Raw genomic sequence first — 56,234 nt, forward strand, 5'->3', positions numbered from 1 at the left:
TCCGGAACACACGTCAATCTGGAGCGCTCCCTGAAGATCGGCGATGAGCTCGGCGGTCATATCGTCTCCGGCCATGTCGATGGCAAGGCTGAGATCTTGTCGGTGACGGCGGAAGGCGATGCGACGCGCTTCCGCCTCCGCGCGCCTGAGCACCTGGCTCGCTTTGTTGCCCCCAAGGGCTCGATCGCGCTCGATGGGACATCGCTGACCGTCAATGCCGTGGACGGTACCGATTTTGACGTTTTGCTCATCCGCCACACGCTTGAGGTTACCACCTGGGGCGAGCGCCGGCAGGGAGACTTCGTCAATTTCGAGGTCGATACGATGGCGCGCTATGCTGCAAGGCTTTCGGAATTTCCGGCGGCCGCGCCCAAAACTGTATTCTGAAAACAGGCTCTTGGCTTTTCCACCCCCCGATATCCTTGTCGCAAAGGAACGCCGCCTCGGAAGAATGCCGCTCCAAATTGGCTTCCAATTCAGAAACAGCCGGCTTCGGGCGCAAGCGTCCGGAGCCGGGGTAGGACGTCAGTTGATGCAGAAGATGATGCTGCCGTCAGCGGCCTCCTCGGCGTTGACGATGGCATGCACCGCGATATTGCAGTCCTTCTTGCGTAGAATGCCTGCCCGACAAGAAATTCTGCCTGTGAATGGCCGAAATGCGTGAAAAGCGCTTGCCAATCCGGCAATGGCGTGGTTTGACCGCCGCCAATCCGGCCGGTGCCGATCTTCTTCCTCTCACGAAGGTGACGTATGTCCAGCTCTTCCAGCCCGCATATCCTAATCGTCGAAGCTCGCTTCTATGACGACATGGCCGACGCCCTTCTCGACGGCGCCAAATTTGCGCTGGAGGAAGCAGGTGCCACCTATGACGTTATCACTGTTCCAGGCGCGCTGGAAATTCCCGCAGCAATCGCCATGGCGCTCGACGGTGCGGATAACGGCGGAACGGAGTATGATGGATTCGTCGCCCTTGGCATGGTCATCCGCGGCGAGACCTATCACTTCGATATTGTCTCGAACGAGTCTTCACGGGCGCTGATGGATCTTGCCGTCAGCGAGTCGCTGGCGATCGGCAATGGCATTCTCACGGTCGAGAATGACGAACAGGCCTGGGTGCGTGCCCGCCGTTCGGAAAAGGACAAAGGCGGCTTCGCCGCACGCGCGGCGCTGACGATGATCGAACTGAAGAAGAAACTGGGTGCCTGAGCAATGAGCAAGCAGGATGTCGAGCGACCGGCGAAGACCGCAAACCAGCGCGGGGCGGCGAGGCTTGCAGCTGTTCAGGCACTTTATCAGATGGATATTGGCGGCGCGGGAGTCCTGGAGATCGTTGCCGAGTACGAGGCGCATCGTCTTGGGCAGGAGCTCGACGGTGAAACCTATCTGAAGGCTGATGCCTCCTGGTTCCGCTCGATCGTATCCGGTGTCGTACGTGAGCAGCTTAGGCTTGATCCCCTGATCGCTTCGGCTTTGCAGGATGACTGGGCTCTCTCCCGTCTCGACAGCACGGTTCGCGCCATCCTGCGCGCGGGCACCTTCGAGCTTCTCGACCGCAAGGATGTACCCGTCGCGGTCATCGTCTCCGAATATGTCGAGATCGCACACGCCTTCTTCGATGAAGATGAGCCGAAACTGGTCAATGCGGTGCTCGATCGGATTGCCAAGCAGGTCCGAAGCGAGACGAAAAATAAGTGACGCGCACAAAACTTGCCGGCGACCAGCGTTGGCTTGAGAGCAGCCACGCCCGTACTTCGTCGCACATGATTCGGCTTCGCTCTCCGTCCTGACCCGATCCATCCCACAATGCCCGCCAGGAAATGCGTGGTGCCGGCATTCCCTCCTTTCACCGCTTTCTTCCCGCAGTTGTGACATTTGCTCCGCGTCGGTCTTGACGGGCGGTTTGCCTGCACGCAATCTCGCGCGGCGCAGTGGCATGTTTGTTGGAGATGAAGCCGATCCGCTGCATTTACTGCCGGAGAGGGAGTGAGCTCCGGTGCTATGGGAGGAAAGAGCGAATGATCATTCTTTTAGGCGTTATCGTGTGCGGTCTGCTGTCGGTGGCTTATGCCGTCTGGGCGACCCAATCGGTTCTTGCGGCCGATCAGGGCAGCGCCCGCATGCAGGAGATTGCCGGATATATCCGGGAGGGCGCGCAGGCCTACCTTACGCGTCAGTATAAGACCATTGCCGTTGTCGGTATCGTTGTTTTCATCGCAGCCTGGCTGCTCCTTTCCGGTGCCGCTGCTATCGGCTTTCTGATCGGCGCCGTTTTGTCGGGTACCGCAGGCTTCATCGGCATGCATGTCTCCGTCCGGGCCAACGTCCGTACGGCCCAGGCTGCGTCCCACAGCCTTTCCGCAGGCCTTGATCTCGCGTTCAAGTCAGGAGCGATCACGGGCATGCTGGTTGCCGGCCTCGCACTCCTCGGGGTTTCGATCTACTACCTCGTGCTGACGAGCGGGCTCGGTTACGAGAGCGGCGCGCGCGAAGTCATCGATGCGCTGGTGGCGCTCGGCTTCGGCGCTTCGCTGATCTCGATCTTCGCCCGTCTCGGCGGCGGCATCTTCACCAAGGGCGCCGATGTTGGTGGCGACCTCGTCGGTAAGGTGGAGGCCGGTATTCCGGAGGATGACCCGCGCAATCCCGCAACGATCGCCGACAATGTCGGTGACAATGTCGGCGACTGCGCCGGAATGGCGGCCGACCTTTTCGAAACCTATGCGGTTTCGGTCGTCGCGACCATGGTGCTAGCTGCGATCTTCTTTGCCGGTGCGCCGGTTCTGCAGAGCGTGATGATCTATCCGCTGGCCATCTGCGGTGCCTGTATCGTCACCTCGATAATCGGCACCTTCTTTGTGAAGCTCGGAACAAACGGCTCGATCATGGGGGCGCTCTATAAGGGGTTGATTGCCACCGGGATCCTTTCGATCGTCGGTATCGGCGCCGCGACATCGCTGACCATTGGCTGGGGGGCGATCGGCAATGTCGGCGGCAAGGACGTTACCGGCACGAACCTCTTCTTCTGCGGTATCGTCGGTCTTGTCGTCACTGCCCTGATCGTGGTGATCACGGAATACTACACCGGCACCAACAAGCGCCCGGTCAATTCCATCGCCCAGGCATCTGTCACGGGCCATGGTACGAACGTCATTCAGGGGCTCGCCGTCTCGCTGGAATCGACTGCGCTTCCGGCAATCGTCATCGTCGGCGGCATCCTGGCGACCTATCAGTTCGCCGGCCTGTTCGGAACCGCCATCGCGGTGACTTCAATGCTGGGGCTTGCCGGCATGATCGTCGCGCTCGATGCCTTCGGTCCGGTGACGGACAACGCCGGTGGCATCGCCGAGATGTCCCATCTGCCGCCCGAGGTTCGCAAGTCCACCGACGCACTCGACGCCGTCGGCAACACGACCAAGGCGGTTACGAAGGGTTATGCCATCGGTTCCGCTGGTCTCGGTGCGCTGGTGCTCTTCGCCGCCTATTCCAACGACCTGCAGTATTTCGCCGCCCACGGCGATCAGTACACCTACTTCGCGAATATCGGGACGATCTCGTTCGAACTCTCCAATCCCTACGTCGTTGCAGGTCTGCTGTTCGGAGGTTTGATCCCCTATCTCTTCGGCGGCATCGCCATGACTGCTGTAGGGCGTGCTGCAGGCGCCATTGTCGAGGAGGTGCGCAAGCAGTTCCGCGAAAAGCCGGGTATCATGCAGGGCACGGAACGTCCGAATTACGGCCGTGCCGTCGACCTTCTCACCAAGGCTGCAATTCGTGAGATGATCGTGCCCTCACTGTTGCCGGTTCTTGCGCCGATCGTCGTCTATTTCGGCGTTCTGCTGATCTCGGGCTCCAAGGCTTCGGCTTTTGCGGCGCTGGGCGCATCTCTCCTCGGCGTCATCATCAACGGCCTCTTCGTCGCCATTTCGATGACATCGGGAGGCGGAGCGTGGGACAACGCCAAGAAATCCTTCGAGGATGGGTTTGTCGACAAGGACGGCGTGCGCCACATGAAGGGATCTGAGGCGCACAAGGCTTCCGTCACAGGCGACACGGTGGGTGACCCCTACAAGGACACGGCCGGTCCTGCCGTCAACCCGGCGATCAAGATCACCAATATCGTGGCGCTCCTTCTCCTTGCTGTCCTTGCCTAGGGCCGGATAATTTCAGGTCGGATCGGCCTGAAATCTGAATCCGTCTCTCAATCAAAAAAGTTGGAGCGGGATGTCGGCCGAAAACCGCGTACACATTTCGGCATCCCGCTCTGATTGTACGCCACATCATCAATAAAAAACCGCCGGCGCACAGGGCCGGCGGTTTTGTTTGACTGCGCCACGCTTCCGGACGACGCGCCAAAGCCTGTCGCGTGAAAAGAGATTCACACGACAGCCTTTAGAGTATCGTTTTCATGCATGTCGTTGTCGCAAAAGCGCTGCACACTTTTGCGCGATATGCATTAGAAGCCGCCCGCACTACCAGGCGTGCCGAGATTGTTGGCACTGCCGCCGAAGAGGCGTCCCGCCTGACTTGCTGCGCCGGCGCCCCTCGTGCCGGAAAGAATCTGCTGCAGGAAGGTGAGATCCTTGCCGCCGGTCGGTGTCGTCCGCGAGATGGTATCGAAGATCTTGCCATCCTGGAGCGTATAGTTGGCGCGACGGGATACGACGCCGTCCTTGTCGAAATAGATGGCGAGAATGCTCTGCTCGACCACTCTCGTCTTCATGAAGGCGACGGGGCGTGTGCGCTTCTGGGAAATGTAATAGAAAACCTCGCCGTCGAATGTCGCTGTGGTCGAGGGCGAGCCGAGCGACAGAAGCACCTGTTCGCGGCTTGATCCCTCCGGAACCAGATTGAGCGACTGCTGGTCCACGACATATCCGCCGTTGAAGACTTCCCGGGTCGTGCAGCTCGCAAGAGCAGTTGACGAGGCAATTACGATGGCGATGGCAGCATTGCTGAGGAACTTCTTATCAGACTTGAAATACCGTCTTTTCGACAACATCTACTCCCTGGAATTAGCATGTGCAGCCATCGGGCCGTGATTCTTGCTTTGCAGGACCATTATGGCCATTCCGCGATGTTGCCGCGCTCCCTCCTTCGATTTGAGTTAGGTCTGGAACGCCCTTCGTCGGCACCACAATCGGCATTGCAATTCGTGCATGCTTCGGTAAACCAGCTTTTAACATCATGCAACAAGGCGGAACGCCCGGCGGCGTTCAGAATGAGCCAATCCTGGGAATTTTGATGATCTTCGGACTGTTCCGGAAAAAAAGTAACAATCAGATGATCGTCGACCGGCAATACACTGCGTTGACGGCAATTGCCCGTCACCCGCATTTCTATACGTCCCTGCATGTGCCGGACACGGTCATGGGTCGTTTCGAGATGCTGTCGATCGTCATGATTCTATTTTTCAGGCGAACAAGAACATCGCAAGTGAGCGGCCAGGAAATCGCGCAGGAGATTGTCGATGCCTTTTTTCAGGACATCGACTATTCGATCCGGGAATTGGGAATCGGTGACAGCAGTGTGCCGAAGCGCATGAAAAAGCTTGCCGGAATGTTCTACGGGCGGCTCGAATCCTATGCAGCCGCAATGGAGAGGCAGGATGTCGATGCCCTGGTCGCGGCGCTGAAGCGCAACATCTATCCGGAGAATGCGGAAAGCGCGCCGGATATATCCGGGCTCGCCCGCTGGATGATGGACGCCGAAGCCCATCTGGCTGCTATTTCCGAAGCGGAGATCGCGACCGGATCCGCCCTGCTTCCGACGCCCGCCTGAACAGGAGGTCAGTATGACGAGATCAAAGATGGATGAAGGCAGGCCGCCATTCTCCTATCCGGTGAAGGTTGGCCATATCGCGGCGAACCCGGTGGAGGTGCATCTCGAGGCTGATGAAGAGGAGCGCAAGGGTTTGGCGGCACTTTGGGAAGTGCTCTCGGTGGAGAGCCTGCACGCCGATCTCCAGATTGCGCGCTGGAAGCGCGATGGCATCAGGATAAAGGGCAGGGTACAGGCGAGCATCGTTCAGGCTTGTGTCGTGACGCTTGATCCGGTCGAGGCGGAAATCGATGAGACGGTCGAACAGATTTTCGTTCCCGAAGGCTCGAAACTTGCTCGCCTGCCCGCAAACGACGTTGGCGAGATGATCCTGGATCCGGACGGTCCCGATCTTCCGGAGGTCTTTGCAGGGGACACGATCGATGCCGGCGAGGTGGTCGCTGAAGCGGTTGCGCTTGCAATCGACCCCTATCCGAGAAAGCCCGGCGTGGAATTTGAAACCCATATCGAGGACACGGAAGAGAGCGACAAGAAGCCCTCGCCGTTTGCGGCCCTCAAGGATTGGAACAGGTAACCTCCGTTGGGGATTTGATACAATTCAGTTGTAAGCAATGCGAAAACCGGTATTTTGGCCCAAATTTCGCCGCCCAGGCGAAAAAGAAGGATCAGGGACGAGTGATCAAAATTTCTCTTGACCTAATGGGTGGCGACTTTGGTCCCCAGGTTGTCATCCCCGGTGCTGCAAAAGCGCTGGACAGGCATCCGGATGTAACATTCGTGATGTTCGGTTTGAAAAATGAATGCGAGCCGATCCTCAACAGATTTCCGAAATTGAAGGAAAAATCCGTCTTCCACGATTGCGAGCTTGCCGTCAGCATGGACGAGAAGCCAAGCCAGGCGCTACGCCGTGGGCGGTATGTCTCGACGATGTGGCGGTCCATCGAGGCGGTAAAGACCGGTGAAGCCGACGTTGCCGTTTCCGCGGGCAATACCGGGGCGCTGATGGCAATGGCAAAATTCTGTCTGCGCACGATGGCCAACATCGAGCGTCCGGCCATCGCCGCAATCTGGCCGACACTGAAAGGCGAAAGCATCGTGCTCGATGTCGGCGCGACAATCGGGGCAGATTCCCAACAGCTGCTGGATTTCGCCCTCATGGGTGGCGCCATGGCGCGCGCCCTCTTCGAGGTCGACCGCCCGACTGTCGGTCTACTCAATGTCGGTGCAGAGGAAGTCAAGGGCCAGGAAGACGTGAAGGAAGCCGGGCGGCTGTTGCGGGAGGCCAATCTCGATTCGCTCGACTATTTCGGCTTCGTCGAGGGTGACGATCTTGGCAAGGGCACCGTGGACGTGGTGGTTACCGAAGGATTTTCCGGCAACATCGCATTGAAAACCGCGGAAGGAACCGCTCGCCAGATTGCAGAATATCTGCGCGCAGCCATGTCGCGCACGCTTCTCGCGCGCATTGGTTATGTCTTTGCGAAGGGCGCCTTTGACCTGCTGCGCGAGAAACTCGATCCCCGCAAGGTGAATGGCGGCGTGTTCCTCGGCCTGAACGGCATTGTCATCAAAAGCCATGGCGGTACGGATGCGGAGGGCTTTGCCGCCGCAATCGATGTCGGCTACGACATGGCGAGAAATGGCCTCAATCAGAAAATAGAAAATGATTTGAAAAAATATCATGCCAAGCGACTTCCTCCCATTGGGCCGGAAGCGGCATGAGCGACAAGGTGTAATCGGTATGATCCGTTCAGTGGTTCGCGGGTTCGGAGCAGCGCTTCCGAAGCGTGTAATGACCAATCGCGAAATGGAAGAGGTGGTCGACACATCCGACGATTGGATTGTGCAGCGCACCGGCATTCGTCAGCGCTACATCGCTGGCGAAGGGGAAACAACCGCTTCGCTCGGCGAGCAGGCCGCACGTGCAGCCCTTGCCAATGGCGGGCTGACACCGGATGACATCGACCTGATCATTGTTGCGACCTCTACGCCCGACAACACTTTTCCGGCAACCTCGGTGAATATCCAAAACAGGCTTGGCATGCGCCACGGCTTTGCCTTCGATGTCCAAGCTGTCTGCACGGGCTTCGTCTATGCGGTGACGACCGCCGATGCCTATATCCGCGGCGGGCTCGCGAAACGGGTGCTCGTCATCGGGGCGGAAACCTTCTCGCGTATTCTCGACTGGACCGATCGCACGACCTGCGTCCTGTTCGGTGATGGGGCCGGCGCAATGATTTTGGAGGCGGCGACCGGCGAAGGTACGACCGCTGATTGCGGTGTTCTGGCGGCGCATCTGCGCTCCGACGGCTCCCACAAGGACAAGCTCTATGTCGATGGCGGTCCTTCATCGACGGGAACAGTCGGGCATCTGCGCATGGAAGGCCGCGAGGTGTTCAAATACGCGGTCGGGATGATCACCGATGTCATTCAGGCTGCCTTCGATTCCACCGGCACGACGGCGGAAGATCTCGACTGGCTCGTCCCGCATCAGGCCAATCGCCGCATTATCGACGGCTCAGCCAGGAAACTCGGTATTTCGCCCGAAAAAGTTGTGATAACCGTAGACCTGCATGGCAATACCTCTGCCGCCTCCATTCCACTGGCGCTTGCCGCCGCTGCAGGCGACGGTCGCATCAAGAGAGGAGATCTCGTGATGCTGGAGGCGATGGGAGGCGGTTTCACCTGGGGCGCGGTCCTGTTGCGCTGGTAACTGTCAACCCCAAAAAACTGACATCAAACAAGAGCTTGACCGTGAAGCGCAAGACAAATACTCTTTGTGCGCTTTGAGAAAAAATATTTTGGAGAAACGGGCGGGGAGCGATGAGCGGTAAGACAGTAACGCGCGCTGACTTGGCGGAATCGGTATTCCGGAAAGTTGGGCTTTCCCGCACGGAATCTGCCGAGCTTGTCGAGACCGTGATCGATGAGATTTGCAACGCAATCGTGCGCGGCGAAACGGTGAAGTTGTCTTCTTTCGCCACTTTTCAAGTCCGTGACAAGAACGAGCGCATCGGCCGAAACCCGAAAACCGGCGAGGAAGTGCCGATTTCCCCTCGCCGCGTCATGACCTTCAAGGCCTCCAACGTTCTTAAACAACGTATTTTGAAAGCGCATATCGCCCGCAGGACCAAGCAGAAGCCGCCAAGCCCGGCCTCCTGACCGGTTAAAGAGGATAAACGGGGACTTCTTCCTGCTTTTTTGCCGATAAATTGGCCGGCTTCTGTGGGTCAAGTCGACAGACGACTTGAATTCTTTCCGCCAAACCGTTGAAATATGATGAGTCGTAGCACGGATCATATTTGACGGCGCGTAGGAGTTTGACGTTGGACAAGAGCCCGGATGCTTTTCGCACGATCAGCGAAGTGGCGGATGACCTCGATCTGCCGCAGCATGTCCTGCGTTTCTGGGAGACCCGCTTTCCGCAGATAAAGCCGATGAAGAGGGGCGGCGGGCGGCGGTATTACCGGCCCGATGATGTCGATCTTCTCAAGGGCATTCGCCATCTACTCTATGATCACGGCTATACGATCAAGGGCGTCCAGAAGCTTCTGAAGACCAATGGCAACAAATTTGTCATTGCCGTAGGCCATGGCGATCTCGCCAGCGTGGAGGCCCTGGCGGCTGCACAGGAGCCGACGATCTCCGAACCGCGCGTTGGAAGCCCGGATGAGGATCAGATCGTCGGGCGCGCCAAGCCGCCCATTAGCCGCCGCTTCTTTAATTTCGTTAGCGGTGAAGGCGACACGCCGGAGGTTTCCATCGGCAAATCCAGCGTTGGCAAGGAGGACCGCGCGCTCCTGCAGGAAGCGCTCTACGATCTGCTCGAATGCAAACGTCTGCTCGATCAGGTACGCTGATTTTTGGCGGCAGCGAGCGCTACGAGCGCCGCCTCCAGTTCATTGAGCTGATAGGGCTTTGTAAGCGCCGGAAGTCCTATTCCGGCCGTTCCTGCCGGCACGGTCCCATAACCGGTTGCAAACAGATATGGTGTGCCTTTCTTGTCGAGAAAATGAGCGACAGGATAAGAACTTTGCCCGGCAAGTGAAACGTCCAGAATGGCGGCATCGAACGCCAGACTGTCGGCGAGCGTCAGCGCTTCGTCAACGCATGCCGCCTTTCCCGAAACACTGTACCCGAGTTCGCCGAGCATCTCTTCCAGAAGCATGGCGATCAGGGCATCATCCTCTACGATGAAAATGCTTTCTATGCTTTCCGCCATCGGAACTCCCCTGCTACAGGTTCCTTGAATCGGAAGCGGTTCAAGGAATCATGCAGAAATTCAAAGCGTTACAGCGACCTTTACGCGTCTGAAAGACGCGGCGCTGTAATTTCAGGGTTGCTATCTGTCGCAGCGCTTCGTTCCGTCAAGGTCGAATTTGCGGAGATGGCAATATTGCGGAAGGCATATTCTCGGAAAAATCACCATGTGCCAGAGCGTTAACTTCGCGTCCGCGGGCCGGATGCGAGGTCAGGCGGCCAGCGGCTTTGATACGCTCGACCAGCTATCAACAGCCGAGAGTTGACGTCGTTTTACCGATATCGTCATGCAAGAGCTGAACGGCCGTCAGCTTGCGGATGGCGTCCTAGATCACGGCGTATCGCCAAACCATTCACGCTGGAACGGTTGCATACAAGATCCGCGAAGTTCTGAGCAAGTCATAGAAAAAGCAAAGCCGATCCCCACGGCTCTGCTCTCCACCGCCCTGCGTCGTATCCGACGCACAAAGGTCGCTGTAGCCTTGCCGCATGTTTTCGTCCTTAAATCGGTTCCGGTTTAAGGAAACATGCTATGGGCATCCGTTCCATTCGGTCTCACTTGAGAACCTCGATCACCCTGTGGCTTTGGGGTTCGACGATCACCCTGCGTTCATTCACGACGGCGTAGGCATAACCGCTGTTGTCAGGGATCGTCTGGATCTGGACGGTATCCGGCAAAGTCGTTCCCACTATGACATCACCATCATAGACGACCGATGGTGCCTTCTGCTCCATGACGTAGGTACGAACTTCTCCAGGAACCACGGTGGTCGATCCTGTCGTGCTTGCATCCGGCGTCACGACGACTGCACCCTGCGCAAGCGCAGTGGCGGAACCTGCCGTCAAGAAAGCCACTGCTGCAATCAGCATGGTCTTTCGCATGATTGTTCTCCTTCCTGCCCAGCCAATCGTGGAACGCCTGCCCACCGAGATAGTTCCGGCGTGTTAGCCCGACGAATACCGCGTCGCTTTCAGTAGGCGCCGTCGAAAGCTCCGTAGTGCTGGTAATTTTTTGCGAGTGCGCCCGTCCGCGAAAGCGTGTATCCATAATTATGGAGGAGGAGCGGTTATGGTTCAAATTCAGACATACATCATTGTTGCATTATTATCCTGCATGATGTGGGTCGCTGCCTATCAAGGCTTAAGCCACATCCTGATACGATGAAGCTCTACGGCGTCTATAAAGCGCACAGCGCAATAGAACGCTTTATAGATTTGAAACCGGAGCATATTCGGTTCCGAAGATCGATGCCGCTTAGCATCGGCAATATATATATCGGCAGGTGTACGGTCATCGCACAGCGAACTCTCACGAGCGCGGATAGACGGTGCGGATTTCGCTCATGTAGTAATCGCCAGGCGAAGCGGCGAGTTCGAAACCGACGACCACCCCCTTGGGCACGCCGTCGAATTGGCTGACGTGACCGTCGATGAAAAAGACAGTCAAACGTCGGGTGGTCTCGTCATAGCCAATTGCTTCGATCAGTTTGGATTTCACGGGCTTCGGTTGCAAATGCGCCTCCTATGGCTCGGCAGCCTGCAGCAAAGCGAGGTAAACGGATTTCGTCAAGCTCATTTCGGCAAGCAGAATGCGCGGAATATACTGTGTCATCCTCGCGACCTGCTTGTGCAGCGGAATTGCCAGCAACCAAATCGAAGATTATTGCTCGAAATATCGCGCTGAAGGTGATTTTTGCTGCCGAAACCGCAAAGTATCTTCGCTTTCTGGCGGCACGACGAACTGACAACGACAAAGGTCGTTGCAACACTTTGAATTGCTGCATGGTTCCTTAAATCGGCTCCGGATTAAGGAACCATGCAGCGGGCGATTCCACAAATTACATCCGCCAGCGGGGCTTGCGGGTCGCATTCATCATCAACTCGCATTCGCTCGCGGATGGGCCGAAAAGCTTGAGCAGCCGGGCTTCCTCGTCCTTGTCCAGACGAAAGCGGCGTGCGAACTCTCGCACATCCCACTCTCTCTCCGGCTTCGGTTGGCGGATATTCTTGACTTCGACGTGCTCGCTCATCGTTCCTCCCGAACTTTATCGCTGGACACTGATTTCGCCTGAATTGAGCATCAGGTAATGCTACTTTAGTATATGCAAAATATATTAGGAAGGCATTGAATAAAGATTTTTCAGGACAAGCATTTGCCTTGCTCTCTGACGATTTTCGTTAGAGCGGGATGAGGAATGCGTGCGGTTTTCTGCCCGCATCCCGCCAATCCATTAGAATCAGAAGCTTGATTTGCTGCGGTTAATTGCAATGGCGCTCCAGCAGGAGCCTTGCGCGGCAGATCTAATTCATTGGCCCGGCATTGCCCGAGGCAAAGCCCGTCCAAGTTGTATCGATATTAAGCCACGTGTTTTGCGGTTGGAGGGTCCTGAAGCCCACACTCCCCACGAAGAATGCAGATCCTCTGTCAAAGAAATTCTTGTAAAGGATCGTGTTGTGCTTGAGCGAGCTGCGTGCTGGCGGCGTTTTAAAACGTCCGGTGTAAGTCCAGAGCAACTGATAGGCGTCGATAAAGCCGTAGGGGAGGTTGGTGAACTTGTTCCATTCGAATACGGTGCCGTCGTAGTCCCCCCCGTCGAAATCCCACGTTTCGTATTCAACCCCGATATGGCTCAAATTATTGAAGCCGTTCTTGCGATAGATGTTGCCGAGGCCGCCCCAGACCCCGGCTGCTCCAGAGCGGGAAAAGGTCGTGCCGACATAGAGACCGCTATTGCTGTCCGTGACCATGTTGTTCGAATATTGCAGAAAGTATGGACTTAACCCGAACGCCGGATCCAGTGCGACGGTCATCATGCCATGGCGCATCTGCGAGATACGATTGCGATCCACGACCACGTCATAGACGTTGCCCCAAAGCAGAACCGCAGTGGAATTCGAGTCGTGCTGATTATAGGTCGGACGCCCTTGGAACACATTATTATATATAGCCGCCTGCGAGGCGGTCGCGGCCAGTGCGAACCTGCTAGAGCTATCCGGGACTACATTCCAGGGTCTGTCCAAAGTCGCTCTATTGTCGCTGACCGCGGCAATGTGACGACGTTGTCCGGCCCCTTTGCCGCCGACGATAACCAGGTCTTGTCCCCCAGCTTTCGAGGACGGCGATAGTGATCCGAATGACACGGTATTTCCAGTAGCTCCTTTGAAGTCGTCTTTGAGCGTGCTGCCAACAATCTCGAAGCAGATCTGTTCGCCCTTGTTGCAGTCCACCTTCGAGCAATCATGGGGGGCGGCCTGGCGGGATATGTTGTTCCCCCAGTACATGTTTTTCATGCTGCCGAAATGCCCTTGCGCGACAAAAAATCTTCCGATGCCGTGCCCGTCATCGCGGTTCTCATCGGCATTGGCCAAATCATTGCCGACCATGGAAAAATCGCCTCCTCCCCAAAGCGAGGCTACACTCTCGCCGTAGCCGGTCATGCGGAACCGGTTATCGGTCATGAAGACTTGCCGACTGCTTCCATAGAAGGATCCGTTTTCGATCAGCTCGGAGGAATTCACATAGAGACTCGTGGCGTCGTGCGTCTCCAGGGCGGCAACACCCCAAGCCGAGAGCCGCACGGATTCCAACCGCAGATTTTTGGCGGAAGGAATCCACAACAATGGATGCGAGCCGGTTTTTCCATTGGCATCGAGCGTAAGCCCTTCAAATTGAACATTCTCATCGGCGTCATGGACCATGCTGCGGTCGATGTTCGAATTCAGTCGAATTTCGGTGGATTCCCTATTATCGCCCAGCCAGCGGACATCGTTCGGTGCCTCGAGCGAGGATGTCACGACGTAAGTTCCGGCGGGAAAATAAACGGTTGATGGCGCGGCGTTCTTGGCCGCCTTCAACGCTGCCTGAATAGCGGCGGTATCGTCGGTGGAGCCATTGCCGAGTGCGCCAAAGCTTTTGACATTGAAAGTCTGTCGATCCTGACCTGCCCATGGCGATTGCGCCAAAACCTTCAACGGCAGGGGCCCACTCCAGCCGAAGCGGCCACCATGGCCATTATGGATCCAGACCTCATAGGATCCCGCCTCCAGCTCAGGTATCCGGAAATCGACCTTAAAAGGGTTGACAGAAATCGGGGATACATACCGGCCGCTTCCCTCGGCGGTCTTGATATAGACGAATGATCTCGATGTGCCGTTCGATTTGGCCAGATTGCGGCCGTAGACGGAAATCACCGTGCCGGCGACTGCATTGTCCGGTCCGAGCCACCAAGCCTCGGTTCGATTGATGGCGAAAGCCTTGCCACGAATTCCGCCGCGCTCCGGCCAGATCAGATACATCGACCATGCAGGCAGGGAGGAGGGCAACAGGATCGTTGCCGCGGTGTCATCGGCGCGCAATGCCTCGACTGAAATGATGGAGCCCCTGCGAGCGGATCGGTCTTGAGAGAACAGGTCGAAACGGGTCGTATTGTTGAGCTCTACGCCAGTCATCGAGACGATTTCGTCACTATCGGCAGTCTTTGACATCTCTGCAATGGAAGGACTGTTGGTGCTGACGGCGAAGGCGGGTGGGTTGAAGGCATCGACACCGGAGGGCAATGCCGGTTCGGGGTTGGGTGAGGGAAAACCGAAGTCACTGGGTTCTGCATCCCGCTGCATAGGCCCGTAATGATCGAGCTGCGTTGTGCCTCCGATTGAAGGGAACGCTATTGCAGAGGCTTCCTTGTTTGGGCCCTCAATGGACCATGAATCGCTTATGACTCCTGCACTGCCGGGACAGGCGGCCAGAGCGATCGTTATCGCAATCAAGAAAGAAAGATATTTCGCGAATTGGCCCATCCCGGTGACCTATCCCCGTGTTATCTCTTCATGACGCTAGAATCCGCCATTTGTTTGAAGCGGCGGCTATAGCCGAAAGAGCCGAGAAGGCTTTTCTTGCAAAGGCGGCTTGCCTCTCACTGGCAGCCCAAACAATACCCGCGGTGCATGCCGGATTCACTCAGTCTTGAACGGCTCGCAATAGCCGGTGATTTGACAGAATCGCAGTTTGTTCGAAACTGTATGCGTAATGCGCGCGGTAACAGGCGTCCGGGTGAAAGTCGCCTTGGCCGAAAGCGGTACGATCCTATTTGAAAGGAAATACAGGCGTGCCATTTGATCAGACCTTCCAGGAGACACGATCAACCTTGTCTGTTCCGGGATAAACGATTGATGAGAAAGTGCCGAGCGACGTTGTTTAGGTTGCTTTCAGCGGTTCAAAAAGATTTGAGGAGCTTTCGATGAAATATGTCAAATTTGGCCGTACGGGACTGACTGTTTCGCGCCTGTGCCTCGGAACTATGACCTTCGGCCTTCAGACCGAGGAAGCCGGCTCGCACGAAATCCTCGATAAAGCGGCGGATGCCGGCGTCACCTTCATCGACACGGCCGATGTCTATCCGCTCGGCGGCGGGGAAGAACTGGCTGGACGGACAGAGGAAATCATCGGTCGTTGGCTGAAGGGACGGCGTAATCGATTTGTCCTTGCGACCAAGGCGGTCGGAAAGGTCGGCCCATCACATTGGGACCGAGGCGCCTCACGCAAACATCTACTCGATGCCATCGACGCCTCGCTCCGGCGTCTCGGGACCGATCATGTGGATTTGTATCAGTTGCACTCCGACGATCCGGAAACCCCGATCGATGAAACGCTGGAGGCCCTGGATGTCATCGTGCGATCGGGCAAGGCCCGCTATATCGGTGTCTCGAACTTTCTGGCCTATCGGCTTGCGCGCGCATTGGGCCGTTCGGAATTGCTTCGGCTTGCCCGGTTCGTCTCGGTACAGCCGCGCTACAACCTTTTGTTCCGGCAAATCGAGCGTGAACTCCTGCCACTTGCGGCAGAAGAAGGGTTGGCGGTTATCCCCTATAACCCGCTTGCAGGTGGACTTTTGACAGGGAAGTACAACAAGGATCAGCCGCCCGCAGAAGGGCGCTTTACCGAAACCGTCGGAGCTGCCGGAGCGCTTTATCAGCAACGTTACTGGCACGAGCGCGAATTCGCGACGATCGAGAAGCTCAGATCCATTGCGCAGGAAGCCGGCCAATCGCTGATCAGGATTTCGGTCGCCTGGGTGCTTGCGAATCCTCAGATTACATCGGCGATAATAGGGGCAAGCCATGCCGGACAACTCGACGACACGATCGCTGCGGAAGACATGGACCTCGACGCGGCGCTGAAGGCAAAACTTGACGATGCCTCGGTGGAATACCGCTGGGGAGACGCCGCTCGTTAATGTTGCGCAAGAACGTGTAGCGCTTTTGCGGCATTATCACAGCGTTGAATTTCTTCAAGCGGGCATCATGTTTATAGGAAGTGATGGTTCATTGGGGGATGCTGATGTCAAAATTTGCAGTCGTTTTAGCGTGCCTGTCGCTGCTCACGCTTTCATCCTGTGGCAATACTGCCAGAGGTCTGAAACAGGATGGCGTGCAAACCAGCCACGCTTTGGATAATGCGACGCACAATGTGCTGTCCGCAGGCGCAGGCCGACGACGCTAGCTACTCGGCGGCGTCCAAAGCATCATAACGTTCAGACGCGCGCTGGATGCTGTCCAGACTGTTCATCAGCGTTACCATCTCGCACGCCTCCGTCCAGGGCATCCCCCTTAAGGGCGTTCCATCGATTTCGGCCAGTCTCATCGTCAAGCTGTCGACAACTTGCCATTTCGCCTCGTCGTCGCGTTTTAGGTTGTATCTGCGCACCCTTCCTACCTCCAACTGGCAGGGGACCTTAAACATAAGGGGCTAATTTTTGAAGTGCTAAAATCAGAAATCGCAAACGCAGAAGCGAATGACTGAGTGTGCTGAAGCGCTGGGAAATCTTTCGCAGGTTTTTCGGGACGTAATGTCCCATGATCAGCACTTTGTGTGCTCTTGTTCCGTTTACTGCTTGGCAGCCAGGAAGCGGAGAATAAAACAACCAGGGATATCAAGGAGATGAATGGTCGGGGCGACTGGACTTGAACCAGCGACCCCTTGACCCCCAGTCAAGTGCGCTACCGGGCTGCGCTACGCCCCGACCTGCCGAAACGGCCTGTTTGCATTAGACTTTCGATTTTCAGAGCGCAAGGGGAAAATGGCTTCCCCTGAATAAATCTCTCGCCGAGAAATGGTTTCAAACCAGAAGTCCGGCAATTCGCGCGGCGCGGACGAATGACATCTGCGCGCTTTTCGGACTTCTCAGGCCATCGAGTGCATCCAGGCAATGCTGGAAGGCGACGCGATATTCGCGTCCGCGGGTTGCCGGCCATTTCTTCAGAAATTCGACGGCGTCCCAGGCCGTAGAGATGATCGAACTGCGTCCTGCGGACTTCACCCGGACGGGTGCCGGAAAACTTTTGTTGCTCACGGTCACACTCATAGATTTTCGTAAAAACGGATATTAAAACGCGGGAGGTGCCGATTGGTTCCGTCAGCAAAAGTTGGCTTGCCAATTTTTTTTCGCCAAAGCATACTTCCATTCATCGTCGGCTATGGATAAGGCATTGGCGGGTGGAAGACGTGGTGTTTTCACTCCGACGGAAACGGTGGCACAAACTTGAGAATGTCAATTCATCCTCGTGATCTACCGTTGTTCTCGGACGACCTCGATCTTTTGCAGAGCGTGCTGGAGGGCATCTGCAAGGAGAGGGGAGTCCCGCTAAGGGGCCGGGAAGCGGAACGTCTCGGCGCGGTCATCATCCAGCTCTACAGACAGGGCGTGAAGGACGAGGCGAAATTGCTTGCCCTTGCCAAGGCCTATCTCTGATGTCTCTGCGGTGAGGTGCCGCCAATTAATTCGACATATGGAAAAGTGTGGGCGGCTTTCGGCCTACGTCCCGCTTAATCTTTGGAAGCGATCACGTTTACGATTTTGGGGCGATTTGGCCCAAAATCATCATGATTTAATCGCCTCTTTCTGACCAAACCGCCGCAACTTCTCGATCTAATCGTCATTGGCGGCGTTGAGGTTTTCCGGGCGGATGCCGTCATCGCTATCGTCCCGCGTCCTGAGCCGGATGCCGGGGCCGCCTTCATTCTGATTGCCGCTTGCAAGAAAGATGATGCCGCGTATTTCGAGTGCTGCCTTGATCGCGGACAGCGCTCCCGGCTCCTCTGTATGGCCGGCTTGTTCGATCATCCTTACTATGGCGGGGGAAAGATTGCTTGCAGCTGCAAGTTCCTCGAGGCTCAGACCGATCATGGCGCGAGCGCCGCGTATTTGTGCTCCTGTGATCATATTTCAATTCTAGCGCATGACCCTGAAAATCAGCAACGATTTTCGGAAAGGATTATGCGCCGAATCAGAATGATAGAGCGTCCAAAAGCCCGTTGCGTGAAAAGAGATTCATACGACAGGCTTTAGCTTATTGTTTTGATGCATGTCGTTGCAGCAAAGCCGCTGCACACTTTTGCGCGACATGCATTCGCCGACCGCTAGGACGCTCACATCTATCGCAGGCCGTGAGCTTCTCAAGGGGGAGATAACGGGACAATCTCCCTTTGTCGTAGACGATGGCGCCATTCGAGCGCCGCGCAACCCCAGATCACGCCAAGGAGCAGGTAGAAATGCCGCCAGTGGTCGGTATCGATGACGTTGCCGATGGCGGCATGGCCGATGATCGTGATCCAGGCGATTGCCAGATACGGTTGCCATGGCCGGTCCAGAAGCAGGTTCTTGAAGCCGATATACAGCGTCCAGCACAGCAACGTGATGTAGCTGACGAAGCCGAGCCAGCCGTAGGTGGTCAACGTCTTCAGCCAGACATTATGCTCGTCTTCTGGATACATGGTTCCGAAGACCATCGGGCCGATGCCGAGGGGGCGCTCCATAGACATCAGGAAACCCAGCCGATGCCTTTCGAAACGCCCGAGATGGCCGCCATCATAGTCCTGGACGAGTTCTGCGCGCGCCAGGAAGAGATTTCGGATCTGCTGGAATTGCAGGGCGATCACAAAAGCCACGATCATCAGGATCATCGCCGCTAACGCCAGGATAAGAATGCGCAATCGAAATGCGCCGCTACGCTCCTTGAGCAGCATGATGAAGATAAGAGCGACGACGCCGAACAGGAACAATGCCCATGCCGCGCGCGAGAACGACAGAAAGACGCCGAGCGCAAGGATGAGGAGGGCAACAGCCTTGAACGGCGCCTTTCTGAGGTCACCGGTCAAAATACCGTGCGTGAGATGAAGGCTGGGGGCGACCAGGAAGGGGCCGAAGACGTTCGGATCTTGAAACGCGCCCTTCGCGCGATCGTAAAGCGTGAAGACTGCCGCGCCGGGAAAGGCGTGGAAGTAACCGAGAATGCCGAGGCCGGAGGTTATGACCGCCGCCGCGACCCAGGCATTGAAGATCAGTTTCAAGCGATTGCCGTTATCCTCGATGATGGCTGCATAGAAGACCGATGACAACGCGAGAAAGGTCGACACCGCGATATACATGGGACCATCGGCGAGGTTCGTCATGGTCGTGAGCGAGAGCATGCCGCCGACATTGAAGGTGATGATGAGGCAGAGCAGGGGGGCGACGCTGCGCGAAATCTTCAGGCCGAGCAGGAACCAGAGCCCGATCAGGCCCGCCATCCACAACTCATAGGGGGCCGGTTCGTCGATAACGAAGCCCGAAAGAAAGACGCCGAAGGCGACTAAGGCCGATCCTATGAGCCGCATCGCAGCGCGATGCGGCCGGGCGACAGGAAGATAGGACTGGCCGATGGCGCTCAATAGGCATTTTCCGTGTTGAGCAGCCGGAACGGCGTCAGGAAAAGGATCTTCAGATCGAAGAGAAGGGACCAGTTCTCGATGTAGTAAAGATCGTAAGCCGTCCGGAACTTGATCTTCTCGTCGTTGTCGATCTCGCCGCGCCAGCCATTGATCTGCGCCCAGCCGGTCACGCCCGGTTTGACGCGATGGCGGGCGAAATAGCCCTCGACGATGTCTCCGTAAGCGCGATCCCGCGTCTGCGCCAGGACGGCATGCGGTCGAGGGCCGACAAGGGAGAGGTCCCCGAGCAATACGTTGAACAGCTGCGGCAGTTCGTCAATCGAGGATTTGCGGATGAAGCGGCCTACCGGTGTCACACGCGGATCGTTTTTGGTGACCGCATTGCGTGCCGTGTGGTCGCTCAAATGCGTATACATCGAGCGGAACTTGAAGACACGGATGATTTCGTTGTTGAAGCCGTGGCGCGCCTGCATGAAGAAGATCGGCCCCTTGGACGTGGCTTTGACGGCAATGGCCGTGCCGATCATGACTGGCCATAGCAGGGAGAGCGCCACAAGGCTGAAGAAAATGTCGAAGGCGCGCTTGGCGACGGAATCCCAGTCGCGAATGGGCTTGTGGAAAACGTCGAGCATCGGCACCGAGCCAACATGCGAATAGGCGCGCGGACGGAAGCGAAGCTTGTTGGCATGTGCGGCAATGCGGATGTCGACCGGCAGAACCCAGAGCTTCTTGAGCAGTTGCAAAATGCGTGCTTCCGCACTCAGCGGCAGCGAGATGATGAGCATGTCGATGCGCGTGAGGCGTGCGAATTCCACCAGTTCCGCGACTGTGCCCAGCTTTGGATATCCCGCGACGATGGCGGGGGATCGGCTTTCATTGCGGTCGTCGAAGATGCCGCAGATGCGGATATCGTTCTCGGGTTGCTGCTCGAGGACGCGGATTAGATCCTTGGCCGGCTGACCGCCGCCGACGATCACTGCGCGGCGCTCCATGATGCCGTTACGCGTCCAGTGGCGCATGCCGTAGGCGAAAAGCATGCGCTCGGCCAGCAGAAAGACCGCGCCGGCGATAAACCATGCCGAGGACATTAGGAGCATCTGTCCATAGTCGCCTGCCGCCGTCAGCCAGACAAAGAAAACAGTCACGGCAAAGGAGGCTGCCCAGGAGAGCAGGATTCGGTGGCCGATGCGCAAAGGCATGCGAAGTGAAGGGATCAGATAGGTATCGGAGATCTGAAGGATGAGAATTGCGGATGCCGCGCTACAAAGCGTGAGGAAGGCTCGCATCGGAATCAAGGCTTCGCTTGCGTAAAAGTAGAGGATTGCAAGACCAATTGCTGAAAGCGAAACGAACTCGAACAGACGCAACTGCCCGATAACGATCGAGGGCGAACGACTGCCGTCACGAAATTGCTCGGCGATCTGCCGCGCGAAGGGATTGAGCTGTCCTTCCACTGCGTCAGGTGATGTGGCCTGACTAGTCTCCGTCTCCTGCTTGTGGACGTCGGAAACCCGCTTGCGTATGGATTCTACGTCGAACAGTTCGTTCTTCTCGATCTTGTTCATAGGGTCTTTGATCCGCTCGCTACTGGAATTCCCAGTAGCAGAAAGGCCCTAAGAAACATTTACGACGATTGCCGCCGTTACGGCCGTGCCGCCGCCGGAACAAGCTCGTAGTACAATTTCAGCACATCGCGGGCCATCACCGATGCGGAAAAAACCGACCGGACCCAGTCCGGCTTCGGCATGATCCTGTCGTGCCAGCCGGGCGTGCTGACGGCTTCCGCCATCACCCGTGCCAGATCGCCGGAATCATTGGGATTGGCAAGTGCTGCGCTGTCCTTGCCGAGCACTTCCGGAATGCCGCCCACGCGCGAGGCGATGACCGTCTTCTCGGCCGCAAGCGCCTCGAGAACGATGTAGGGCATGGCCTCGGCGCGCGACGGCACGACGACGTTCTGCGACATGGCAAAGGCCTCCTGAACCCGCATTGGTGGAAGCATTCTGATGCGCTGTCCTAGCCCGCGCTCCACCATCATGTCGCGATATTTCTGCTGATCCGGTCCGTCCCCGATCATGAGGGCGGATAAGGGACGGCCAAGCTGCCGTTCGGCCTTCGCGAAGGCGTCGACAAAGAGATCAGGCCCCTTCAGATCTCGCATCATCCCGACATAGACGAAATGAACCGCGTCCGAACGCGTGGGAATGGCTCGGAAATCCTTTTCGCCAATGCCGTTGTAGACCAGCCGCGTTTTCGTCCGCGGTTTGCCAACCTTGCGTTCATAGGTCTGGCGCTCGAAATCGCAGATGAAGACGAGAGCGTCCGTCAAATATTCTTGCAAGCGTTCCGTTCGAAAAATGAACTGCCCTGACAGTGTGGCTGGCGAATAGTGCAGGCTGCCCCCATGGGCGGTATAGAGGCGAGCTACGCGATACCTGTTGACCCGCAGAGCTGAGCCGATAAAACGCGCGAGCACGCCGCCCTTGGCGCCGTGCCCATGCAGAATATCCGGCCGCAAACTTTTGATGTGATTGTAACTTTTCCAGATGGCGCCGAGATCTGACGGGCTGATCGAACGCCCGATCGGCAATCGCGTGAGCCCGAGTGAGAGGTGTGGACGGATGTCGTCGAAGAGCCGGTCCTCGTGGACTCCCCCGGTACTGCTGTCGCACAGGATCCCGACCTCATGACCTGCCTTGCTGTGCTCTTCGGCAAGATCGCGCACGTGGCGAAATATCCCGCCAACGGGCGATCTGAAGCAGTGCAGGATCCGGAGAGGGCGCAGTTGCGTCATCGATGATCAGAACAGCCGTTCGCGCACGTAGATCGTGTCGCCTGCCAGGATCGGATCCGAAATTCGTACTCGTCCGGTCATGACCTGACCGTTGAGTTTGCGCGTCACGTCGACATTGCCCTGGTAGCCGCGGCTCGTATAGCCGCCGGCGACGGCGATGGCGTTCTGCACGGTCATGCCGGGCACGTAGGAATATTGACCGGGCTGGCCGACTTCGCCCATGATGAAGACGGAGCGGTAGCGATCGACATCGATGGTAACGTCCGGATCGCGAAGATAGCCCTGCTTGAGTTTCTGAGCGATTTGCCCGGAGAGCTGCTGCAGGGTCCGACCTCGCGCCGGCACCTGCCCGATGAGCGGGAATGCGATATAACCCGCCTGATCGATCGTATAGGTATTGGTGAGACCCGGCTGGTCGAACACCGTAACGCGCAAACGGTCGCCGCTATCCAGCGTATAGGGCTGTATCGTAGCCGCGCTAAAGGCTTTCGGAGCGGGCTGATAGGTTGTGCAGCCGCCGAGCGCAGCCATTGCGGCAGCAATGTTCAGGGCCAGAACGATTTTTGGCTTTGCAAGGGGCATCCGCGCTCACCGGAAGACGAAATCACTTGGGCGTTGTTATCGATCCGTTAGGGTTAACGGCCGGTAAAAGGACCTGCGAAATTTTACAGCCATAAGGAGAGAAGCCGTCTTTACATAAAAAGTGAGCGGGATGCCGCGCGAAAACCGCGTGCACTCTTCGGCATCCCGCGCTGGATGTGGGTGATTAACGCTTGGGTTACCATAGTCGTTTACGCTGGCTCCATCTTTGTTTTGGAGTGCGTTATGGCCGGCGTAAGCAGCAATCGAGAAGATGTGGACATCGATCTGGGGCAGCTTGTGAGGGCGGTCTGGCAGCGCTGGCCGAGAGTTCTTGCTGCGACAGCCATCGGTGCGGCCGTTGCTTTTGCGGCGACGAAGATGATTGCGCCGGAATATAAGAGCGAGACCCGTATCCTGATCGAGCCACGCGCTCCCGCTTTTGCCAACACGCAGCCGCAGGGTGACGCCGGGCAGGGGCCGCTTCTGGACGAGCTCAATATCGTAAGCCAGGTGCAGATCCTGCAATCGGCGGATCTGATCAAGCAGGTGATCGGCAATCTCAAGCTCTACGAGCTGCCGGAATTCGATCCCGCCATCAAGTCCTCCGCGCTTTCCGATATTCTGGTCAAGCTCGGATTGAAGAGAAACCCGCGGGATACCCAGCCGGAAGAGCGGGTGCTCAACACCTTCATGGAGAAGCTGCAGGTCTATCAGGTCACTGGTTCGCGCGTCATCGGCATCAGCTTCACGTCCAATGATCCGAAGCTTGCCGCCGCGGTTCCCAATGCGATGGCAAACGTCTATCTTTCTATCCAGAGTGGTGCAAAGCTCGACTCCAATTCTGAAGCGACACGCTGGCTGGAGCCCGAAATCGCAAGTCTTCGTCAGAAGGTAAGCGACGCGGAAAAGAAGGTCGCGGAATATCGTGCCTCTCACGGACTTTTGCCGACCAGCAACGGCGCGACGTTCCCAACCCAGCAATTGAACGATATCTCCACCGAGCTCGCCCGAGTGCGCGGCGAAAAGGCGAATGCCGAAGCGCGCGCCGGAGCCGTACGCAACGCGCTCTCTTCCGGCCACTCCGCCGATACTCTTCCCGATATCGTCGCTTCGCAATCGATCCAACGGCTGAAGGCGACGGAGTCGGGGCTGGAATCGCAGATTTCGGATCTTTCGACGACCATGCTCGAGGGACATCCACGGCTGAAGAGCCTGCGCGCCCAGCTTGCGGATATCCGTTCGCAGATCAAGCGCGAAACCCAGAAGATATTGGCGAGCCTCGAAAACGAAGCGAAGGTCGCCGATCTGCGCGAGCAGCAGATCCTGCAGCAGTCGAACACGCTGAAGGCCAACAGCGCCCAGGCCGGCGAGGATCAGGTCGGGTTGAATGCACTGGAGCGGGAGGCCGCGGCCGAACGGCAGCTTCTCGAGACCTATCTGGCGCGCTATCGGGAAGCCGCCTCGCGTGCCGACAAGGACTCAAGCCCTGCCGATGCCCGCATCGTCTCTCGGGCGTCGCAACCGGCAGACCCCAATTTCCCGAAGGTTATCCCGATCGTGATCGTCGTTTCGGTTGCGACCTTCATCATGAGCGCAATCATTATCATGCTGGCGGAGCTCTTCAGCGGTCGAGCCCTTCGGCCGGTTGCAGAAACGGCTCCCGCCACGCTGATTGCAGAGCTGACGCCTGCCGCAGGGCTCGCCGCCCCTGCGCTTGATGAGGGAGTGCCGGCCAAGATACCTGCAAGCGAGACCACCGTTTCATGGGGCGAAAATCCGCAGCAAGAGGCGGCCGATCCCGTCGAACTCGAATCTATTGGCGAAGATGAGCAGCGGGTCGGGTTGGTGGACGAGGACGAATCCGATGACTATTCCATCGAGGCGGTGACCGCGCACCTGATGGAAGGTGAAAACAGGGTCGCCACCGTCATTTCACCGACCGGTGACGACGGTTCCGCTGCAACCGTGACGCTGGCGCGCATGCTGGCGGATGCCGGTCGACGGACGATACTGGTCGACATGACGATCTCCGGCTATCCGACACGGCTGATGTCGGACGTACAAGGCAGCGCCGGCATAACCGATCTGCTCTGCGGCGAGGCTGCCTTTACAGATACCATCCATGGTGACCGGCTTTCCGACGCGCATTTCGTTCCACAGGGCAGAAGCGATATCCGGCGCGCCATGCGGGGTGCCGATCGCCTCCTGCTCATTCTGGATGCCTTCGCGACCGCCTATGACGTGGTGCTGGTCGAATGTGGAGCGGCCGATATTGAAGGGATTGCCCGTCTGACCAGGAACAGGGAGACCGACATCATCCTGTCGATGCCGACAATAGAAGAGCGTCAGTTCGTCTCTTCGATGACTGCATTTGAAAAGGCAGGCCTCGAACGGGTTATACTGATGTCCGGCGCTGACGATCAGATTGCTGTTGCGGGTGGTCGTTACGCAGCGTGATCCCAATACTCACCCCGGAGCGCTGCGCTACCGGCCTGATGCCCGCCGGCGCTGGATGAAGGAATAGATACGCGGATTCTTCTTGATGAAAATCTTCGCCCGCGTCGTCGCCCTCTGCGCCAAAGCAGCCAGATGTCCGCGTGGCGATATCGGCAGGATGACGTCATGATGAACTGTTTCGACCGGGCACCATGAGCGCTTATAGAGCTGGTCGCCGATGCCGAAGTCGAAAAGCGCCACACTCTCCTGATGCAAATGCGAGATGATCAGCCAGAACAGGAATTCACCCGGGCTCGTGTCGGGAACGAGCGTCTGGTCGATCGATGCGAACTGGCATATGACATGGCCGCCCTTGCGCGATAACGCTGCGATAGCCACGATACTGCCGGCATGCTCGCCTTTGAGACGCAAGGCATGCAGTCCGAGCGGCATGTAATTGTCATTTCGTACGTCGACGTCGAGCAGAAGGTGGAAAAAGGCACGCTCCTTCGGCTCATCGAAGACGTCCGGCAGGCCGAGCGCCTTGAAGCGAACCGCCTTCTGACGGAAAAAGACATCAAGAAGAGCGTGCTGCTCATCGGCGGCGGCGATCACATGCTCGTAGCCGCCGATGGCTTCGAGCCGCCTCGACTGGACGCGGAATTTCTTGCGCCGCCCCTTGGCGTTCACCTGTTTCAGCGTCGCCTCGAAATTCTCCAGAAAAGGCAGTTGGAAGGCGTGGTTCTGGTTCTCGATCGCAGGCAAGGCGGATAGAGGGCTTTCCCGACCGCGCCAGTTCAGCGCCAGCTTTTCGAGAAGGATCAGATCAGCGGTGCCTTTCAGCGCATCGACAATCCGTGTCCTGAGTTCGGTCGAGGAAAGGGCGGACGCCGCCTTCAGAAACTCAGCGGAGAACAGCCCCGTATTGATATTGCTGTGACCGCTCGCGATGAAACGGGCGATCCTGCCCATCCTGCCGCCGACAATTTCCATTGGCAGGATGAACAGGGTCTTTTCATCGCATACCCCCCGCAGTATCGCGAGCGGGTAACCGTGGGTCTTTGTCCATGCAGAGCACCAGTCATAGCTTTGATGAAGAGAGCAAAAGTCGTCGCTTTCGAGCGAGCGCCAATCCGCCTCCAGCGGCTCCATGGCGTTGAACAAGTCGATCCGCAATTCGCCAGCCGCAGGCTCCACGGCAACGGCGGATTGCAGAAGGGCAGCGGCCGGCAGTGCGCTCCCTTGATCAGGCCGTCCTATCTGGAAGTCCAGTTTCTGCGCACGCACAGGGTCTCTCTCCGGTCAGCAACGTCGGAGGGGAAGTTAGGATCAAAGACCGTAATTTGGTGTAAACCAGAAGCCTGTGGGGACCTTTTCCGCCAATCAGGGTTATTGCGCCGTTAACGGGCCGAACAGTCTCATTATTGCTTCGGCCCAGCCATCCATTTGATGATGACCATTGCGGGCAGGATCCACAGCAGGCCGCTCAGCAAGAAATAGAGGAGATGCCCCCACCACGGGGCGTTCCCGAGCGTCGCCACCGCGATCGTATTTGCCAGCAGCGCATAGAAGAGCACGAGGAAGATGATGAGGATCGTGCCGATGAATTTGCGAAGGCGAACGGGCATCGGATATCTTTCGAGTGAAGCGCAGGTAACCGCCGCGACGGCATGCCGCAAAGGTTTAGGGCTTGTTTTGCATGAGGCTGTGAGGCAAATCAACAGCCGACAAAGGAGCAATCATGGCGGTCGCGAACATCACGACGGAAGAGGCGGTACTGAACGAGGTGGCGCGCCAGGCGCGCAATCGGCGGGCCGTGCGGATCTGGCTCGCTTTCGTGCTGCTTTCGCTCTTCTGTCTCGTGCTCGTCGGCGGCGCCACGCGGCTGACCAACTCCGGCCTTTCGATCACCGAATGGCAGCCGATCCACGGGGTCATTCCTCCGCTCAGCGCCGCGGAGTGGGAGGAGGAGTTCAAGCTCTATCAACGCATTCCGGAATATCAGCAGATCAACAGCGGCATGACGATCGATGAGTTCAAGGGGATCTTCTGGTGGGAGTGGGCGCATCGGCTGATCGCCCGCGGCATCGGCGTGATCTTCGCGCTGCCGCTTCTTGTCTTCTGGCTCACCGGTCGCATAGAGCGCAGCCTCAGAATGCCGCTTCTCGGTATCCTGCTCCTCGGCGGCTTCCAGGGGGCCGTGGGATGGTGGATGGTGTCTTCCGGGCTTTCGGTCAGAACCGACGTCAGTCAATATCGGCTGGCGACGCACCTTATCATCGCATGCCTGATTTTTGCCTCCTGCATGTGGATCATGCGTGCCCTCTCGCCGCATTCCGCGGATCCCGCTCCGGCAAAAAGCTCGAAGTCGATGGCCGCCGCCATCGCGGCGCTGACTTTGTTCCAGATCTATTTGGGTGCCCTGGTCGCAGGCCTTGATGCGGGCTTTTCCTACAATACATGGCCGCTGATGGACGGCGCCGTCATACCCTCCGACCTCTTCATTCAAACGCCCGCCTGGATCAATCTCTTCGAGAACCCAAAGACGGTGCAGTTCGTCCACAGGATCGGCGCCTATGTGCTTTTCGCCGTCGTTCTGGTCAACATGATCGTGTCGCTTCGTCGTGCGCCGCAAACCACCCATGCGCGTCGCTCCGTCGTGCTTTTCGCGCTGGTCACGCTTCAGGCCGCGATAGGCGTTACCACGCTCGTCCTGCAGGTGCCGCTGCACTGGGCTTTGCTGCACCAGGCGGGCGCGCTTGTCGTCTTTGGCTTCGCCGTCGCGAACTGGCGCGGCTTCTACGGCGAATATCCACATGCCACGCTCATCGCGAAAAGGGATTGAAGCAGATCCGGGTAGGATCATTCCTTCCGATAAAGGAAATATCGGCCTTCATCGACAGTCGGAAGCCTGGGCAATTCGATCAGGCGATCGTGTTGCAAGTCCAGTCCGCTTGCGACGAAGCCACCCGTTGCGACCATCGCTTGGACACGTTCGGGCAGCCACCCGCGGATGAACGCATCTCTTTCCGGATATCCGGTTCCGATATCGACATGCGCGAGTGCTGCCTTACATCCGGCCATTGCCACGGTCGTCTCACGGATGTCGCCGAGCACCGTGTCCGCCGGTTTCGGTAGGCATGTCGTGTGCGCGCCGACCGCGCGGTCGAAGGCGATGATGCGGCGGTCAGGAAAGAGAAATTTCAGATGGCTGTAGGTGCGGCCGTTGCCGAGCCCGATTTCAAGCACCGGACCCGGCGGCAGATCGCCTCTTGCCGCGACGTGGTTGAGGATATCCCTTTGCGCGGTCAGGCGGCTGATGAATTCATCGAGGCGCGTCATTGTGGAGACCATAGCGCACAACTTTGACTATCGGAATCGATTTTCGTGTTGGACTAAAGCCTGTCGCGTGAAAAGAGATTCACGCATTCATACATGTCGTTGCCGCAAAAACCGCTGCACATTTTTGCGCGACATGCATTAGGGTCACTCAGCGCAGAAATCCGTCAAGCATCGGCATGCCGATGATCGCCGCCGAGCCGATGAGGACATAGCACATCGCGCGGAAGGTGGATTCCTTCGCCAGTCCGAAGAGTAGTGAGCCACCGTAAAGGCCTGCTGCATAGCTCGGCAGGATGATCAGTGTGAGCGCGAAGACAGCCTCGACAAAAAGGCCGCCGACATAATAGCTGATGGCGCTGAAGAGGGAAGAAATTGCAAAATAGAGAACAATATTTGCCCTGACGACGGCCACCGGGCTCTTGCCGCCCAGCCAGTAGGCGACAACCGGCGGTCCCCCGAGCTGTGCTGCTCCGCTGAACAGGCCGGCGATGAAGCCGACGCCTGTGCCGAGCGGTGCGGACGGTTGGCCATGATAGCGCCATCCCGAGATCAGCAGGGCCAGCAGGACGGCGGCGATGATCGTGATGATCCATCTCAGAAGCAGGGGATCCATGAGAGCCAGCGCGGCCGTGCCGGCGGGAACGCCGATAGCCGCGCCGACGACCATCGTAAAGACCTCGCGTCGGTTTGCGCTTCGCCATGCGCCAGGAATCATGCCAATCGTCGCAAGGCTGTCGATGACAAGCAATACGGGTGAAATTAACTTCGGTCCGACGATGGCACCCCCAAGCGGGATGAAGATGAGTGCCGCTCCAAAACCCGAAAATCCGCGCGCGAGCCCTGCGACAAACGCAAAGAGAATAAGCGCATAGACGCCGTGATCAGGCAGGGACGACCAAAATCGCTCGCTCAGATCTGCAATGAGAGCGTCCAGCGTCATTCGATGAAACTCCGGCCCGAAACGTTGGAAGGCTTAGGAGGCGAGCATCAGATCCATGTTCTGGACCGCAGCGCCCGAGGCGCCCTTGCCGAGATTGTCGAGCAGGGCAACCAGATTGACCTGCGAGGCTCCCGGCTTTCCGAAGACGAACAGCTTCATCGTGTCCTTGCCGGCAAGCTCAACCGCATCGACGCGGGCCAGCGCATGGCTTTCTTCGAGCGGTACGACTGTCACGATGCCCTGGCCAGCGTAATGCGCTGTCAGCGCCGCATGGATGCTTTCAAGCGTGGTACCTTCGGCAAGATCGTCGAGATGGAGCGGTACCTGTACGATCATGCCCTGCGGGAACCTGCCGACCGACGGCGAAAAGATTGGCGCCCGGTCGAGGAGGCCGTGCGTCGTCATTTCCGGCACATGTTTATGAGTGAGCGTCAATCCGTAAAGGAAATGCGGTGCGGTGATAGGATCCGCATGATCCGGATTTTCCATCTGTGCGATCATCTGCTTGCCCCCGCCGGTATAGCCGGAGACGGCATTGATGGTGACCGGATAGCCGTCCGGCAGGATGCCGGCGGCACGAAGTGGCCGGATAAGGCCGATCGCGCCCGTCGGATAGCAACCGGGATTGGCGACGAAGCGGGCGGACCTGATCCGGTCCGCCTGTTCCTTGTCCATTTCTGCGAAGCCATAGGCCCAGCCTGGATTGACACGGAAGGCAGTGGACGTGTCGATCACGCGGACATTGTTGTTGCCGGCGACCATCTGCACGGCTTCCTTCGAGGCATCGTCGGGCAGGCAGAGGATGGCGATGTCGGCGCTGTTCAGCATGTCCTCGCGCATGGCGGCATTGCGCCGCTCGGCTTCCGGAATCGACAGAAGTTCGACATCGCTGCGGCCGGCCATGCGCGTGCGGATCTGCAAGCCCGTGGTTCCGTGTTCGCCATCGATGAAGATCTTCGGTGCCATGTTTCTTTCTCGCGTTTTCAACGTGTTGGAAGGTTTTCCGGAATCAGTCTGCCATGAAGTTGATTCAAAATGATAACGGTGCTCAAGACGCCGCCGCACGCCTTTCGGCGTGAAGTCCCAGCATATACATCGCGACCGTGGCCCCTGCAATGGCGGTGATGTCGGCATGATCGTAGGGCGGAGAGACCTCGACGATGTCGGCGCCGCGAATGTCGAGTTGGTGCAACCGCTGCAAAACCGAAAGGATCTTTGCGCTCGACGGGCCGCCGGAGACTGGCGTGCCGGTGCCCGGAGCATAGGCCGGGTCGAGACAGTCGATGTCGAAGGTGAGATAAGCGGGAGCGCCCTTGGTGTGCGAGATGATCGCCGAGGCGATATCGGCAGCGCTCATATCCTCGACCTGATGGCCGTGAAGGATATGGAGGCCGAAATCGTCCGGCGCATGGGTGCGTATGCCGATTTGGATCGAGCGGTCGGGATCGATGATGCCGTCACGGACTGCGCGAGCAACGAAGGAACCGTGATCGATGCGCCGGTCGTCATCGAACCAGGTATCCTGGTGCGCATCGAACTGGACGAGGGCGAGGGGGCCGTGTTTGGCAGCATGAGCCTTCAATAGAGGCCAGGTGACGTAATGGTCGCCGCCGAGCGTCAGGAGGAAGGCGCCGCTGTCGAGAAGCGTGTTGGCCTGGCGCTCGATGGTGGCAGGCGTTTCGTGATGGTTGCCATAGTCGAGCAGGCAGTCGCCGTAATCGATGACTGCCATTTCCGCAAAGAGATCGCGATTGAAGGGATATTGGGGATCATTGTCGAAGATCGCTGAGGCGCGCCGGATCGCCTGCGGACCGAAACGTGTGCCGGGCCGGTTTGAAGTGGCCGCGTCGAAGGGTATGCCCCAGACAACGACGTCGGCTCCGGTGAGGTCCTTGGTGAACCTGCGACGCATGAAGGAAAGCGCGCCGGCAAACGTCGGATCGCCGGCGGCAGAGGTAAGGCTCGTTGCCATGAAGGCATGATCAATCGATTTGTTCGCCAAGGGATGCTCCTTCGCTTAGAGCGGGATGCCGAAAAGTGTGTGCGGTTTTCGGGCGACATCCCGCTCCAACTTTTTGATTGAGAGGCGGATTCAGATTTCAGGTCGAATCGACCTGGAATCATCCGACTCTAGGGTGAAACCGTAGTCGCGTTCTACCCGTGCAATGCGAACCTTGTATTGCGCGTACCAGCGCTCGCGCCCGAGGCGCTGCGCGGCCAAATGATCCACGACCTGCTTCCAGGCTCTGAGGCTCTCCTCGTCCGCCCAGAAGGAATTGGTTATGCCGAAGCCGTCTGGGTCGCGAGCGCTTTCGACGCCGAGACAGCCTGGTTGTTGAAGGGCCAGCTTCACCATTTTCTCGGCCATCGCACCATATCCATTGTCGCCCTCCGTCCTGAGGGAGGAGAAAGCGACGACGTAATAGGGCGGAGTAGGCGTTCCGGCCAGGCGGGATGAGGAATGCTCTGACATGCTTGGTCCTCCGATGGGAGTGGTGACCTAACCAATGCAGCGAATGTAGGAAAACCGCAAAAGAAAAAGGCCGAGCAAGAAGCCCGGCCTTCGTGGTTCCCTTGGCAGGAAGCGATTAATGCTTCGAGAACTGCGCCCCCATAACGCTTTAGCGTTTGGAGAACTGGAAAGAGCGGCGGGCCTTGGCCTTACCGTACTTCTTACGCTCGACGACGCGGCTGTCGCGGGTGAGGAAGCCGCCCTTCTTCAGCACCGAGCGCAGGCCCGGCTCGAAGTAGGTCAGAGCTTTGGAGAGGCCGTGGCGAACGGCACCGGCCTGGCCGGAAAGGCCGCCGCCGGCAACGGTCGCGACGATGTCGAACTGACCGTCACGCGCTGCAGCGACGATCGGCTGGCGCAGGATCATCTGCAGGACTGGACGGGCGAAATAAGCCGTGAAGTCCTTGCCGTTGACGGTGATCTTGCCGGAGCCGGCCTTGACCCAAACACGGGCGACGGCGTCCTTGCGCTTGCCGGTCGCATAGGAGCGGCCAAGCGAGTCGACCTTGCGGACGTGAACCGGCTGGGCGGCCGCTTCGGTAGTCGTGCCGAGATCCTTAAGGGAGGAGAGATCAGCCATTATCAGGCGCTCCTTACGTTCTTTTTGTTCAGCTTGGCGACGTCGAGGACGGTCGGCTGCTGTGCTTCATGAGGATGGTTGGAGCCGGCATAGACGCGCAGGTTCTTCATCTGGCGGCGGCCGAGCGGGCCGCGCGGAACCATGCGCTCAACGGCCTTCTCGATGACGCGCTCCGGGAAACGGCCTTCGATGATCTGGCGAGCGGTGCGCTCCTTGATGCCGCCGGCATAGCCGGTGTGCCAGTAGTAGACCTTGTCGGAATACTTCTTGCCGGTGAAAACGACCTTTTCGGCATTGATGACGATGACGTTGTCGCCGTCGTCAACGTGGGGCGTGAAGGTTGCCTTGTGCTTGCCGCGCAGACGCATGGCGATGATGGAAGCGAGACGGCCAACGACGAGCCCTTCGGCATCGATGACGACCCACTTCTTCTCCACCTCTGCAGGCTTCTGGGAGAAGGTTGCCATAATAATTCTCTCTCTTGAACCCTTGGCCCGTAGGCTGGCAAGGGCGTTTCTTGTTGCTTGGATTGACGGCCCAAAGACACGTCAAAAAGAAAGCAGCCCCGAAAGGCTGCAATCTGGCGCGGCTTATAAAGAGGAAGCAAAGAGAGGTCAAGACGATCGGTTTGGATGGCCTGAAAAAGAAGAAAGGAAAATCAATAGGTTATGTCTGTGGTGCGATAATACCACATTTTATTTCGGCGGAATTGAATAGGTTGCTGTAGCGTGCGCCACCAAATCCTCGCCGTTATCCTGATAAATTGACGCTTCGATCACGGCAAGGCGCTTACCGAGTTTGAGGATCCGGCAGCTGCAACTGAGTGGCGCCGGGCGGGGCAGGCGCAGGAAATTGATGGTGAGATTGGTTGTCACCGCAAGCGCCACGGGGCCGATATGGGAAAGCACGGCGACATAGGCGCCGACATCGGCGAACGTGAAAAGGGTAGGGCCGGAGACGGTGCCGCCCGGCCGCAGATGGCGATCCGAAGGATCGAGCCGCATGACGATGCGCCCCGGCTCGATCGCAGTTACGGTGAAGTTGCGGCCGTCGGTGTGGATCTGCGGGAAATCTGTCTCGAGAAACGCATGGATCTCGTCGATTGTCATCACCGGCGTTATCTCTGGCATTCTCCCAAGGCTGCGATATTTTCTGGCTCTAGAGTCGGATGATTTCAGGTCGAATCGACCTGAAATCTGAATCCGCCTCTACATAAAAAGTCAGTAGCGCGATGTCGCCCGAAAACCGCGTACACTTTTCGGCATGCCGCTAGTGAGCCGCTTCGTGCAAAAGCTTTAGCACAAATGCCGCAATGGGGGAGTTAAGCATGGCTGAAGTCGTTTCCTTCAAGAAAGAGGCTGGTAAGGAAGGCGAGGTTAGACCTCTGGCTTCCGAATTTCGTGATGGCGTGCTTCGGCTCACGCTCAACAATCCACCTGCCAATGCCCTGTCGAGCGAGGTGATGGCGGCTCTGATCGCGAGGCTGGAAAAGGCTGGGTTGGACGCTCAGATACGGACCGTCGTCATCGCCTCGACGGGAAATGTGTTTTCCGCAGGCCATGACCTGAAGGAGATGACCGCCCATCGCGCCGATGAGGACGGCGGTCGGCTTTTCTTTGAAAAGACGTTCCGTCTCTGCGCCGAACTGATGCTGAAGATCACGCAACTGCCGAAGCCGGTGATTGCCGAGATCGATGGACTTGCCACCGCCGCCGGCTGCCAGCTTGTCGCCTCTTGCGATCTTGCCATCTGCACGGATACCTCGACCTTCTGCACGCCGGGCGTCAATATTGGCCTCTTCTGTTCGACGCCCATGGTCGCGGTCTCCCGCGCGGCCCATCGCAAGCAGGCGATGGAAATGCTTTTGACCGGCGAGACGATCGACGCTTCGACCGCCAAGGATTTCGGCCTCGTCAATCGCATCGTGCCGAAGCAGTATCTGACCCAGGTCGTGAACAAATATGCTTCCGTGATTGCGTCGAAATCGCCGTTGACGCTGAAGATTGGCAAGGAGGCCTTTTACCGTCAGATCGATATGGCGGTAGAGGACGCCTATGACTATGCGGCGCGGACCATGGTCGAAAACATGCTGACCAGTGATGCGGAAGAGGGCATTGCTGCCTTCCTCGGCAAGCGCCACCCGCAGTGGAAAGGGGAATAGAGCGGCAGAGGTAGGAGCCATCCGTGGCTAGAATAATAAGGTTGTCTGCATCGCCGATGCTTTGCAGGGTGTGCGACGTGCATTCCGAAGATTTATCCGCTGTAGTTGCTGTTTGTTGCTATTCCTTTTGATAGCTTTTCTTAATCGAGTGATCAATTTTTAAGCTTGAAATTAAGCTGCACTAAATACGTTCACTTTGTGAATTAAACTCAACTATGAGATGTTTCTAATGAATGGATGAACAAAATGTAAACCTACGGAGAACATTCGTAGGTATCGGCGTCGCTGGCCAGCAGAGGGCAAACATGCCGACGTGCGCAGCCCGAAGCTCGGCGACTACACGGTCGTAATCCGTCAAATGCCCGTGGCTGTGCCCACATGTACGACCGGCCGAAGTTATGCAATGCGAGATTGCGATCAAAGACTGTTGCGCGGTAAAATAAACAGGTCGTCGACATTGTCCCTGTTCTGGCAATTGAGAACTGGACAATTCGGATCGTCACGGGTCGGTATATAGGTCCAAGCCGCGTAGCTCTTGCCGTCGCAATAATAGTTGTCACGCACGTAGCGGTCGAACCGCGTCATGCCCTTTACCCTCTTTGAAGGGTAGCGGAAAACGACCGCGCCTTCATTGCGGATAGCGTTGCGGGCCTCCGCGCAGGTCAGCGTCATGGGGTTGTAGCGTGATATTGCAAAAGCTGGCGATGCGGCCAGGATCAGGGCCAAACCGAATGCAATTCTTTTCATTTCAGCCACCTTTTATATGTCCGTTATTATATACGCTGAATTGGTTCCGCAGTTTCAGCGAAATCACGCAAAAACGGAGTTGTGATCGACTCGGAAGGAAGAACGCATGAATCACGATCGCTACGATGACGACTACCTGGCAGGGATCCTGCACTCCGTAAAGTCGATAGCGCTTCTTGGTGCCTCTCCCAATCCGGCAAGGCCAAGCAACGGCGTGATGGGATATCTTCTGGGGCGCGGCTATGACGTCATCCCGGTCAATCCCGGTCAGGCCGGCAAGGAGATCCATGGGCAAAAGGTCTATGCGCGGCTTGCCGACATTCCGGGCAAGATCGACATGGTCGATGTCTTCCGCGCATCGCAATATCTGCCTGATATCGTAGACGAAGTATTGGCCCTGCCGTCGTTGCCGAGCGTGATCTGGTCACAGCTCGGAGTGCGGGACGATGCAGCCGCGGCCAAGGCGGAGGCGGCCGGAGTAAGCGTCGTCATGAACCGTTGCCCGGCGATCGAATATCCGCGCCTGATCGCCTGAAGACCGGGAAAAGCCAGCGGCAAGCGATGGCGCCGCAATTGTAACTTTATTGGCGGACGTTATGATCCTCCCACGGTGAATGACGGGGAGAATCAGATGCCGAAGAATGATCCGGGCTTCGATACGCTTGCAATTCATGCGGGAGCGCGTCCGGATCCGACCACCGGCGCTCGGGCGACGCCGATCTACCAGACGACGGCCTACACCTTCAACGATGCCGACCATGCCGCAGCGCTCTTCGGGCTGCAGGAATTCGGCAACATCTACACTCGCATCATGAATCCGACGCAGGCCGTGCTCGAAGAGCGCGTCGCAGCACTCGAAGGAGGGACTGCAGCGCTCGCCGTCGCCTCCGGTCATGCTGCACAAATGATTGTCTTTCATACGATCATGCGCCCTGGCGACAATTTCGTCGCCGCCAATAGGCTCTATGGTGGTTCGATCAATCAGTTCGGTCACGCCTTCGCAAATTTCGGTTGGGAGGTCCGCTGGGCCGATCCCCTCGAGCCGGCAGCCTTCGAAAACAAGATCAATGAGCGCACGCGGGCTATCTTCATCGAAAGCCTTGCCAATCCCGGCGGCACTTTCGTGGACATCGCAGCGATCGCCGAGGTGGCCAAAAGGCACGGCCTGCCGCTGATCGTCGATAATACGATGGCGACCCCCTACCTGATCCGACCGTTGGAACATGGTGCCGACATCATCGTGCATTCCTTGACGAAGTTCCTCGGCGGTCACGGCAATTCCATGGGCGGGCTGATCGTCGACGGCGGCACCTTCGATTGGTCGGCGTCGGGCAACTACCCGATGCTGTCGACGCCGCGTCCCGAATATAACGGTGTCGTGCTGGATGCGACCTTCGGCAATTTCGCTTTTGCCATAGCCTGCCGCGTGCTTGGACTGCGCGACCTGGGACCGGCAATTTCGCCTTTCAACGCCTTTCTGATTCTGACCGGCATCGAGACCCTGCCGCTCCGTATGCAGCGCCACTGCGACAATGCGCTTGCGGTCGCGGGATGGCTGAAGGCGCACAGCAAGGTTGCCTGGGTGAATTATTCCGGACTGGAGGACGATCCGAACCACGCCTTGCAGCAACGCTATTCGCCAAAAGGCGCGGGTTCCGTATTTACCTTCGGACTCGCGGGAGGATACGGGGCCGGAAAGACCCTCGTCGAGGGGCTCGAACTTTTCTCTCATCTTGCCAATATCGGCGACACGCGCTCCCTCGTGATCCATCCGGCCTCTACCACGCACAAGCAACTGACGGACGAGCAGAAGATCGCCGCCGGAGCCGGACCGGATGTCGTCCGTCTGTCGATCGGGATCGAGGACGTGAAGGATATCATCGCCGATCTCGAACAATCACTCGCGCAGATCTGAGGACAGCCATGAGCAAATTCGTCACCTTCGATATCGAGGCAGTGACGCCGGAAATCGGCGAACCCGATCCGGACCGCGTCATTTCCGGCAGCCCGAAGTTCCGCACCTGGAATTTGGAGGAGGCGGATGGCCTTTATGCCGGCGTATGGGAGGCGACACCGGGAAAATGGCTGATTTCCTATGACGAATGGGAATATTTCAGCATTCTCTCGGGCCATTCAATCGTCACGGAAGACGGCGGCGAAGCCATTCATCTGAAGGCCGGGGATCGCATGATCCTGAGGCCCGGCTTCAAGGGAAGCTGGGAAGTTGTTGAAACGACTCGCAAGGACTATGTGATCCGACTGTAAGCGGCGCGGGTCAGCGCAATATCCAGGCGACCAGCGGGGCGGCAAAGATATTGGCCAGGCCGACCATGACCATGACGAGCCCGGCGACCGATCCTCCTCACGGCCGATCTGATGCGCTCGCGCGACACCGGCGCCATGGGCGCCCACGCCAAACAGGGCGCCGCGGGCTAAGTGTCGAACGCAGCGGTAGAACGCGCAGGAGGATCTGTCCGAATGCGGCGCCGAACACGCCTGTAATGACCACGAAGACGGCGGTCAGATCCGGGACGCCTCCGATCGTACCGGAAACCGACATGGCGAAGGGCGTGCTGATGGAGCGCGGCAGGAGACTGAGGCGCAGGCTGTCGTCGAGGCTCAACATGCTTGCCAGACCCATGCGGAAAGCATTGCCGTACTGCTGCCGATCACGACGCCGAAGACCAGGACTGGCCAATAGCGGCGGATGGTTGCGCGTTCTGGCTGGGACGTCGTCAACATACTCTTTTACGCGACGATCCTTACGATCGGTGCAACCTTCGACAATTTTCCCGCATTGATAGCAAAGCAAACTGCACCTGGTCGCCGTTGGTCCTTGCCAGTAGAGCAATCTTGCAACGGTCCCCTCACTCCGCAATACAAGGCAAGGCGAGCACCAACGCGGCCGTGCCACCGTCGCTGCCAATCTTCTCCACAATCGTCCGACGGTCCGCTATGCAATTGTGCGCGTTTGGTTTTCACCAAAGCGATTTAACAAGGTGCGGCAAACGACCGCGCCCCTTGTCTCATCTGTGGCCGAATTTCTCGTTAATGTCTTATCAGGCAGTCGTTTCGTTAAGAAATGAACGCAACGGTTGCTCTGTAGCATCCTGACGTGACACATGAATTCACAGGACTGTCATAAAACTGAAATACTCCGGCCGTAGCCGACTTGGCTGTGACGGGAGTTTTGGCGCCTATACCCCACCCCCATGCGTCGACTCCTGTTTGTCCTTCATTTCCTCAAGGAAGCGAGTCAGAAATGCTCAAACAGAAACTCCTTTCACTTTGCCTGTCCGCCGGTCTCGCAGCCGCGCTGGCCGCATCGGCCTCGGCAGCGGACATTACCGGAGCGGGTTCCACCTTCGTCTATCCGGTTCTTTCGAAGTGGTCGGCCGACTACAACAAGCAGACCGGCGATAAGCTCAACTATCAGTCCATCGGTTCCGGTGGCGGTATTGCCCAGATCAAGGCTGCAACCGTTGATTTTGGCGCTTCCGACGCTCCGCTGAAGCCTGAAGACCTGACGGCTGGCGGCTTCGGCCAGTTTCCGCTGGTCGTCGGCGGCATCGTTCCGGTCATCAATGTCAAGGGCATCAAGTCCGGCGAACTCAAGCTCTCCGGCAAGGTCCTGGCGGACATCTTCCTCGGCAACGTCACCAAGTGGAATGACAAGGCGATTGCCGACCTCAATCCTGGCCTGAAGCTTCCCGATTCCCAGATCGCCGTCGTTCACCGTTCGGACGGTTCGGGCACCTCCTTCAACTGGACCAACTATCTCTCCAAGGTCAACGACGATTGGAAGAGCAAGGTCGGCGAAGGCACCGCCGTCAACTGGCCGGTCGGTATCGGCGGCAAGGGCAACGAAGGCGTTGCTGCTTATGTCACCCGAGTCAAGGATTCGATCGGTTACGTCGAATATGCCTACGCTCTTCAGAACAAGCTGCCCTACGTTCTGATCCAGAACGCTGCCGGCAAGTATCCCAAGCCGAATGCTGAAAGCTTCTCCGCCGCTGCCGCCAGCGCCGAATGGGGCAAGGCTCAGGATTTCTACCTGATCATGACCAACGCTCCGGGCGAAAAGGCCTGGCCCGTAACCGCCACCACCTGGGCGATCATGTACAAGCAGCCGAAGGACGCCGATCGTTCCAAGGCCGCGTTTGCCTTCTTCAAGTGGGCGCTGGAAAAGGGCCAGAAGGAAGCTTCCGCCCTCGATTACGTTCCGCTTCCGGACTCTCTCGTAAAACAGATCGAAGATTACTGGACAGCCCAATTCAAGGGCTGATTGCTGAAATAGGTTCGGGCGGGAAGCGTGCTTCCCGCCCGATTGCTATGTGCACCTACTGTCAGCAAGTTACGTGAGTGAACCATCATGAGCGAAGCGTTAGCACCGCCGTCCCTGTCTGGACAGGGAGCGGGCCGCAAGCGGACATCCGCTTTCGGAGACCGCGTATTTTATTGGATTGTCTTAGGCTGCGGGCTTTTCGTGCTCGTATCTCTTCTGGCCGCCGCCATCTCGATGGCCTGGGGCGGCCTTCTGGCCTTCAGGACATTTGGTTTCGGTTTCCTCTACGGCACGATATGGGATCCCGTCAGCCAGCAGTTTGCCGCACTCGTTCCGATTTACGGAACGCTTGTCACCTCCGCACTCGCCATGATCATCGGCGTTCCAATCAGTCTCGGCGTCGCCATCTTCGTCACGGAAGTCGCTCCCCGCTGGCTGCGCGGCCCGATCGGCGGAGCGATCGAACTCCTCGCGGGCGTTCCGAGCATCATCTACGGTATGTGGGGGTTGTTTACCTTCGCGCCCTTCATGTCGGATTATATCCAGCCCTTCCTTATCGACTGGCTCGGGCCTCTCCCGGTCATCGGTGCCCTTTTCAGCGGCGCGCCGCTTGGCATCGGCATGCTGACGTCGGGCATCGTGCTGGCGATCATGATCATCCCCTACATCTCATCGGTCATGCGTGATGTCTTCCTGGTCGTGCCGCCGCAGCTCAAGGAATCGGCTTACGCACTCGGCAGCACCAAGTGGGAAGTGGTCCGCGACATCGTTATTCCGCATACGCGCACCGCGGTGGTCGGCGGCATCTTCCTAGGGCTTGGCCGCGCGCTCGGTGAGACGATGGCCGTTACCTTCGTCCTTGGGAACACCCATAACATCGCTGTGTCGCTGATGGAGCCAGGCAACTCGATCGCGGCCGCCATCGCGAACGAGTTCACCGAAGCCGATTCCGATATCTACCTCTCGTCGCTCATCGCGCTCGGCTTCATCCTTTTCGTCGTAACCTTCATCGTGCTGGCGTTGGCAAAAGTCATGCTCGTGCGAATGGCAAAGCAAAGAGGGGAATAGGATATGACCACCTCGAATTCGCTTTACCGCTACCGCGAAATCAAGAGCATGGTGGCGCTGACGCTTGCGACACTCGCCACCGCTCTCGGCCTGATATTCCTCGTCTGGATTCTCGGCTCGACCTTGCTCAATGGCTTTGCGGCGCTCAGCACAAAGCTCTTTACGGAAATGACGCCGCCGCCCGGTGAAGACGGTGGCCTGGCCAACGCTTTCGCAGGCAGCCTGATCATGGTCGTCCTCGCCATCGTGATCGGCACGCCGATCGGCGTGGCGGCGGGCACTTATCTTGCCGAATACAGCCGCGGCAAGAAGATCGGGGAGGTCATCCGCTTCGTCAACGACATCCTCCTGAGCGCTCCATCGATCATCATCGGCCTTTTCGTCTATGAACTCGTCGTCCGCCAGACCGGCCATTTCTCCGGCTATGCCGGCGGCATTGCGCTCGCCTTCATCTTCTTGCCGGTCGTCGTTCGCACGACGGATGAGATGTTGCGGCTCGTTCCTGATGTCATGCGCGAGGCCGCCCTTTCTCTGGGTATTCCACGCTGGAAGGTGACGGTCAACGTGCTCTACAAGGCCGCCGCGACCGGCATCCTGACCGGCATCCTTCTGGCCATCGCCAGAATCTCCGGTGAGACAGCGCCATTGCTCTTCACGGCCCTCAACAACCAGTACTGGACGACCGATGTGACCGAGCCGATGGCGAATATTCCGGTGGTCATCTTCCAGTATGCCATGAGCCCCTATGACGAATGGCATACGCTCGCCTGGGCGGGTGCTTTCATCATGGCCCTGTTCGTCCTCCTCCTCAGCGTTGGATCACGCGCTATACTCAACCGTAGGAATGCACGATGATGCTTGACTCCGCAAAGACAATCGAGAGCAGACCACAGCCCCCAATTTCGGAAGATCACAAGCTGGTCCTCGACAACGTGAACTTCTACTACGGCGATCAACATTCCCTGAAAGGCGTCAGTCTCAGCTTTCCGGAAAAGAAGGTCTCGGCGCTGATCGGCCCGTCCGGCTGTGGCAAGTCCACGCTGCTGCGTATCCTGAACCGGATCTACATGCTCTATCCGAAGCAGCGCGCGACCGGCAGGGTGACGCTCGATGGCGACAATATTCTTGATGACCACTATCCGATGAACGACCTGCGCGCGCGTGTCGGCATGGTCTTCCAGAAGCCGGTGCCGTTCCCGATGTCGATCTACGACAATATCGCCTACGGTATCCGCCACCATGAGAGATTGTCGCGTGCCGAGATGGACGATCGCGTCGAACTGGCGCTGCGCCAGGCCGCACTCTGGGATGAAGTCAAGGACAAGCTGAAGGGCAGCGGCCTTGGCCTCTCCGGCGGTCAGCAGCAGCGCCTCTGCATTGCCCGCGCCGTGGCCCTGCGCCCGGAAGTGCTTCTGCTCGACGAGCCGACATCGGCGCTCGACCCGATCTCGACTGCCAAGGTCGAGGAACTGGTCACGCAGTTGAAGGCCGATTTCACCATCGTCATCGTCACGCACAATATGCAGCAGGCAAGCCGCATTTCCGACACGACCGCCTTCATGTATCTCGGCGAAATGATCGAGTACGGACCCACGAGCCAGATATTCCAGGCGCCGATCAACAAGCGCACGGAAGACTATATTACGGGTCGCTACGGCTGAGCGCGAAACCGGGCGACGCCCATCGGCAAATGTTCACCAAACGAGATGCAATCGGTCGAGGCCGTGAAAATGATAGACGTCCTTGACCGTTGGCGTCCTGGCAAGCTTAAGGCCCGGTAGGCGCTGAAAGAGGATCGGCAGGACGACGTTCAGCTCGAGCCGCGCCAGCGGTGCGCCGATGCAGAAATGGATGCCGGCGCCGAAGGAGAGGTTCGGTGCCTCGTTGCGGTCGGGCTTGAAGACGAGCGGATCGCTGAATTTCGCTGGATCCAGGTTGGCTGCCGCCAGGATAAGGCCCACCTTGTCGCCGCGTTTGAAAGAGACTCCGTCTATTTCGGCATCTTCCAGCGCCCACCGCTGAAAGATGTGAACCGGCGCGCAGATGCGCACGGCTTCCTCGATCGTGCGCTCGGTCGTCGCCTCGTCTTTGAAGAGGTCCACCGGGTCATAACCGCTCTCCAGGATAACGCGAACGGAATTGCCGATCTGATGGACCGTCGCCTCATGCCCGGCATTGAGCAGCACGATCGTCGTCGAGACCAGTTCGTCTTCCGTCAGATACTGCCCTTTGTGCTCCGTGTGGATCATGTGGGTCAGCAGGTCGTCGCATGGCGCGGCGCGGCGCATCGCGATGACCGATTTCACATAGTCGGCAAATTCCCTTGCCGCCTGATCGGCTGCGTCTTCGTCTTCCCGAGTGCGGCCGAACATGTACATGCGCACATAGGCATGCGACCATTTCAGTAGCTGTGGTCCCATCTCCTCGGGAATACCGATCATCCGTGCGATCATGGTGACGGGGATGATATCCGCAAAGGTAGATAGCAGTTCCACTTCGCCCTTTTGCTCGAAACGGTCGATGAGCCCGTTGGCCAGTTCCGAAAGTTCCCGTTTCATCTTTTCGACATGGCGCGAAACGAAGGCGCGGTTGACAAGCGTTCTGAGCCGGGTGTGTTCCGGCGGTTCGAGTTCCAGTAGCGAATACCGCTCCGCCAGATCGAAATGGGCAAGGTGAGGCAAGGGATCTGACATCCCGACCTCGTCGCGGCTGGCAATATGCAGGATTTGCCGACCGAACCGCCGGTCCCGCAGCAAAGCGTTCACATGCTCGTAACTGACGAAATACCACCGCTTCTGCTGTTCCCAGTAGAATGTGGGACAATGGGCATGCAGGGCGGCATAAACGCTGTTCGGATCGGCGTAAAAGGCCGGATCGCGGCCGTCGAGGGAGACGTGGCGCCTGGCGCGATCGATCGAGAGGACGGAGGGTATCATGATGCGGAGGATTAGCGGATTTGTGCATCCACGGAAAGCCGGTCACATCCGCGAAAGCGTGCCGATCCGCTTTAGCGCATGGATTTGGTCGTCCAGTGTCGGCACGAGCTCGCCGCCGTGCGGATCCGGGGAGACCGGTGGCGGTGCGGCCGTCTCCGCCTCGCCGAAGACAATCGAACAATTGCGGCCGTTCGCCTTTGCGGCATAAAGCGCGCGGTCGGCGGCGGAAATCAGCTTGTCGCAATCGGCCTCTGCGGCCGATGCCATGGCGACGCCGACACTAACGGTCGGTGACAGGAGAGCCGTGCCGGCCAACACCGGCAGACGGCAGAATTCGATCCGCACGGCTTCCGCGGTCGCCTCGGCCTCAAACTGATCCCTGACATAGACGAAGGCGGCGAATTCCTCGCCGCCCATCCGGCCGAAGCCGGTCGGGATGAACTGTCGGGCGACCCTTGCAAAGTGAACGAGCACCACGTCACCTGCCTGATGGCCATGCGCGTCGTTGAGCTGCTTGAAATGATCGAGATCGAAAAGCAGCATGGCGACCAGGCCACCTTTGGCGCGCGCATGGTCCCGTACCCGGTTGAAATGGTCGAAGAGGCCGCGTCGGTTGAACACTCCGGTCAGCGGGTCCGTGACAGCGAGTGCACGCAATTGCCGTTCCGACCGTTCCATGACGAGGCGGAACGTCAGGGCAAATGCCAGCGTGAGCAGGAAGGCCGTGGCAAGCGCCGCCACACCGCCGAAGTCGACGGCCTGCTTGTCGGACGGGCGCATCACCGCAATGGCGAGGGCCGTGCCGAAGCAGACGACGGCCTGCGTCAGGAAAATGATGGAAAGCATCAACCGCGTCTTTTCCCTATGGGCATTGACGGGTACGACCGAGAGCGAAAGCGCCGCGGCGCCCGCGGTGGAAGCCAGATTGTAGAGGGCGACGCGGTTGGCGAAACTGTCGTTTATCCAGGGCAGGAAGACGCCTAGAAGCCAGATCGCGGGAGGCAACAGTGTCCACCATTCGAGCTTCCTCCTGTCAAGAGCGAGAAATCCCACGACCCATGCGCTTTGTCCGAGAAGCGCGATCGTATTGGCGATTTCGATCGAAAGGAAATTCGGGATGAGGCCGCGCGCGGCAACCAGCGCAAAGCCGATAGCACTCAGGGCGAAACCGAGGCACCAGAAGAGATAGGCATTGGTCTTCCTGTCATGGCGCCATGCCATGAACAGGACAAGGGCAAGCGTCAGGGCCTCTGAACACCAGATTGACAATCCGGTTGGGACATTGAACACGGCAGACCTCCTCGAAGACTGCCATATCATGACCAAATAAACTGGCGACTTTCTTAAACTGGCTGGTAAAAATTTGCTTCTTGTGAACTGAGCGGTAAAAACGCCTGATTTGAATACGCAGGTGGGATCGGTGCGCTGGAGGCGTTCATCCTTCCTTCACTCTGCGGCAGGGAAAAGCTGTGGGTGGCGTCGGATGTAACCCGCCATTAAGGTGCATTTGCAAAGAAACGGCCGAATTATTCCCAGGCCGCTTCACGCCACGCCTGGAGCCGTCAATGTTATCCTTATGCGTGTCTTGAAGTGCAGGGCAGGGACACTCTATGTAGGGGTGAGACAGTTTTTATGATTCCGGCTTTCCGTACCGGGACGAGTTGACAAAGGACGCACATGAGAAACCCAGTCGATACCGCTATGGCTCTGGTGCCGATGGTTGTGGAGCAGACCAACCGCGGTGAGCGGTCTTATGACATCTATTCGCGCCTTCTCAAGGAACGCATCATATTCCTGACAGGCCCAGTGGAAGATCATATGGCTACACTCGTCTGCGCGCAGCTTCTCTTCCTGGAGGCCGAAAATCCGAAAAAGGAGATCGCCCTTTACATCAATTCGCCGGGCGGCGTGGTGACCGCCGGCATGGCGATCTACGATACCATGCAGTTCATCAAGCCGGCCGTTTCCACGCTGTGCATCGGTCAGGCTGCCTCGATGGGCTCGCTGCTCTTGGCAGCCGGAGACAAGGACATGCGTTTTGCGACGCCGAATTCCCGGATCATGGTTCACCAGCCGTCGGGCGGCTTCCAGGGCCAGGCATCGGACATCGAGCGTCATGCCCGCGATATCATAAAGATGAAGCGCCGCCTGAACGAAGTCTACGTCAAGCATTGCGGCCGCACCTATGAGGAAGTCGAGCAGACCCTCGACCGCGACCATTTCATGTCCGCTGACGAAGCGAAGGATTGGGGCCTGGTCGACAAGGTATTGACGTCGCGTGTCGAAATCGAAGGCAGCGAAGGATAGTGATTAATTGGGATGGTGTTTTCCTCGCCACAGTTCTATCCCATTTGTGATCGAACAAGGGGTTTCATCTGGCAGGGAACGCGCTAATAGTACCCATTAATGCTATGTTGAGTTTTTATGACATAGCACTCGGCATTCGAAGGGGAATTCGTTGCCACTGGTGCCCGGACATGATTGGCTGGGTTTAAGCAGTACCCCCGGGGAAGCCTTGGCGGCGAGGGCTCCAATGAGTGGAGCAAGGTCGGCGGGCTGATTGAGTGGACCGCTATTTCACCTCGAAATGCGGCGTGCTGGAAGGAAAGTGATATGAGCAAAGTCAGCGGCAGCAACGGCGGTGACTCCAAGAATACCCTGTATTGTTCATTCTGCGGCAAGAGCCAGCACGAAGTTCGGAAGCTGATTGCCGGACCGACCGTATTCATCTGCGATGAATGTGTCGAATTGTGCATGGACATCATCCGCGAGGAAAATAAGTCCTCGATGGTCAAGTCCCGTGACGGCGTTCCAACGCCCCAGGACATCATCAAGGTTCTCGATGAATATGTCATCGGTCAGAAGCAGGCCAAGAAGATCCTGTCCGTTGCCGTCCATAACCACTACAAGCGTCTGGCGCATGCCTCGAAGAACGGCGATGTCGAATTGTCGAAGTCGAACATCTTGCTCGTCGGTCCGACCGGTTGCGGCAAGACCTATCTGGCTCAGACGCTGGCGCGCATCATCGACGTGCCCTTCACAATGGCTGATGCAACGACGCTGACGGAAGCCGGCTATGTCGGCGAGGACGTCGAAAATATCATTCTGAAGCTGCTGCAGGCTGCCGACTATAATGTCGAGCGTGCCCAGCGCGGCATCGTTTACATCGATGAAGTCGACAAGATCTCGCGCAAGTCCGACAATCCGTCGATCACCCGTGACGTTTCGGGCGAAGGCGTGCAGCAGGCGCTTCTGAAGATCATGGAAGGCACGGTCGCTTCCGTCCCGCCGCAGGGCGGTCGCAAGCACCCGCAACAGGAATTCCTGCAGGTTGACACGACGAACATCCTGTTTATCTGCGGCGGTGCCTTTGCCGGTCTCGACAAGATCATCTCCGCTCGCGGCGAGAAAACTTCGATCGGTTTCGCCGCAACGGTGAAGGCTCCGGACGACCGCCGTGTCGGCGAAGTATTGCGGGAGCTCGAGCCCGAAGATCTGGTCAAATTCGGCCTCATTCCGGAGTTCATCGGACGTCTGCCGGTTCTGGCGACGCTCGAGGATCTCGACGAGGATGCGCTGATCCAGATTTTGTCGGAGCCGAAGAACGCGCTCGTCAAGCAGTACCAGCGCCTGTTCGAGATGGAAGACGTGGAGCTGACCTTCCACGAGGACGCGCTGCGCGAGATCGCACGCCGCGCCATCGTCCGCAAGACTGGCGCCCGTGGCCTGCGCTCGATCATGGAAAAGATCCTGCTCGATACCATGTTCGAACTGCCGGCTCTCGAAGGTGTTCGCGAAGTCGTCATTTCGGAAGAGGTTGTCCGCGGCTCCGCTCGTCCGCTCTACATTTATGCGGACCGGCAGGAGGAAAAGGCAAACGCTTCGGCCTGATGCGGTTGTCCACCGTTGACTTTTATAAGGGGCTTGCCTGGGGCGAGCCCCTTTCTATTTGAAAAGCCATGCTGTTTCCTGTTAAGGGTTGTGGCAAGGGGTTCGGACCTCACTTGCAGCCGTTGCGAAGTGATCGGATCGAGGCAATGATGGAATGAATCCAACGTTGGCTATCCGGTGCGTATCCATCCCGGGCCCGAATGCGGTAAGCGTCAATGCAGCGATGCGTTTCCTGTTGTTTTTGCGTTCGCTGTCAAATGCCTGACATGTCTGGTTCGATTCGGGCATTTTGCGTGGCTTGAAATGGGTGGTGAGACACTCCACTTCTTATGCAAGTGATAGAGCCCGGTCAGTCCCAAGAGGCCGGGAAAAGAGCCCGGGAACGGGCCGATGGAAAGGAAATGATATGTCGAAGAAATCGTCTGCAGCGAACAGTATCGCCTATCCGGTTCTGCCGTTGCGCGACATCGTGGTTTTCCCCCACATGATCGTGCCTTTGTTCGTTGGACGGGAAAAGTCGATCCGTGCGCTTGAAGAAGTGATGGGTTCGGACAAGCAGATCATGCTTGTTACCCAGATCAACGCCAGCGATGACGATCCCGAACCTTCCGCAATCCATAAGGTCGGAACCGTGGCCAACGTGCTGCAGCTCTTGAAGCTGCCGGACGGCACCGTGAAGGTTTTGGTCGAAGGCCGCTCGCGCGCCGAAATCGATGCCTATACGAGCCGTGAGGACTTTTACGAGGCCCTCGGTCACGTGCTCGATGAACCGGACGATGATCCGGTGGAGCTCGAAGCGCTCAGCCGTTCCGTGGTTTCGGAATTTGAAAGCTACGTAAAACTCAACAAGAAGATTTCCCCGGAAGTGGTTGGTGCCGCCAGCCAGATCGACGATTATTCAAAGCTCGCCGATACCGTGGCTTCGCACCTGTCGATCAAGATCACTGAAAAGCAGGAGATGCTGGAAACCACCAGCGTCAAGCAGCGCCTCGAAAAGGCCCTCGGCTTCATGGAAGGCGAGATTTCGGTTCTTCAGGTTGAAAAGCGCATCCGCTCGCGCGTCAAGCGCCAGATGGAGAAGACCCAGCGCGAGTACTACCTCAATGAACAGATGAAGGCGATTCAGAAGGAGCTCGGCGACGGCGAGGAAGGCCGCGACGAGATGGCCGAACTGGAAGAGCGCATCTCCAAGACCAAGTTGTCCAAGGAAGCCCGCGAAAAGGCCGAGGCGGAGCTGAAGAAGCTGCGCCAGATGAGCCCGATGTCTGCGGAAGCGACGGTTGTGCGCAACTATCTCGACTGGCTGCTCGGCATTCCCTGGGGCAAGCGGTCAAAGATCAAGAGCGACCTCAACAATGCCGAGAAGATCCTCGAGGCTGACCACTTTGGCCTGGATAAGGTCAAGGAGCGCATTGTCGAATATCTGGCCGTTCAGGCCCGCTCGACGAAGCTGAAGGGCCCGATCCTCTGCCTCGTAGGTCCTCCGGGCGTCGGTAAGACCTCGCTTGCCCAGTCGATCGCCAAGGCGACCGGCCGCGAGTATGTCCGCATGGCTCTCGGTGGCGTTCGCGACGAGGCCGAAATCCGCGGTCACCGCCGCACCTATATCGGTTCGATGCCTGGCAAGGTCATCCAGTCGATGAAGAAGGCAAAGAAGTCTAATCCGCTCTTCCTGCTCGACGAGATCGACAAGATGGGGATGGACTTCCGCGGCGATCCGTCTTCCGCGCTTTTGGAAGTGCTGGATCCGGCTCAGAACTCGACCTTCATGGATCATTACCTGGAAGTCGAATACGACCTGTCCGACGTGATGTTCATCACCACGGCGAATACGCTGAACATCCCTGCGCCTTTGATGGACCGTATGGAGATCATCCGCATCGCCGGCTATACCGAGGATGAAAAGCGCGAGATCGCCAAGCGGCACCTGCTGCCGAAGGCCATCAAGGAGCATGCGCTGCAGCCGAACGAGTTTTCGGTCAGCGATGACGCACTGATGGCGGTCATCCAGCAGTATACCCGCGAAGCCGGCGTTCGTAGCTTCGAGCGCGAGCTGATGAAGCTTGCGCGCAAGGCAGTGACCGAGATCATCAAGGGCAAGACCAAGTCTGTGGCCGTTACGGCGGAAAACATCCACGATTACCTGGGTGTTCCGCGGTTCCGTCACGGTGAAGCCGAACGCGACGATCAGGTCGGTGTCGTCACCGGTCTGGCATGGACGGAAGTCGGTGGCGAGCTTCTGACGATCGAAGGCGTAATGATGCCGGGCAAGGGCCGCATGACGGTCACCGGTAACCTGAAGGACGTCATGAAGGAGTCGATCTCCGCTGCGGCATCCTATGTCCGCTCGCGCGCTGTCGATTTCGGCATCGAGCCGCCGCTCTTCGATAAGAGCGACATCCACGTGCACGTGCCGGAAGGCGCCACGCCGAAGGATGGTCCGTCGGCCGGTGTCGCCATGGCGACCGCGATCGTCTCGATCATGACCGGCATCCCGGTTTCCAAGGATGTCGCCATGACCGGAGAGATCACGCTCCGCGGCCGGGTGCTGCCGATCGGAGGTCTTAAGGAGAAGCTGCTCGCAGCGCTTCGCGGCGGCATCAAGAAGGTGCTGATCCCGGAAGAAAACGCCAAGGATCTGGCGGAGATTCCGGACAACGTGAAAAACAACATGGAGATCGTCCCTGTCTCCCGTATGGGTGAGGTGATCAAGCACGCACTGACCCGCAAACCGGAGCCGATCGAATGGGACGGCACAGTTGAAACGCCCGTTATCGCGACGGTCGAAGGCGCCGAGGAAACGGGTTCGACATTCGCGCACTAGAGCGGAATGCCGAAAAGTGTGAGCGGTTTTTAAGGCGAATCCGCTCTCACTTTTTGATCTGGAGACGGATTCAGATTTCAGGCCGATTCGGCCTGGAATCACCCGGTCCCAGGCTTTTCTCCATGCCTTCGTGCGAAAAAGACACAAACTGTGAAGAGGCCGGCGGAAACGTCGGCCTTTTTTGTGAAAAAGTGAACTCGGACGCTTGCTTTTCCTTGATTTGCAGGGCTTCTGGGTTGCGGCGGGTCTGAGCTTACATATTCTCACCCAGCTTATAACATTCGTTTCATACCAAGTAGAAAGGGGTGGAAACATGAACAAGAATGAACTCGTGTCCGCAGTGGCTGAGAAGGCCGGGCTCACGAAGGCCGATGCAGCTTCCGCTGTGGACGCTCTCTTCGATACCGTGCAGGGCGAACTGAAGAGCGGCGGCGATGTTCGCCTCGCAGGCTTTGGAAGCTTCACCGTTTCTCATCGCGCCGCAACGAAAGGCCGCAACCCGTCCACGGGCGCCGAAGTCGATATCCCGGCTCGCAACGTACCGAAGTTCACGCCCGGCAAGGGCCTCAAGGACGCCTGCAACGGCTGATCCTGTTTTCACCCGCCCACCGGGAGCCTTTCGCCCGGTGGCTCAGGGCATGGGGGTCCGAGCCTGCTCGGACCCCCATTTGATTCCTCTGTCAGCGATCCGCCCGCCGCCTGCATCGGTGCGCGTCTGCCCGGTGTAAAACCTCCGGTTTTGTCATCTGGCTGTCACGCCTCTGCCGCAAAACCGTCCGGCATTGGTTTCTGAAACAGGGGGATTTTCAATGACCGTTTCTGTCAAGAAAGCGGCGCTCACTGCCGCTTTGTTCGCGTCTGCAGCCTTTCCGGCCGCAGCCGAATCGGTTTTCAATCGTGTAGCGTCTTTTCCGGTCGCGCAGAATCTGCCGGCTGACAAGGGCAAGTCGCCGACATCTGCCGAGATCATCACGGCCACCGAAGATGGGATGACGCTGATCTACAGCGACAGCCCGCTCGGTGCGATCGGCTTTATCGACATCACCGATCCCAAGGCGCCCAAGGCCGGTGGTGCCTTGATGATGGGCGGCGAGCCGACTTCAGTCACGACGGCAGGAGGCAAGGCGCTTGTCGCGGTCAATACGTCGGAAAGCAAGCAGAAGCCGTCCGGGCGTCTTGCGATCGTGGACATTGCGTCGAAGAAGATCGACGTGACCTGCGACCTCGGCGGTCAGCCGGATTCGATTGCTCTCAACAAGGACAAGACGCTCGCTGCCATCGCCATTGAGAACGAGCGTGATGAGGACATTGATGACGGCAAGATCCCCCAGATGCCGGCCGGTGACCTTGTCACCATCGCCGTCAAGGGTGGCACGGTCGATTGCGGTACGATCAAGCATGTGACGCTGACCGGCCTTGCCGGGATCGCCCCGGAAGACCCGGAGCCCGAATTCGTTGCTTTCAACGGTCAGAACGAAATTGCGCTCACCCTGCAGGAGAACAATGAAATAGTCATCATCGACGGCACGACTGGCACGGTGAAGACACATTTCTCTGCAGGCAGCGCCGATCTCTCGGGCGTCGATACGAAGCGGAATGGTGCGCTTCAGTTCACCGGCGAGCTCAAAGGCGTGCTGCGCGAGCCTGATGCCGTGAAGTGGCTGGATGACAACCGCTTGGTTGTCGCCAATGAAGGCGACTACAAGGGCGGTTCGCGCGGCTTTACGATCTTCGACAAGACCGGCAAGGTCCTTTACGAATCCGGCGCTTCCTTCGAGCGCGCAGTCGCCGAGATCGGCCACTATCCGGAAGGTCGCTCCTCTTCCAAGGGCGTCGAGCCGGAAGGTCTGGAAGCGGCAACCTTCGACGGGCAGCAGTATTTCTTCCTACTGTCCGAGCGTGCATCGGTTGTCGGCGTCTACAAGGACACGGGCGCCGAGCCGGAGCTCACGCAGCTCCTGCCCTCCGGCATCGGCCCGGAAGGCGCCGTTGCCATCCCATCACGCAATCTTCTGGCGACCGCCAATGAGACCGATTTAGGGAAAGACGGCGGCCCGCGCTCGCATGTGATGATCTATCAGCGCGCCGAAGGCGAGAAAGCCTATCCGCAAATCGTCGCGGCTAAGAAAGATGGCAACCCGATCGGCTTCGCCGCGCTTTCGGGCCTTGCCGCCGTTCCGGAAAAAGCCGGACAGCTCTACGCCGTCAATGACTCCGTGCTCGGTGGCCAGCCGAGGATCTATACGATCGATGCGACGAAGAAGCCGGCTGTCATCACTGAAGCCCTGACCGTCACGCGCGACGGTCAGCCCGCCCAGAAGCTTGATATCGAGGGCATTGCCGTCGATGGAAAGGGTGGCTTCTGGCTCGCTTCTGAAGGCAATAGTGAAAAGCTGCTGCCGCATGCGCTCTACCACGTCAATGCGAAGGGCGAAATCAAGGAGGAGATCGCCCTGCCGAAGGAACTCATAGACAATGAAATCCGCTACGGCTTCGAAGGCGTGACCGTTATCGGCTCCGGTGACGATGCGACGCTCTGGATGGCAGTCCAGCGCGAGTGGAAGGATGATGGCAAAGGGCTCGTCAAGCTGGTCTCCTACAATCCCAAGAGCAAGGAATGGGGTGCCGTGCGCTATTCGCTCGACAAGTCCGAGAACGGCTGGGTCGGCCTTTCTGAAATCTCCGCCTATGGCGACAGCGTCTATATCATCGAGCGTGACAACCTGGTCGGCGATGCGGCCAAGCTGAAGAAACTCTACAAGGTCGCTATCGCCGATCTCAAGCCGGCCAAGCTCGGCGGCGAGCTGCCGGTCGTCAAGAAGGTGGAAGCGTATGACTTCGTCGGCGATCTCAAGACCGCTAACGGCTACGTCCTCGACAAGCTCGAAGGCTTCACCTTCGATGCATCCGGCAAGGCCTATGCTGTAACCGACAACGACGGTGTCAGCGACAGCTCGGGCGAAACGCTGTTCTTCTCGGTCGATCTGGTCGGCACGAACTGAGCTTTAGCTCTCACCGAAATAAATGGCCGGGTCAAAGCCCGGCCATTTTTCTTAATGCATGTCGCGCAAAAGTGTAGAGCGGTTTTGGGGCAACGACATGCATCAAGCAATAGTCCAAAGCCTGTCGCGTGAAACGCGATTCACGCGACAGGCTTTGAAATTACCAGCGCTGATGCACATGCGGCGCAATGAGGCGAGCATAGATTTCGCGTGTGGCCGCCATGATGTCGTTTGAAAGCGGAGCGAGATCCGCAGCCGCCGCATTGGCCCTGGCCTGTTCGGCATTGCGTGCGCCGGGAATAACGACTGTGACGGCATCGCTCATCAGGATCCAGCGGAGCGCAAAGGCCGCCATTGTCGCGCCGGCTGGAACGAGCTTGCGCACCTCTTCAACGGCCTGCAATCCGACCTCGAAGGGAACCCCTGCAAAGGTCTCGCCGACATCAAAGGCTTCGCCCTGACGATTGAAATTGCGATGGTCGTCGCTTGCGAATTTGGTGTCACGGCTGATCTTGCCGGATAGCAATCCGCTTGCCAGCGGAACGCGGGCGATGACCGCAACATTTTTGCGCCGCGCTTCCTGAAAGAACAGATCTGCGGGACGCTGGCGGAAGATGTTGTAGATGATCTGGATACTGACGACGCCCGGATATTCGATTGCCTTTAAAGCCTCTTCGACCGTTGCGACGCTGACGCCATAAGCTTTGATCTTGCCAGCCTTTTGCAGTTCATCGAGGCCCGCAAAGACTTCCGGACGGTAGAACACGGCAGTTGGCGGGCAGTGGAGTTGAACGAGATCGAGGCTGTCGACCGCGAGATTCTTCAGACTGCGGTCGATGAAGCCTTCGAGATTGGCCTTGTTGTAGCCGTCGGCCACATGCGGGTTAAGGCGGCGGCCGGCTTTGGTGGCAACCATGGGACGTTCACCACCGCGGCTCTTCAGCACATCGGCGATGATCTTTTCCGAGCGGCCGTCCCCATAAACGTCCGCGGTGTCGATGAAGGTCATGCCGGCATCGAGAGCGGCATTGAGCGCGGCACGTCCGTCGTCCTCACTGACATCGCCCCAGGAGCCGCCGATCTGCCAGGCGCCGAAGCCGACATTGGTGACCGTAAAGGGCATCCGCCCGAAAGCATGGTGTTTCATGAAATCCTCCGTTCGTGATGAAAGGTCCCGGCAGTAGCAGCAGGCCCGCGGCCGGGCAAGCATGCCGGAGGGAAGATAGGGCAGAAGTCCATCTGGAATAGTTCATCTCTTCCCTTTGCCGCAGCCGACGGATAGTCTGCACGTCGCAAAAAAGCCGGGATGCTGCCGGCATGAGAGGACATCATGGAGATCAAGTCCAGCGGATCACGCCCTTCCGTAAAGGCTCCGGCGGAATATTTCACCGGCATGGTGCGTCAGGACCCGCTGATGGAAGCGCCGGATCCGGCCCGCGTAAGAGCTGTCAGCGTCACCTTCGAGCCCGGCGCGCGTACTGCCTGGCATAGCCATCCTCTCGGTCAGACGCTTATAATTACCTCCGGCAAGGGCCTTGTTCAGACATGGGGTGGCGAACCGCGTGAGGTATTCGCTGGCGACGTTGTTTGGTTCGCCCCCGGCGAAAAACATTGGCATGGCGCCAGCCCCGAAACCGCCATGAGCCACATCGCCATACATGAGGCGCTGGATGGCAAGGCGGCGGATTGGATGGAGCATGTTACGGACGAGCAATATGGCGGGCGACCGTGAACGCCGAGATGCCGCACCACCCTTCGACAGAGAACGGTTGACTACAGGAAGATGATGCGGGTTCTTGTAACAGGCGCAACAGGTTTCGTGGGGCGCTCGCTTGTGCCCCTCATGATCCGCAAGGGCGGCATGGATGTGATCGCCAGTTCTCGCCAGCCGGAGCGGCAGCCACCTGCGGCCGGGGCTACATTTGTCCAAAGTCCGGAACTGTCCGCCTCCGCAGACTGGCACCCGCTTCTGAGCGGTGTCGACGCCGTCGTCCACTCAGCCGCACGTGTGCATGTTCTGCGGGAACAGGCGGGTGACGCGCTTTCTGAGTTTCGCCGGGCGAATGTAGAGGGGACGCTTGCTCTTGCTGAGCAGGCGGCGCGAAGCGGTGTGCGTCGTTTCGTCTTTGTGAGTTCGATACATGTCAATGGCGCAGAAACGAATGGAAGCGCTTTGACCGAAGCAAGTGCGACAGCCCCCCATTCTCCCTATGCGATATCGAAATACGAGGCCGAACTGAGACTGACCGAGCTCGTCGCATCCACAGCCATGGAGCTTGTGATCGTCCGCCCGACGCTGGTCTATGGACCGGGGGCTCTCGGAAATCTCGCAAGTCTGACGAACATGATCCGTCGCGGATTGCCCTTGCCTTTCGCCACGGTTCGCAACA

Annotated in this window: 57 protein-coding genes, 1 tRNA gene and 1 pseudogene (2 of these 59 running past the window's edge); 30 read left to right on the forward strand and 29 right to left on the reverse strand. The window is 58.1% G+C overall.

Translation table 11 applies throughout. The features are described from left to right. From AAE029_RS17290 to AAE029_RS17305, 4 genes are all read left to right on the forward strand, one after another. Positions 1-387, forward strand: partial view of a riboflavin synthase gene (locus tag AAE029_RS17290; protein WP_371074094.1) — the 3' portion only. Its footprint begins 243 nt before the window's first position; only the last 387 of its 630 coding nucleotides appear in the window; its start codon lies beyond the left edge, outside the window; the stop codon is at positions 385-387. A gap of 363 nt (positions 388-750) precedes the next feature. Continuing rightward, positions 751-1,206, forward strand: coding sequence for a 6,7-dimethyl-8-ribityllumazine synthase (locus tag AAE029_RS17295; protein WP_371074095.1), 456 nt, complete (start codon positions 751-753; stop codon positions 1,204-1,206). 3 nt (positions 1,207-1,209) lie between these two features. Then, the gene (gene nusB / locus AAE029_RS17300; RefSeq protein WP_371074096.1) at positions 1,210-1,695 is read left to right on the forward strand and encodes a transcription antitermination factor NusB; all 486 of its coding nucleotides are present in this window, start codon (positions 1,210-1,212) and stop codon (positions 1,693-1,695) included. A 320-nt stretch (positions 1,696-2,015) separates the two neighbouring features. After that, positions 2,016-4,151: a sodium-translocating pyrophosphatase gene (locus AAE029_RS17305; RefSeq protein ID WP_371074097.1), complete on the forward strand. Its 2,136-nt coding sequence runs from the start codon at positions 2,016-2,018 to the stop codon at positions 4,149-4,151. Positions 4,152-4,453: 302 nt separating this feature from the next. Here AAE029_RS17305 and AAE029_RS17310 read toward each other — a convergent pair whose 3' ends face one another. Then, positions 4,454-4,999, reverse strand: a complete 546-nt coding sequence (locus tag AAE029_RS17310; RefSeq protein WP_371074098.1) for an outer membrane protein assembly factor BamE — start codon at positions 4,997-4,999, stop codon at positions 4,454-4,456. A 185-nt stretch (positions 5,000-5,184) separates the two neighbouring features. On the opposite strand from AAE029_RS17310, the gene AAE029_RS17315 reads away from it, so the two are divergent. The 6 genes from AAE029_RS17315 to AAE029_RS17340 all read left to right on the forward strand — a co-directional run bounded on the left by AAE029_RS17315 (position 5,185) and on the right by AAE029_RS17340 (position 9,638). After that, positions 5,185-5,778 (forward strand): ubiquinol-cytochrome C chaperone family protein, encoded by a 594-nt coding sequence (locus AAE029_RS17315; protein ID WP_371074099.1) that lies wholly within the window; start codon positions 5,185-5,187, stop codon positions 5,776-5,778. 13 nt (positions 5,779-5,791) lie between these two features. Then, positions 5,792-6,352 carry a DUF177 domain-containing protein gene (locus AAE029_RS17320; RefSeq protein WP_371074100.1) on the forward strand — a complete coding sequence of 187 codons (561 nt, stop codon included), beginning with the start codon at positions 5,792-5,794 and terminating at the stop codon, positions 6,350-6,352. Between the two features lie 101 nt (positions 6,353-6,453). Continuing rightward, positions 6,454-7,500: a phosphate acyltransferase PlsX gene (gene plsX, locus AAE029_RS17325; RefSeq protein ID WP_371074101.1), complete on the forward strand. Its 1,047-nt coding sequence runs from the start codon at positions 6,454-6,456 to the stop codon at positions 7,498-7,500. Between the two features lie 19 nt (positions 7,501-7,519). Further along, positions 7,520-8,491 carry a beta-ketoacyl-ACP synthase III gene (locus AAE029_RS17330; protein ID WP_371074102.1) on the forward strand — a complete coding sequence of 324 codons (972 nt, stop codon included), beginning with the start codon at positions 7,520-7,522 and terminating at the stop codon, positions 8,489-8,491. 110 nt (positions 8,492-8,601) lie between these two features. Beyond that, positions 8,602-8,940, forward strand: coding sequence for an integration host factor subunit alpha (locus AAE029_RS17335; protein ID WP_371074103.1), 339 nt, complete (start codon positions 8,602-8,604; stop codon positions 8,938-8,940). Between the two features lie 158 nt (positions 8,941-9,098). Next, positions 9,099-9,638: a MerR family transcriptional regulator gene (locus AAE029_RS17340; RefSeq protein WP_371074104.1), complete on the forward strand. Its 540-nt coding sequence runs from the start codon at positions 9,099-9,101 to the stop codon at positions 9,636-9,638. On the opposite strand, the gene AAE029_RS17345 is transcribed toward AAE029_RS17340, so the two are convergent. The 5 genes from AAE029_RS17345 to AAE029_RS17365 all read right to left on the reverse strand — a co-directional run bounded on the left by AAE029_RS17345 (position 9,626) and on the right by AAE029_RS17365 (position 14,334). Next, on the reverse strand, positions 9,626-10,000 hold the full coding sequence (locus AAE029_RS17345) for a response regulator (RefSeq protein WP_371074105.1): 375 nt from the start codon (positions 9,998-10,000) through the stop codon (positions 9,626-9,628). The two genes, AAE029_RS17340 and AAE029_RS17345, sit on opposite strands and share 13 nt — an antisense overlap. A gap of 593 nt (positions 10,001-10,593) precedes the next feature. After that, positions 10,594-10,920 carry a DUF1236 domain-containing protein gene (locus AAE029_RS17350; RefSeq protein WP_371074106.1) on the reverse strand — a complete coding sequence of 109 codons (327 nt, stop codon included), beginning with the start codon at positions 10,918-10,920 and terminating at the stop codon, positions 10,594-10,596. Positions 10,921-11,347: 427 nt separating this feature from the next. Then, positions 11,348-11,551: a KTSC domain-containing protein gene (locus tag AAE029_RS17355; protein WP_371074107.1), complete on the reverse strand. Its 204-nt coding sequence runs from the start codon at positions 11,549-11,551 to the stop codon at positions 11,348-11,350. Between the two features lie 325 nt (positions 11,552-11,876). Beyond that, positions 11,877-12,068: a hypothetical protein gene (locus AAE029_RS17360; protein WP_371074108.1), complete on the reverse strand. Its 192-nt coding sequence runs from the start codon at positions 12,066-12,068 to the stop codon at positions 11,877-11,879. 271 nt (positions 12,069-12,339) lie between these two features. After that, the gene (locus tag AAE029_RS17365) at positions 12,340-14,334 is read right to left on the reverse strand and encodes a glycosyl hydrolase family 28-related protein (RefSeq protein WP_371074109.1); all 1,995 of its coding nucleotides are present in this window, start codon (positions 14,332-14,334) and stop codon (positions 12,340-12,342) included. A 941-nt stretch (positions 14,335-15,275) separates the two neighbouring features. On the opposite strand from AAE029_RS17365, the gene AAE029_RS17370 reads away from it, so the two are divergent. Together AAE029_RS17370 and AAE029_RS17375 are read left to right on the forward strand one after the other, a co-directional pair. Next, positions 15,276-16,271 carry an aldo/keto reductase gene (locus AAE029_RS17370; protein WP_371074110.1) on the forward strand — a complete coding sequence of 332 codons (996 nt, stop codon included), beginning with the start codon at positions 15,276-15,278 and terminating at the stop codon, positions 16,269-16,271. 104 nt (positions 16,272-16,375) lie between these two features. Then, complete coding sequence (locus tag AAE029_RS17375) at positions 16,376-16,537, forward strand: entericidin (RefSeq protein WP_371074111.1); 162 nt, start codon at positions 16,376-16,378, stop codon at positions 16,535-16,537. Here AAE029_RS17375 and AAE029_RS17380 read toward each other — a convergent pair whose 3' ends face one another. From AAE029_RS17380 to AAE029_RS17390, 3 genes are all read right to left on the reverse strand, one after another. Beyond that, entirely contained in the window at positions 16,538-16,741 is a 204-nt protein-coding gene (locus AAE029_RS17380) for a hypothetical protein (RefSeq protein ID WP_371074112.1), read from the reverse strand. 239 nt (positions 16,742-16,980) lie between these two features. Next, positions 16,981-17,057 (reverse strand) — tRNA-Pro (locus AAE029_RS17385). A 96-nt stretch (positions 17,058-17,153) separates the two neighbouring features. Continuing rightward, positions 17,154-17,399: a DUF982 domain-containing protein gene (locus tag AAE029_RS17390; protein WP_371074113.1), complete on the reverse strand. Its 246-nt coding sequence runs from the start codon at positions 17,397-17,399 to the stop codon at positions 17,154-17,156. Between the two features lie 183 nt (positions 17,400-17,582). Here AAE029_RS17390 and AAE029_RS17395 point away from each other — a divergent pair, with 183 nt between their 5' ends. Continuing rightward, positions 17,583-17,786: a hypothetical protein gene (locus tag AAE029_RS17395; protein ID WP_371074114.1), complete on the forward strand. Its 204-nt coding sequence runs from the start codon at positions 17,583-17,585 to the stop codon at positions 17,784-17,786. Positions 17,787-17,963: 177 nt separating this feature from the next. Here AAE029_RS17395 and AAE029_RS17400 read toward each other — a convergent pair whose 3' ends face one another. The 5 genes from AAE029_RS17400 to AAE029_RS17420 all read right to left on the reverse strand — a co-directional run bounded on the left by AAE029_RS17400 (position 17,964) and on the right by AAE029_RS17420 (position 23,120). Continuing rightward, the gene (locus tag AAE029_RS17400) at positions 17,964-18,257 is read right to left on the reverse strand and encodes a multiprotein-bridging factor 1 family protein (RefSeq protein WP_371074115.1); all 294 of its coding nucleotides are present in this window, start codon (positions 18,255-18,257) and stop codon (positions 17,964-17,966) included. A 233-nt stretch (positions 18,258-18,490) separates the two neighbouring features. Then, on the reverse strand, positions 18,491-19,744 hold the full coding sequence (locus AAE029_RS17405; protein ID WP_371074116.1) for an O-antigen ligase family protein: 1,254 nt from the start codon (positions 19,742-19,744) through the stop codon (positions 18,491-18,493). Then, complete coding sequence (locus AAE029_RS17410) at positions 19,741-21,309, reverse strand: undecaprenyl-phosphate glucose phosphotransferase (RefSeq protein WP_371074117.1); 1,569 nt, start codon at positions 21,307-21,309, stop codon at positions 19,741-19,743. Before AAE029_RS17410 ends, AAE029_RS17405 begins: the two co-directional genes overlap by 4 nt. A 77-nt stretch (positions 21,310-21,386) precedes the next feature. Further along, positions 21,387-22,538, reverse strand: a complete 1,152-nt coding sequence (locus AAE029_RS17415; RefSeq protein ID WP_371074118.1) for a glycosyltransferase family 4 protein — start codon at positions 22,536-22,538, stop codon at positions 21,387-21,389. A 6-nt stretch (positions 22,539-22,544) separates the two neighbouring features. Next, positions 22,545-23,120, reverse strand: coding sequence for a polysaccharide biosynthesis/export family protein (locus tag AAE029_RS17420; protein ID WP_371074119.1), 576 nt, complete (start codon positions 23,118-23,120; stop codon positions 22,545-22,547). Positions 23,121-23,363: 243 nt separating this feature from the next. Here AAE029_RS17420 and AAE029_RS17425 point away from each other — a divergent pair, with 243 nt between their 5' ends. Then, positions 23,364-25,577, forward strand: coding sequence for a GumC family protein (locus AAE029_RS17425; RefSeq protein WP_371074120.1), 2,214 nt, complete (start codon positions 23,364-23,366; stop codon positions 25,575-25,577). Positions 25,578-25,604: 27 nt separating this feature from the next. On the opposite strand, the gene AAE029_RS17430 is transcribed toward AAE029_RS17425, so the two are convergent. Further along, positions 25,605-26,843 (reverse strand): GNAT family N-acetyltransferase, encoded by a 1,239-nt coding sequence (locus tag AAE029_RS17430; RefSeq protein ID WP_371074121.1) that lies wholly within the window; start codon positions 26,841-26,843, stop codon positions 25,605-25,607. A 134-nt stretch (positions 26,844-26,977) separates the two neighbouring features. Further along, entirely contained in the window at positions 26,978-27,184 is a 207-nt protein-coding gene (locus tag AAE029_RS17435; RefSeq protein WP_371074122.1) for a DUF2842 domain-containing protein, read from the reverse strand. 113 nt (positions 27,185-27,297) lie between these two features. Here AAE029_RS17435 and AAE029_RS17440 point away from each other — a divergent pair, with 113 nt between their 5' ends. Further along, positions 27,298-28,401, forward strand: a complete 1,104-nt coding sequence (locus AAE029_RS17440) for a COX15/CtaA family protein (RefSeq protein WP_371074123.1) — start codon at positions 27,298-27,300, stop codon at positions 28,399-28,401. A gap of 17 nt (positions 28,402-28,418) precedes the next feature. Here the strand turns inward: AAE029_RS17440 and AAE029_RS17445 are convergent, their stop codons facing one another. The 8 genes from AAE029_RS17445 to AAE029_RS17480 all read right to left on the reverse strand — a co-directional run bounded on the left by AAE029_RS17445 (position 28,419) and on the right by AAE029_RS17480 (position 34,060). After that, positions 28,419-28,898, reverse strand: coding sequence for a class I SAM-dependent methyltransferase (locus tag AAE029_RS17445; protein WP_371074124.1), 480 nt, complete (start codon positions 28,896-28,898; stop codon positions 28,419-28,421). 148 nt (positions 28,899-29,046) lie between these two features. Next, the gene (locus AAE029_RS17450; RefSeq protein ID WP_371074125.1) at positions 29,047-29,838 is read right to left on the reverse strand and encodes a sulfite exporter TauE/SafE family protein; all 792 of its coding nucleotides are present in this window, start codon (positions 29,836-29,838) and stop codon (positions 29,047-29,049) included. Positions 29,839-29,871: 33 nt separating this feature from the next. Beyond that, a complete protein-coding gene (gene argC / locus AAE029_RS17455) occupies positions 29,872-30,804 on the reverse strand; it encodes an N-acetyl-gamma-glutamyl-phosphate reductase (protein ID WP_371074126.1) in 933 nt (310 codons plus the stop codon). An 82-nt stretch (positions 30,805-30,886) separates the two neighbouring features. Further along, a complete protein-coding gene (gene speB, locus AAE029_RS17460; RefSeq protein ID WP_371074127.1) occupies positions 30,887-31,840 on the reverse strand; it encodes an agmatinase in 954 nt (317 codons plus the stop codon). A 90-nt stretch (positions 31,841-31,930) separates the two neighbouring features. Continuing rightward, the gene (locus AAE029_RS17465; RefSeq protein ID WP_371074128.1) at positions 31,931-32,311 is read right to left on the reverse strand and encodes an antibiotic biosynthesis monooxygenase; all 381 of its coding nucleotides are present in this window, start codon (positions 32,309-32,311) and stop codon (positions 31,931-31,933) included. A gap of 148 nt (positions 32,312-32,459) precedes the next feature. Beyond that, positions 32,460-32,930: a 30S ribosomal protein S9 gene (gene rpsI, locus AAE029_RS17470; protein ID WP_371074129.1), complete on the reverse strand. Its 471-nt coding sequence runs from the start codon at positions 32,928-32,930 to the stop codon at positions 32,460-32,462. Between the two features lie 2 nt (positions 32,931-32,932). After that, positions 32,933-33,397, reverse strand: a complete 465-nt coding sequence (rplM, locus tag AAE029_RS17475; protein ID WP_371074130.1) for a 50S ribosomal protein L13 — start codon at positions 33,395-33,397, stop codon at positions 32,933-32,935. Between the two features lie 228 nt (positions 33,398-33,625). Next, a complete protein-coding gene (locus tag AAE029_RS17480; protein WP_371074131.1) occupies positions 33,626-34,060 on the reverse strand; it encodes a PaaI family thioesterase in 435 nt (144 codons plus the stop codon). Between the two features lie 197 nt (positions 34,061-34,257). Here AAE029_RS17480 and AAE029_RS17485 point away from each other — a divergent pair, with 197 nt between their 5' ends. Next, complete coding sequence (locus tag AAE029_RS17485) at positions 34,258-35,091, forward strand: enoyl-CoA hydratase (protein WP_371074132.1); 834 nt, start codon at positions 34,258-34,260, stop codon at positions 35,089-35,091. Positions 35,092-35,508: 417 nt separating this feature from the next. Here the strand turns inward: AAE029_RS17485 and AAE029_RS17490 are convergent, their stop codons facing one another. After that, positions 35,509-35,838, reverse strand: a complete 330-nt coding sequence (locus tag AAE029_RS17490) for a hypothetical protein (RefSeq protein WP_371074133.1) — start codon at positions 35,836-35,838, stop codon at positions 35,509-35,511. 106 nt (positions 35,839-35,944) lie between these two features. On the opposite strand from AAE029_RS17490, the gene AAE029_RS17495 reads away from it, so the two are divergent. The 3 genes from AAE029_RS17495 to AAE029_RS17505 all read left to right on the forward strand — a co-directional run bounded on the left by AAE029_RS17495 (position 35,945) and on the right by AAE029_RS17505 (position 38,103). Continuing rightward, complete coding sequence (locus AAE029_RS17495; protein WP_371074134.1) at positions 35,945-36,373, forward strand: CoA-binding protein; 429 nt, start codon at positions 35,945-35,947, stop codon at positions 36,371-36,373. A 96-nt stretch (positions 36,374-36,469) separates the two neighbouring features. Further along, the gene (locus AAE029_RS17500) at positions 36,470-37,753 is read left to right on the forward strand and encodes an O-acetylhomoserine aminocarboxypropyltransferase (RefSeq protein WP_371074135.1); all 1,284 of its coding nucleotides are present in this window, start codon (positions 36,470-36,472) and stop codon (positions 37,751-37,753) included. Between the two features lie 8 nt (positions 37,754-37,761). Next, on the forward strand, positions 37,762-38,103 hold the full coding sequence (locus tag AAE029_RS17505; protein ID WP_371074136.1) for a cupin domain-containing protein: 342 nt from the start codon (positions 37,762-37,764) through the stop codon (positions 38,101-38,103). A gap of 10 nt (positions 38,104-38,113) precedes the next feature. Here the strand turns inward: AAE029_RS17505 and AAE029_RS17510 are convergent. Continuing rightward, a pseudogene (locus AAE029_RS17510) lies at positions 38,114-38,559 on the reverse strand (LrgB family protein); the annotation flags it as partial. Positions 38,560-39,100: 541 nt separating this feature from the next. Here AAE029_RS17510 and pstS point away from each other — a divergent pair. The 4 genes from pstS to pstB all read left to right on the forward strand — a co-directional run bounded on the left by pstS (position 39,101) and on the right by pstB (position 42,852). After that, on the forward strand, positions 39,101-40,123 hold the full coding sequence (gene pstS, locus AAE029_RS17515) for a phosphate ABC transporter substrate-binding protein PstS (RefSeq protein WP_371074137.1): 1,023 nt from the start codon (positions 39,101-39,103) through the stop codon (positions 40,121-40,123). Positions 40,124-40,210: 87 nt separating this feature from the next. After that, positions 40,211-41,191, forward strand: a complete 981-nt coding sequence (gene pstC, locus AAE029_RS17520) for a phosphate ABC transporter permease subunit PstC (protein ID WP_371074138.1) — start codon at positions 40,211-40,213, stop codon at positions 41,189-41,191. Positions 41,192-41,194: 3 nt separating this feature from the next. Further along, the gene (gene pstA / locus AAE029_RS17525) at positions 41,195-42,046 is read left to right on the forward strand and encodes a phosphate ABC transporter permease PstA (RefSeq protein WP_371074139.1); all 852 of its coding nucleotides are present in this window, start codon (positions 41,195-41,197) and stop codon (positions 42,044-42,046) included. Then, positions 42,043-42,852, forward strand: a complete 810-nt coding sequence (gene pstB / locus AAE029_RS17530; protein WP_371074140.1) for a phosphate ABC transporter ATP-binding protein PstB — start codon at positions 42,043-42,045, stop codon at positions 42,850-42,852. The genes pstA and pstB overlap by 4 nt, the downstream gene beginning before the upstream one ends. Before the next feature lie 33 nt (positions 42,853-42,885). Here pstB and AAE029_RS17535 read toward each other — a convergent pair whose 3' ends face one another. Together AAE029_RS17535 and AAE029_RS17540 are read right to left on the reverse strand one after the other, a co-directional pair. After that, entirely contained in the window at positions 42,886-44,130 is a 1,245-nt protein-coding gene (locus AAE029_RS17535) for a cytochrome P450 (RefSeq protein WP_371074171.1), read from the reverse strand. 39 nt (positions 44,131-44,169) lie between these two features. Continuing rightward, positions 44,170-45,417, reverse strand: a complete 1,248-nt coding sequence (locus AAE029_RS17540; RefSeq protein ID WP_371074141.1) for a GGDEF domain-containing protein — start codon at positions 45,415-45,417, stop codon at positions 44,170-44,172. Positions 45,418-45,804: 387 nt separating this feature from the next. Between AAE029_RS17540 and clpP the strand changes: the two genes are divergently transcribed. The 5 genes from clpP (at position 45,805) to AAE029_RS17565 (ending at position 53,844) form a co-directional block, all read left to right on the forward strand. Then, a complete protein-coding gene (gene clpP / locus AAE029_RS17545; protein WP_371074142.1) occupies positions 45,805-46,434 on the forward strand; it encodes an ATP-dependent Clp endopeptidase proteolytic subunit ClpP in 630 nt (209 codons plus the stop codon). A 306-nt stretch (positions 46,435-46,740) separates the two neighbouring features. Continuing rightward, a complete protein-coding gene (gene clpX / locus AAE029_RS17550; RefSeq protein ID WP_371074143.1) occupies positions 46,741-48,018 on the forward strand; it encodes an ATP-dependent Clp protease ATP-binding subunit ClpX in 1,278 nt (425 codons plus the stop codon). 406 nt (positions 48,019-48,424) lie between these two features. Further along, positions 48,425-50,842, forward strand: coding sequence for an endopeptidase La (gene lon, locus AAE029_RS17555; RefSeq protein ID WP_371074144.1), 2,418 nt, complete (start codon positions 48,425-48,427; stop codon positions 50,840-50,842). Positions 50,843-51,155: 313 nt separating this feature from the next. Then, positions 51,156-51,431 carry a DNA-binding protein HupB gene (gene hupB / locus AAE029_RS17560; protein ID WP_371074145.1) on the forward strand — a complete coding sequence of 92 codons (276 nt, stop codon included), beginning with the start codon at positions 51,156-51,158 and terminating at the stop codon, positions 51,429-51,431. A 220-nt stretch (positions 51,432-51,651) separates the two neighbouring features. Beyond that, positions 51,652-53,844 carry an esterase-like activity of phytase family protein gene (locus tag AAE029_RS17565; RefSeq protein ID WP_371074146.1) on the forward strand — a complete coding sequence of 731 codons (2,193 nt, stop codon included), beginning with the start codon at positions 51,652-51,654 and terminating at the stop codon, positions 53,842-53,844. A gap of 160 nt (positions 53,845-54,004) precedes the next feature. Here the strand turns inward: AAE029_RS17565 and AAE029_RS17570 are convergent, their stop codons facing one another. Next, positions 54,005-54,991: an aldo/keto reductase gene (locus tag AAE029_RS17570; protein ID WP_371074147.1), complete on the reverse strand. Its 987-nt coding sequence runs from the start codon at positions 54,989-54,991 to the stop codon at positions 54,005-54,007. Between the two features lie 183 nt (positions 54,992-55,174). Between AAE029_RS17570 and AAE029_RS17575 the strand changes: the two genes are divergently transcribed. Further along, the gene (locus AAE029_RS17575; protein ID WP_371074148.1) at positions 55,175-55,576 is read left to right on the forward strand and encodes a cupin domain-containing protein; all 402 of its coding nucleotides are present in this window, start codon (positions 55,175-55,177) and stop codon (positions 55,574-55,576) included. 51 nt (positions 55,577-55,627) lie between these two features. Continuing rightward, a protein-coding gene (locus AAE029_RS17580; protein ID WP_371074149.1) for an NAD-dependent epimerase/dehydratase family protein crosses the window boundary here: on the forward strand, positions 55,628-56,234 show its 5' portion. It continues 326 nt past the right edge of the window; 607 of the gene's 933 nt are visible here — the first part of the coding sequence; the start codon lies at positions 55,628-55,630; its stop codon lies beyond the right edge, outside the window.

Origin of the sequence: Sinorhizobium sp. CB7 (assembly GCF_041357635.1) — a bacterium.
GTDB lineage: Bacteria > Pseudomonadota > Alphaproteobacteria > Rhizobiales > Rhizobiaceae > Rhizobium.

Coding starts and splice junctions, on each gene's coding strand:
- AAE029_RS17295 (WP_371074095.1), top strand. CDS start 751: ATGTCCAGCTCTTCCAGCCCGCATATCCTAATCGTCGAAGCTCGCTTC.
- nusB (WP_371074096.1), top strand. CDS start 1,210: ATGAGCAAGCAGGATGTCGAGCGACCGGCGAAGACCGCAAACCAGCGC.
- AAE029_RS17305 (WP_371074097.1), top strand. CDS start 2,016: ATGATCATTCTTTTAGGCGTTATCGTGTGCGGTCTGCTGTCGGTGGCT.
- AAE029_RS17310 (WP_371074098.1), bottom strand. CDS start 4,999: ATGTTGTCGAAAAGACGGTATTTCAAGTCTGATAAGAAGTTCCTCAGC.
- AAE029_RS17315 (WP_371074099.1), top strand. CDS start 5,185: ATGCAACAAGGCGGAACGCCCGGCGGCGTTCAGAATGAGCCAATCCTG.
- AAE029_RS17320 (WP_371074100.1), top strand. CDS start 5,792: ATGACGAGATCAAAGATGGATGAAGGCAGGCCGCCATTCTCCTATCCG.
- AAE029_RS17330 (WP_371074102.1), top strand. CDS start 7,520: ATGATCCGTTCAGTGGTTCGCGGGTTCGGAGCAGCGCTTCCGAAGCGT.
- AAE029_RS17335 (WP_371074103.1), top strand. CDS start 8,602: ATGAGCGGTAAGACAGTAACGCGCGCTGACTTGGCGGAATCGGTATTC.
- AAE029_RS17345 (WP_371074105.1), bottom strand. CDS start 10,000: ATGGCGGAAAGCATAGAAAGCATTTTCATCGTAGAGGATGATGCCCTG.
- AAE029_RS17350 (WP_371074106.1), bottom strand. CDS start 10,920: ATGCGAAAGACCATGCTGATTGCAGCAGTGGCTTTCTTGACGGCAGGT.
- AAE029_RS17360 (WP_371074108.1), bottom strand. CDS start 12,068: ATGAGCGAGCACGTCGAAGTCAAGAATATCCGCCAACCGAAGCCGGAG.
- AAE029_RS17365 (WP_371074109.1), bottom strand. CDS start 14,334: ATGTATCTGATCTGGCCGGAGCGCGGCGGAATTCGTGGCAAGGCTTTC.
- AAE029_RS17370 (WP_371074110.1), top strand. CDS start 15,276: ATGAAATATGTCAAATTTGGCCGTACGGGACTGACTGTTTCGCGCCTG.
- AAE029_RS17375 (WP_371074111.1), top strand. CDS start 16,376: ATGTCAAAATTTGCAGTCGTTTTAGCGTGCCTGTCGCTGCTCACGCTT.
- AAE029_RS17390 (WP_371074113.1), bottom strand. CDS start 17,399: ATGAGTGTGACCGTGAGCAACAAAAGTTTTCCGGCACCCGTCCGGGTG.
- AAE029_RS17395 (WP_371074114.1), top strand. CDS start 17,583: ATGTCAATTCATCCTCGTGATCTACCGTTGTTCTCGGACGACCTCGAT.
- AAE029_RS17400 (WP_371074115.1), bottom strand. CDS start 18,257: ATGATCACAGGAGCACAAATACGCGGCGCTCGCGCCATGATCGGTCTG.
- AAE029_RS17410 (WP_371074117.1), bottom strand. CDS start 21,309: ATGAACAAGATCGAGAAGAACGAACTGTTCGACGTAGAATCCATACGC.
- AAE029_RS17415 (WP_371074118.1), bottom strand. CDS start 22,538: ATGACGCAACTGCGCCCTCTCCGGATCCTGCACTGCTTCAGATCGCCC.
- AAE029_RS17420 (WP_371074119.1), bottom strand. CDS start 23,120: ATGCCCCTTGCAAAGCCAAAAATCGTTCTGGCCCTGAACATTGCTGCC.
- AAE029_RS17425 (WP_371074120.1), top strand. CDS start 23,364: ATGGCCGGCGTAAGCAGCAATCGAGAAGATGTGGACATCGATCTGGGG.
- AAE029_RS17435 (WP_371074122.1), bottom strand. CDS start 27,184: ATGCCCGTTCGCCTTCGCAAATTCATCGGCACGATCCTCATCATCTTC.
- AAE029_RS17440 (WP_371074123.1), top strand. CDS start 27,298: ATGGCGGTCGCGAACATCACGACGGAAGAGGCGGTACTGAACGAGGTG.
- AAE029_RS17445 (WP_371074124.1), bottom strand. CDS start 28,898: ATGACGCGCCTCGATGAATTCATCAGCCGCCTGACCGCGCAAAGGGAT.
- AAE029_RS17450 (WP_371074125.1), bottom strand. CDS start 29,838: ATGACGCTGGACGCTCTCATTGCAGATCTGAGCGAGCGATTTTGGTCG.
- argC (WP_371074126.1), bottom strand. CDS start 30,804: ATGGCACCGAAGATCTTCATCGATGGCGAACACGGAACCACGGGCTTG.
- AAE029_RS17465 (WP_371074128.1), bottom strand. CDS start 32,311: ATGTCAGAGCATTCCTCATCCCGCCTGGCCGGAACGCCTACTCCGCCC.
- rpsI (WP_371074129.1), bottom strand. CDS start 32,930: ATGGCTGATCTCTCCTCCCTTAAGGATCTCGGCACGACTACCGAAGCG.
- rplM (WP_371074130.1), bottom strand. CDS start 33,397: ATGGCAACCTTCTCCCAGAAGCCTGCAGAGGTGGAGAAGAAGTGGGTC.
- AAE029_RS17480 (WP_371074131.1), bottom strand. CDS start 34,060: ATGCCAGAGATAACGCCGGTGATGACAATCGACGAGATCCATGCGTTT.
- AAE029_RS17485 (WP_371074132.1), top strand. CDS start 34,258: ATGGCTGAAGTCGTTTCCTTCAAGAAAGAGGCTGGTAAGGAAGGCGAG.
- AAE029_RS17490 (WP_371074133.1), bottom strand. CDS start 35,838: ATGAAAAGAATTGCATTCGGTTTGGCCCTGATCCTGGCCGCATCGCCA.
- AAE029_RS17495 (WP_371074134.1), top strand. CDS start 35,945: ATGAATCACGATCGCTACGATGACGACTACCTGGCAGGGATCCTGCAC.
- AAE029_RS17500 (WP_371074135.1), top strand. CDS start 36,470: ATGCCGAAGAATGATCCGGGCTTCGATACGCTTGCAATTCATGCGGGA.
- AAE029_RS17505 (WP_371074136.1), top strand. CDS start 37,762: ATGAGCAAATTCGTCACCTTCGATATCGAGGCAGTGACGCCGGAAATC.
- pstS (WP_371074137.1), top strand. CDS start 39,101: ATGCTCAAACAGAAACTCCTTTCACTTTGCCTGTCCGCCGGTCTCGCA.
- pstC (WP_371074138.1), top strand. CDS start 40,211: ATGAGCGAAGCGTTAGCACCGCCGTCCCTGTCTGGACAGGGAGCGGGC.
- pstA (WP_371074139.1), top strand. CDS start 41,195: ATGACCACCTCGAATTCGCTTTACCGCTACCGCGAAATCAAGAGCATG.
- pstB (WP_371074140.1), top strand. CDS start 42,043: ATGATGCTTGACTCCGCAAAGACAATCGAGAGCAGACCACAGCCCCCA.
- clpP (WP_371074142.1), top strand. CDS start 45,805: ATGAGAAACCCAGTCGATACCGCTATGGCTCTGGTGCCGATGGTTGTG.
- clpX (WP_371074143.1), top strand. CDS start 46,741: ATGAGCAAAGTCAGCGGCAGCAACGGCGGTGACTCCAAGAATACCCTG.
- lon (WP_371074144.1), top strand. CDS start 48,425: ATGTCGAAGAAATCGTCTGCAGCGAACAGTATCGCCTATCCGGTTCTG.
- hupB (WP_371074145.1), top strand. CDS start 51,156: ATGAACAAGAATGAACTCGTGTCCGCAGTGGCTGAGAAGGCCGGGCTC.
- AAE029_RS17565 (WP_371074146.1), top strand. CDS start 51,652: ATGACCGTTTCTGTCAAGAAAGCGGCGCTCACTGCCGCTTTGTTCGCG.
- AAE029_RS17570 (WP_371074147.1), bottom strand. CDS start 54,991: ATGAAACACCATGCTTTCGGGCGGATGCCCTTTACGGTCACCAATGTC.
- AAE029_RS17575 (WP_371074148.1), top strand. CDS start 55,175: ATGGAGATCAAGTCCAGCGGATCACGCCCTTCCGTAAAGGCTCCGGCG.